General features: G+C 60.2%; 55 protein-coding genes and 1 tRNA gene. 31 read left to right on the top strand and 25 right to left on the bottom strand.

Annotated features, from left to right (window positions below):
• Nucleotides 1-598 precede the first annotated feature (598 nt).
• Both OC71_RS28515 and OC71_RS11860 read right to left on the bottom strand, forming a co-directional pair.
• On the bottom strand, nucleotides 599-814 hold the full coding sequence (locus OC71_RS28515; RefSeq protein WP_041068925.1) for a hypothetical protein: 216 nt from the start codon (nucleotides 812-814) through the stop codon (nucleotides 599-601).
• Nucleotides 815-1,015: 201 nt separating this feature from the next.
• Nucleotides 1,016-1,105 (bottom strand) — tRNA-Ser (locus OC71_RS11860).
• A gap of 295 nt (nucleotides 1,106-1,400) precedes the next feature.
• On the opposite strand from OC71_RS11860, the gene OC71_RS11855 reads away from it, so the two are divergent.
• The 3 genes from OC71_RS11855 (at nucleotide 1,401) to OC71_RS11845 (ending at nucleotide 4,136) form a co-directional block, all read left to right on the top strand.
• On the top strand, nucleotides 1,401-2,090 hold the full coding sequence (locus OC71_RS11855) for a crotonase/enoyl-CoA hydratase family protein (RefSeq protein ID WP_041068922.1): 690 nt from the start codon (nucleotides 1,401-1,403) through the stop codon (nucleotides 2,088-2,090).
• A 217-nt stretch (nucleotides 2,091-2,307) separates the two neighbouring features.
• Entirely contained in the window at nucleotides 2,308-3,030 is a 723-nt protein-coding gene (locus OC71_RS11850) for a 1-acylglycerol-3-phosphate O-acyltransferase (RefSeq protein ID WP_041068918.1), read from the top strand.
• Between the two features lie 134 nt (nucleotides 3,031-3,164).
• Nucleotides 3,165-4,136, top strand: a complete 972-nt coding sequence (locus tag OC71_RS11845) for a magnesium and cobalt transport protein CorA (protein WP_027613314.1) — start codon at nucleotides 3,165-3,167, stop codon at nucleotides 4,134-4,136.
• 99 nt (nucleotides 4,137-4,235) lie between these two features.
• Here OC71_RS11845 and OC71_RS11840 read toward each other — a convergent pair whose 3' ends face one another.
• From OC71_RS11840 to OC71_RS11830, 3 genes are all read right to left on the bottom strand, one after another.
• On the bottom strand, nucleotides 4,236-4,958 hold the full coding sequence (locus tag OC71_RS11840) for an amidotransferase (protein WP_041068915.1): 723 nt from the start codon (nucleotides 4,956-4,958) through the stop codon (nucleotides 4,236-4,238).
• Nucleotides 4,959-5,052: 94 nt separating this feature from the next.
• Complete coding sequence (locus OC71_RS11835; RefSeq protein WP_041068912.1) at nucleotides 5,053-7,197, bottom strand: 3-hydroxyacyl-CoA dehydrogenase NAD-binding domain-containing protein; 2,145 nt, start codon at nucleotides 7,195-7,197, stop codon at nucleotides 5,053-5,055.
• A 24-nt stretch (nucleotides 7,198-7,221) separates the two neighbouring features.
• Nucleotides 7,222-8,427 carry an acetyl-CoA C-acetyltransferase gene (locus tag OC71_RS11830; protein ID WP_041068910.1) on the bottom strand — a complete coding sequence of 402 codons (1,206 nt, stop codon included), beginning with the start codon at nucleotides 8,425-8,427 and terminating at the stop codon, nucleotides 7,222-7,224.
• Between the two features lie 584 nt (nucleotides 8,428-9,011).
• On the opposite strand from OC71_RS11830, the gene OC71_RS11825 reads away from it, so the two are divergent.
• Nucleotides 9,012-9,833: a cytochrome c gene (locus OC71_RS11825; protein ID WP_041068907.1), complete on the top strand. Its 822-nt coding sequence runs from the start codon at nucleotides 9,012-9,014 to the stop codon at nucleotides 9,831-9,833.
• A 121-nt stretch (nucleotides 9,834-9,954) separates the two neighbouring features.
• Here the strand turns inward: OC71_RS11825 and OC71_RS11820 are convergent, their stop codons facing one another.
• From OC71_RS11820 to OC71_RS11770, 10 genes are all read right to left on the bottom strand, one after another.
• Nucleotides 9,955-10,758, bottom strand: a complete 804-nt coding sequence (locus tag OC71_RS11820; protein WP_041068903.1) for a transglutaminase family protein — start codon at nucleotides 10,756-10,758, stop codon at nucleotides 9,955-9,957.
• Nucleotides 10,755-11,705, bottom strand: a complete 951-nt coding sequence (locus OC71_RS11815) for an alpha-E domain-containing protein (protein ID WP_007960702.1) — start codon at nucleotides 11,703-11,705, stop codon at nucleotides 10,755-10,757. The genes OC71_RS11820 and OC71_RS11815 overlap by 4 nt, the downstream gene beginning before the upstream one ends.
• Before the next feature lie 12 nt (nucleotides 11,706-11,717).
• Nucleotides 11,718-13,127 carry a circularly permuted type 2 ATP-grasp protein gene (locus OC71_RS11810; protein WP_041068899.1) on the bottom strand — a complete coding sequence of 470 codons (1,410 nt, stop codon included), beginning with the start codon at nucleotides 13,125-13,127 and terminating at the stop codon, nucleotides 11,718-11,720.
• A 535-nt stretch (nucleotides 13,128-13,662) separates the two neighbouring features.
• On the bottom strand, nucleotides 13,663-14,010 hold the full coding sequence (locus tag OC71_RS11800) for a ribonuclease E inhibitor RraB (protein ID WP_041068892.1): 348 nt from the start codon (nucleotides 14,008-14,010) through the stop codon (nucleotides 13,663-13,665).
• Nucleotides 14,011-14,224: 214 nt separating this feature from the next.
• A complete protein-coding gene (locus tag OC71_RS11795; protein WP_041068889.1) occupies nucleotides 14,225-14,458 on the bottom strand; it encodes a hypothetical protein in 234 nt (77 codons plus the stop codon).
• 255 nt (nucleotides 14,459-14,713) lie between these two features.
• On the bottom strand, nucleotides 14,714-15,589 hold the full coding sequence (speE, locus tag OC71_RS11790; protein WP_041068886.1) for a polyamine aminopropyltransferase: 876 nt from the start codon (nucleotides 15,587-15,589) through the stop codon (nucleotides 14,714-14,716).
• A 237-nt stretch (nucleotides 15,590-15,826) separates the two neighbouring features.
• Nucleotides 15,827-16,018, bottom strand: a complete 192-nt coding sequence (locus OC71_RS11785) for a PLDc N-terminal domain-containing protein (RefSeq protein ID WP_007960694.1) — start codon at nucleotides 16,016-16,018, stop codon at nucleotides 15,827-15,829.
• Between the two features lie 71 nt (nucleotides 16,019-16,089).
• Nucleotides 16,090-16,620 (bottom strand): hypothetical protein, encoded by a 531-nt coding sequence (locus OC71_RS11780; protein WP_041068884.1) that lies wholly within the window; start codon nucleotides 16,618-16,620, stop codon nucleotides 16,090-16,092.
• A gap of 203 nt (nucleotides 16,621-16,823) precedes the next feature.
• The gene (locus OC71_RS11775; protein ID WP_041068881.1) at nucleotides 16,824-17,342 is read right to left on the bottom strand and encodes an ankyrin repeat domain-containing protein; all 519 of its coding nucleotides are present in this window, start codon (nucleotides 17,340-17,342) and stop codon (nucleotides 16,824-16,826) included.
• 96 nt (nucleotides 17,343-17,438) lie between these two features.
• Nucleotides 17,439-19,277, bottom strand: coding sequence for a long-chain-acyl-CoA synthetase (locus OC71_RS11770; RefSeq protein ID WP_041068878.1), 1,839 nt, complete (start codon nucleotides 19,275-19,277; stop codon nucleotides 17,439-17,441).
• Nucleotides 19,278-19,654: 377 nt separating this feature from the next.
• On the opposite strand from OC71_RS11770, the gene OC71_RS28745 reads away from it, so the two are divergent.
• On the top strand, nucleotides 19,655-19,933 hold the full coding sequence (locus OC71_RS28745) for a DUF3509 domain-containing protein (RefSeq protein WP_027613327.1): 279 nt from the start codon (nucleotides 19,655-19,657) through the stop codon (nucleotides 19,931-19,933).
• 171 nt (nucleotides 19,934-20,104) lie between these two features.
• Here OC71_RS28745 and mtnC read toward each other — a convergent pair whose 3' ends face one another.
• The 5 genes from mtnC to aroC form a co-directional block, all read right to left on the bottom strand.
• The gene (gene mtnC / locus OC71_RS11760; protein WP_041068875.1) at nucleotides 20,105-20,788 is read right to left on the bottom strand and encodes an acireductone synthase; all 684 of its coding nucleotides are present in this window, start codon (nucleotides 20,786-20,788) and stop codon (nucleotides 20,105-20,107) included.
• A 4-nt stretch (nucleotides 20,789-20,792) separates the two neighbouring features.
• On the bottom strand, nucleotides 20,793-21,338 hold the full coding sequence (locus tag OC71_RS11755) for an acireductone dioxygenase (protein WP_041068937.1): 546 nt from the start codon (nucleotides 21,336-21,338) through the stop codon (nucleotides 20,793-20,795).
• 92 nt (nucleotides 21,339-21,430) lie between these two features.
• Entirely contained in the window at nucleotides 21,431-22,057 is a 627-nt protein-coding gene (locus tag OC71_RS11750; protein WP_041068872.1) for a methylthioribulose 1-phosphate dehydratase, read from the bottom strand.
• On the bottom strand, nucleotides 22,054-23,199 hold the full coding sequence (locus OC71_RS11745) for an MFS transporter (protein ID WP_041068869.1): 1,146 nt from the start codon (nucleotides 23,197-23,199) through the stop codon (nucleotides 22,054-22,056). Before OC71_RS11745 ends, OC71_RS11750 begins: the two co-directional genes overlap by 4 nt.
• Nucleotides 23,200-23,230: 31 nt before the next feature.
• Nucleotides 23,231-24,322: a chorismate synthase gene (aroC, locus tag OC71_RS11740; RefSeq protein ID WP_041068866.1), complete on the bottom strand. Its 1,092-nt coding sequence runs from the start codon at nucleotides 24,320-24,322 to the stop codon at nucleotides 23,231-23,233.
• Between the two features lie 130 nt (nucleotides 24,323-24,452).
• Between aroC and OC71_RS11735 the strand changes: the two genes are divergently transcribed.
• On the top strand, nucleotides 24,453-25,406 hold the full coding sequence (locus OC71_RS11735) for an alpha/beta hydrolase (RefSeq protein WP_041068934.1): 954 nt from the start codon (nucleotides 24,453-24,455) through the stop codon (nucleotides 25,404-25,406).
• A gap of 99 nt (nucleotides 25,407-25,505) precedes the next feature.
• On the top strand, nucleotides 25,506-26,297 hold the full coding sequence (locus OC71_RS11730; protein ID WP_041068863.1) for a hypothetical protein: 792 nt from the start codon (nucleotides 25,506-25,508) through the stop codon (nucleotides 26,295-26,297).
• A gap of 157 nt (nucleotides 26,298-26,454) precedes the next feature.
• Here OC71_RS11730 and prmB read toward each other — a convergent pair whose 3' ends face one another.
• Nucleotides 26,455-27,363: a 50S ribosomal protein L3 N(5)-glutamine methyltransferase gene (gene prmB, locus OC71_RS11725; protein WP_041068860.1), complete on the bottom strand. Its 909-nt coding sequence runs from the start codon at nucleotides 27,361-27,363 to the stop codon at nucleotides 26,455-26,457.
• A 239-nt stretch (nucleotides 27,364-27,602) separates the two neighbouring features.
• Here prmB and OC71_RS11720 point away from each other — a divergent pair, with 239 nt between their 5' ends.
• The 5 genes from OC71_RS11720 to OC71_RS11700 all read left to right on the top strand — a co-directional run bounded on the left by OC71_RS11720 (nucleotide 27,603) and on the right by OC71_RS11700 (nucleotide 30,373).
• Complete coding sequence (locus tag OC71_RS11720; RefSeq protein ID WP_003223193.1) at nucleotides 27,603-28,193, top strand: cysteine hydrolase family protein; 591 nt, start codon at nucleotides 27,603-27,605, stop codon at nucleotides 28,191-28,193.
• 130 nt (nucleotides 28,194-28,323) lie between these two features.
• On the top strand, nucleotides 28,324-28,644 hold the full coding sequence (locus OC71_RS11715; RefSeq protein ID WP_041068857.1) for a hypothetical protein: 321 nt from the start codon (nucleotides 28,324-28,326) through the stop codon (nucleotides 28,642-28,644).
• Nucleotides 28,645-28,718: 74 nt separating this feature from the next.
• Complete coding sequence (locus tag OC71_RS11710) at nucleotides 28,719-29,276, top strand: Smr/MutS family protein (protein WP_041068854.1); 558 nt, start codon at nucleotides 28,719-28,721, stop codon at nucleotides 29,274-29,276.
• 77 nt (nucleotides 29,277-29,353) lie between these two features.
• Nucleotides 29,354-29,899 (top strand): GTP cyclohydrolase I FolE, encoded by a 546-nt coding sequence (gene folE / locus OC71_RS11705; RefSeq protein WP_003204506.1) that lies wholly within the window; start codon nucleotides 29,354-29,356, stop codon nucleotides 29,897-29,899.
• 102 nt (nucleotides 29,900-30,001) lie between these two features.
• Nucleotides 30,002-30,373, top strand: coding sequence for a glutathione S-transferase N-terminal domain-containing protein (locus OC71_RS11700; RefSeq protein ID WP_041068931.1), 372 nt, complete (start codon nucleotides 30,002-30,004; stop codon nucleotides 30,371-30,373).
• Nucleotides 30,374-30,538: 165 nt separating this feature from the next.
• Here OC71_RS11700 and OC71_RS11695 read toward each other — a convergent pair whose 3' ends face one another.
• Complete coding sequence (locus tag OC71_RS11695) at nucleotides 30,539-31,705, bottom strand: PLP-dependent aminotransferase family protein (protein WP_041068846.1); 1,167 nt, start codon at nucleotides 31,703-31,705, stop codon at nucleotides 30,539-30,541.
• Nucleotides 31,706-31,787: 82 nt separating this feature from the next.
• Between OC71_RS11695 and OC71_RS11690 the strand changes: the two genes are divergently transcribed.
• From OC71_RS11690 to OC71_RS11680, 3 genes are all read left to right on the top strand, one after another.
• Complete coding sequence (locus OC71_RS11690) at nucleotides 31,788-32,234, top strand: MarR family winged helix-turn-helix transcriptional regulator (RefSeq protein WP_041068928.1); 447 nt, start codon at nucleotides 31,788-31,790, stop codon at nucleotides 32,232-32,234.
• Nucleotides 32,235-32,549: 315 nt separating this feature from the next.
• Complete coding sequence (locus tag OC71_RS11685; protein WP_041068843.1) at nucleotides 32,550-33,899, top strand: NCS2 family permease; 1,350 nt, start codon at nucleotides 32,550-32,552, stop codon at nucleotides 33,897-33,899.
• An 89-nt stretch (nucleotides 33,900-33,988) separates the two neighbouring features.
• Nucleotides 33,989-34,615 (top strand): LysE family translocator, encoded by a 627-nt coding sequence (locus OC71_RS11680; protein WP_003223174.1) that lies wholly within the window; start codon nucleotides 33,989-33,991, stop codon nucleotides 34,613-34,615.
• 183 nt (nucleotides 34,616-34,798) lie between these two features.
• Here the strand turns inward: OC71_RS11680 and uraH are convergent, their stop codons facing one another.
• Nucleotides 34,799-35,152: a hydroxyisourate hydrolase gene (uraH, locus tag OC71_RS11675; RefSeq protein ID WP_007913983.1), complete on the bottom strand. Its 354-nt coding sequence runs from the start codon at nucleotides 35,150-35,152 to the stop codon at nucleotides 34,799-34,801.
• A 420-nt stretch (nucleotides 35,153-35,572) separates the two neighbouring features.
• Here uraH and puuE point away from each other — a divergent pair, with 420 nt between their 5' ends.
• The 8 genes from puuE (at nucleotide 35,573) to OC71_RS11635 (ending at nucleotide 43,765) form a co-directional block, all read left to right on the top strand.
• Nucleotides 35,573-36,499: an allantoinase PuuE gene (gene puuE, locus OC71_RS11670; protein WP_039769896.1), complete on the top strand. Its 927-nt coding sequence runs from the start codon at nucleotides 35,573-35,575 to the stop codon at nucleotides 36,497-36,499.
• The gene (uraD, locus tag OC71_RS11665) at nucleotides 36,496-37,011 is read left to right on the top strand and encodes a 2-oxo-4-hydroxy-4-carboxy-5-ureidoimidazoline decarboxylase (RefSeq protein WP_041068835.1); all 516 of its coding nucleotides are present in this window, start codon (nucleotides 36,496-36,498) and stop codon (nucleotides 37,009-37,011) included. The genes puuE and uraD overlap by 4 nt, the downstream gene beginning before the upstream one ends.
• A gap of 87 nt (nucleotides 37,012-37,098) precedes the next feature.
• A complete protein-coding gene (gene alc / locus OC71_RS11660) occupies nucleotides 37,099-38,094 on the top strand; it encodes an allantoicase (RefSeq protein WP_041068832.1) in 996 nt (331 codons plus the stop codon).
• Nucleotides 38,095-38,244: 150 nt separating this feature from the next.
• A complete protein-coding gene (locus OC71_RS11655; RefSeq protein WP_041068829.1) occupies nucleotides 38,245-38,748 on the top strand; it encodes an ureidoglycolate lyase in 504 nt (167 codons plus the stop codon).
• Between the two features lie 51 nt (nucleotides 38,749-38,799).
• The gene (locus OC71_RS11650) at nucleotides 38,800-40,116 is read left to right on the top strand and encodes a urate hydroxylase PuuD (protein WP_041068826.1); all 1,317 of its coding nucleotides are present in this window, start codon (nucleotides 38,800-38,802) and stop codon (nucleotides 40,114-40,116) included.
• Nucleotides 40,117-40,308: 192 nt separating this feature from the next.
• On the top strand, nucleotides 40,309-41,661 hold the full coding sequence (locus tag OC71_RS11645) for a nucleobase:cation symporter-2 family protein (RefSeq protein WP_041068823.1): 1,353 nt from the start codon (nucleotides 40,309-40,311) through the stop codon (nucleotides 41,659-41,661).
• A gap of 159 nt (nucleotides 41,662-41,820) precedes the next feature.
• Nucleotides 41,821-42,606, top strand: coding sequence for an outer membrane protein OmpK (locus OC71_RS11640; protein ID WP_041068820.1), 786 nt, complete (start codon nucleotides 41,821-41,823; stop codon nucleotides 42,604-42,606).
• 373 nt (nucleotides 42,607-42,979) lie between these two features.
• Complete coding sequence (locus tag OC71_RS11635; protein ID WP_041068818.1) at nucleotides 42,980-43,765, top strand: outer membrane protein OmpK; 786 nt, start codon at nucleotides 42,980-42,982, stop codon at nucleotides 43,763-43,765.
• Between the two features lie 90 nt (nucleotides 43,766-43,855).
• On the opposite strand, the gene OC71_RS11630 is transcribed toward OC71_RS11635, so the two are convergent.
• On the bottom strand, nucleotides 43,856-45,028 hold the full coding sequence (locus OC71_RS11630) for a patatin-like phospholipase family protein (RefSeq protein ID WP_041068815.1): 1,173 nt from the start codon (nucleotides 45,026-45,028) through the stop codon (nucleotides 43,856-43,858).
• Between the two features lie 35 nt (nucleotides 45,029-45,063).
• A complete protein-coding gene (locus tag OC71_RS11625; RefSeq protein ID WP_041068811.1) occupies nucleotides 45,064-45,999 on the bottom strand; it encodes a lipid A biosynthesis lauroyl acyltransferase in 936 nt (311 codons plus the stop codon).
• A gap of 117 nt (nucleotides 46,000-46,116) precedes the next feature.
• On the opposite strand from OC71_RS11625, the gene minC reads away from it, so the two are divergent.
• The 8 genes from minC to OC71_RS11590 all read left to right on the top strand — a co-directional run bounded on the left by minC (nucleotide 46,117) and on the right by OC71_RS11590 (nucleotide 54,297).
• On the top strand, nucleotides 46,117-46,854 hold the full coding sequence (minC, locus tag OC71_RS11620; protein ID WP_027613349.1) for a septum site-determining protein MinC: 738 nt from the start codon (nucleotides 46,117-46,119) through the stop codon (nucleotides 46,852-46,854).
• A 199-nt stretch (nucleotides 46,855-47,053) separates the two neighbouring features.
• The gene (gene minD / locus OC71_RS11615) at nucleotides 47,054-47,866 is read left to right on the top strand and encodes a septum site-determining protein MinD (RefSeq protein WP_007960626.1); all 813 of its coding nucleotides are present in this window, start codon (nucleotides 47,054-47,056) and stop codon (nucleotides 47,864-47,866) included.
• On the top strand, nucleotides 47,866-48,120 hold the full coding sequence (minE, locus tag OC71_RS11610) for a cell division topological specificity factor MinE (RefSeq protein WP_003223146.1): 255 nt from the start codon (nucleotides 47,866-47,868) through the stop codon (nucleotides 48,118-48,120). Before minD ends, minE begins: the two co-directional genes overlap by 1 nt.
• Before the next feature lie 91 nt (nucleotides 48,121-48,211).
• Nucleotides 48,212-48,847 carry an RluA family pseudouridine synthase gene (locus OC71_RS11605; RefSeq protein WP_007960625.1) on the top strand — a complete coding sequence of 212 codons (636 nt, stop codon included), beginning with the start codon at nucleotides 48,212-48,214 and terminating at the stop codon, nucleotides 48,845-48,847.
• Nucleotides 48,848-49,025: 178 nt separating this feature from the next.
• Nucleotides 49,026-50,315, top strand: a complete 1,290-nt coding sequence (locus OC71_RS11600; RefSeq protein WP_041068806.1) for a M18 family aminopeptidase — start codon at nucleotides 49,026-49,028, stop codon at nucleotides 50,313-50,315.
• Nucleotides 50,316-50,488: 173 nt separating this feature from the next.
• Nucleotides 50,489-50,665, top strand: a complete 177-nt coding sequence (locus tag OC71_RS28380) for a hypothetical protein (RefSeq protein WP_016773747.1) — start codon at nucleotides 50,489-50,491, stop codon at nucleotides 50,663-50,665.
• Between the two features lie 77 nt (nucleotides 50,666-50,742).
• Nucleotides 50,743-52,896, top strand: coding sequence for a mechanosensitive ion channel family protein (locus tag OC71_RS11595; protein WP_041068803.1), 2,154 nt, complete (start codon nucleotides 50,743-50,745; stop codon nucleotides 52,894-52,896).
• Nucleotides 52,897-52,962: 66 nt separating this feature from the next.
• Nucleotides 52,963-54,297, top strand: coding sequence for an amidohydrolase (locus OC71_RS11590; RefSeq protein ID WP_041068801.1), 1,335 nt, complete (start codon nucleotides 52,963-52,965; stop codon nucleotides 54,295-54,297).
• Nucleotides 54,298-54,882 lie beyond the last annotated feature (585 nt).

Genomic DNA, 54,882 nt, shown 5'->3' with positions numbered 1-54,882 from the left:
CTGGCTGCCATCTGGCTGGCCTTTGCTGATACGATGCGCGAACACTCAGCGAAACCATAACTGAGCAGATTTTTTGGCTTGGCTTTATTGCCAGGCACAAAAAACCCCGTCCCGCGAGGGACAGGGTCTGGCGTTGTTGTAGGGGAAAGACCGGCAAGTACTGACCCTACAACGACTAAACCGATGCCAAAGGCGGAGGTCGTGAGGGAAGTGTGGGCTATTGGGTATAGTATTACAATACCGTAATAGCTGTCGGCGGATAGCTGGCACTCCTTCTCGACCGTCTAGCGTTGGCGTCCTCTTCAAGGAACCAACCATGAGAGAGACGAAAAATCGCCGTGTTCGGCGTCGCACACCACAGCACCTCCGGACAGTCCACGTCAGCGCCTATAGCCGCAATCGCTTTGGGCACCGGGAAAGCGTGTGTGAGCATTATCGTAGCCCCCCCTGGACTCAGTTGATGTTTGAGTTCTAGGTGGTAGAGGGGTAGGAAACTACCCCTTTTTTCTACTGAGAGCCGACTTAAACTGTCCGGTTTTCGCTAACAATTGGGTTGAGTGTCCTTAAATGGGCCACTACTGCCTAACTGCACGATTTTCTATGACTGCCGTAGCCGCATAATCGCATTAGTAATCGCCTTTGCATTTGTGTCCAAGGTCTCCATGGCCACGAGTGCATTTTCTGCAACAGTCTCTGCGCCATTCTGTGAAAGCCACTTAGTGACCTCCTCCATCGCCGCACCCAGCGCATGCTGGTTATGCAGCAGCGTCAATGCATCGGCAGTGGCTATGTTGGAACCTGAGTCATTAGGCATGGTATTCGTCCCGGAAGTACGGTTTGCAGAAGCCTAGTTCATCTAATCGGCGACAAAGGCACGTACTCTTTCGAATGTTCAATTTGCGCACCAAAACAGTGCCCATTCCCATCTCAGTCCCATATGGCCATTTTTCAGACGCCAAAAACCACAAACCCCCGACTTTCTCTAGGAAAATCAGGGGTTTGCGTTTACTGAATTTGGCGGTGAAGGAGAGATTCGAACTCTCGATACAGTTTCCTGTATACACACTTTCCAGGCGTGCTCCTTAAGCCACTCGGACACTTCACCGTATCTCTTCAAACATGTTCTGTCTGTCGAGGCGCGCTAATGTAGTCGAAAGCTTTTCTGATGGCAAACTTTTTTTCAGAATTTTCATGCGCTTAAGGCATAAAGGCGTTTCGACCCACCCAGGGCGATGGCAAACCGGACAATCTCTGGTGACGGCCACCCTTCTATATAGAAGCAGAACGGCGTGCTACGCCGGGCGCGGCCGGAAACGGTGACTGGCGGGTCAGTCACGGCGCTTTACCTGGCCTGCGGTGGTGGGTAACGTCTGCCCATCTTTCTTACAAGGAATAGCGTCATGAGTGAGTTGATTGCCTACCACCTCGAAGACGGTATCGCGACCCTGACCCTGAACAACGGCAAGGTCAATGCCATTTCCCCGGACGTGATAGCGGCGTTCAACGCGGCGCTGGATCAGGCGAAGACTGATCGTGCCATCGTGATCATTACCGGTCAGCCGGGGATTCTGTCGGGCGGCTATGACTTGAAGGTGATGACCGCCGGCCCGAAAGAAGCCGTGGCGCTGGTGACTGCGGGTTCGACACTCGCCCGTCGCCTGCTGTCCCACCCGTTTCCGGTGATCGTTGCCTGCCCAGGCCACGCCGTGGCCAAAGGTGCATTCCTGCTGCTGTCCGCCGACTACCGCATCGGTGTCGAGGGCCCGTTCAGCATCGGCCTGAACGAAGTGCAGATCGGCATGACCATGCACCACGCCGGCATCGAGCTGGCCCGTGATCGCTTGCGTCGTTCGGCGTTTCACCGTTCGGTGATCAACGGCGAGATGTTTGATCCGAAAAGCGCGGTGGATGCCGGTTTCCTCGACAAAGTGGTGACTGCCGAAGAGCTGCAAGGCGCAGCCCTGGCAGCAGCGCGTCAGCTGAAGAAGATCAACATGAACGCGCACAAGAACACCAAGCTCAAAGTGCGCAAGGCACTGCTCGAAGCCCTCGACAACGCGATCATTCAGGATCAGGAGCATCTGGGTTAAACCCACGCTTCCCGAGCCGAAGAAAAGCCCGACCGTCGTGTCGGGCTTTTTCTTGCGCGTTTGGTTGATCGAGCGTCGACTGCTCTAGCACGGGTCTGACAATCAACTCGGAAACATGCGCTTAAACATCGCCTATCTCCGCACTCTATAGCAACAATTGCCGAAAACAGTGCACATCCGTACACTGCGCCACCTTTTGTCCCGGTGGGGCCTGAAAATGCTGTTTGTGTTTCGTATGTTATTGATGGGCCTGCACTTTATTCTGGCCGGCGTGCTGGGCGTGATCCTCGGGCTGTGCCGTCCGTTCAACCCGGACAACAGCCGACTGTGCGCCCGCCTCTACGCGCTACCGGCCATGTTTATTTTGCGTTTGCGTGTGAGGGCTGAAGTCGGCCCGTTGATGAACAAGCCCGACAGCTGCGTGATCGTGGCCAACCATCAGTCCAACTACGACCTGTTCGTGTTCGGCAACGTGGTACCCCGCCGGACTGTGTGCATCGGCAAGAAGAGCCTGAAATGGGTGCCGCTGTTCGGGCAACTGTTCTGGCTGGCAGGCAACGTGTTGATTGATCGTGGGAACGCGCACAAGGCGCGCAAGTCGATGCTCACCACCACCCACACTTTGCAACACGAAGACACGTCGATCTGGGTGTTCCCGGAAGGCACGCGCAACCTCGGTGAAGAACTGCTGCCATTCAAGAAAGGTGCGTTCCAGATGGCGATCGCCGCCGGTGTACCGATCGTGCCAGTGTGCGTCAGCAGCTACATCAAGCACATGCGCCTGAACCGCTGGCGCAGCGGGAAAATTCTCATACGCTCGCTGCCGGCGATTCCTACAGCCGGGCTGACCATGGATGACATGCCCATGCTCATGTCCCAATGCCGCGAACAGATGCGCGAGTGCATCGCCGCGATGGATCAGCAGCTGCAAGCTGCGTGAAAAACCAACCCGCCTCGTGCGGGTTTTCTTTTGCCGGGTGAACTGTGCAGATTTCACTGACTCTCAAGCAGCGACACGGCTAAGCTGAAGCCTTGTATTCCCTGCCATCTGCCAAGAAGAAGTGAACCACCACCATGGGTCGAGTTGTTGCTGCTGCGGTTTACAGCGCCGGTAAGAAAGTCACCAATATCACGCTTGACGAAGGCGCCGCCTGGGCCGCAAAAACCGGGCATTTTGTCTGGATCGGCCTGGAAGAGCCGGACGCTCAGGAGCTGGCCAATCTGCAACGCCAGTTCAACCTGCACGAACTGGCCATCGAAGATGCCCTGGAAAAACACAGCCGGCCAAAGCTGGAAACCTTTGGTGACGCCTTGTTTATCGTCACCTACTCGCCGATCCGCGAGCATGGGATTTTGCAGTTCATCGAAACGCATATCTTCGCTGGCAAGGGCTACATCATCACCGCCCGCAACGGCCACTCGGCGTCCTATGCGCACGTCCGCCAGCGCTGTGAGGCGCGGCCGCTGTTGCTCGAGCACGGCGAAGATTTCGTCCTCTATGCACTGCTGGATTTCGTGATCGAAAACTACCAGCCAGTCGGCGAAGCGATTCATGCCGAGATTGATGAATTGGAGCGCAACGTGCTGTGCAGTGCGTTGAACGAGCATGACATCCAGAAACTTCACGGCCTGCGCCGCGATGTGTTGCGCCTGCGCCGTTATGCAGCGCCGATGGTGGAGATTGGCGAGGAGCTGCAGAAACTGAGCTTCCCGTTCATCGACAAGAACATGCGCCCGTACTTCCGCGATGTGCAGATTCACGTCACGCGGCAGATGGAAGACCTGACGACGCTGGCGGACATTGCCAGTCAGACCATCGAGATCGGCGTGTTGCTGGAGGCGTCACGGCAAAGTGTGGTGCAACGCAAGTTTGCTGCGTGGGCGGCGATTCTGGCGTTCCCGACGGCGGTGGCGGGAATTTACGGGATGAACTTCCAGAACATGCCGGAGCTGAGCTGGCATTACGGCTATTTCGCCGTGCTGGGGTTTATCACGGTGGGGTGCGTGAGTTTGTGGGCGAGTTTCAAGAGGTCGGGGTGGTTGTAGGGAAGCAAAAGCAAAAGATCGCAGCCTGCGGCAGCTCCTACATTGGGATGGTGTACACCCTGTAGGAGCTGTCGCAGGCTGCGATCTTTTGATCTGCTATCAAGCAGCCTCAGGCTTGTGCGCCACAAACCGCATCATCCATTCCGCCACCGTGGTGCCATGGTGCTCCTGCTCCAGGCTAGCCACGCCTTTCGAGTAGATCTGCGAACCCAGCGCGTCCTGGCGCAGATCCAGCAGCGCCCGCGAATAGTCGTGGATAAATTCCGGGTGGCCCTGGAAGCACAGCACCTGATCGTTAATGTGGTACGCGGCAAACGGGCAGAAATCGCTGGAGGCAATGACCGTGGCGTTTTCCGGCAACGCCGTGACCTGATCCTGGTGGCTGATCAGCAACGTCAGCTCTTCCCGCACCGGGCTCATCCACGGTGCCTTGGCCGCCAGTTTGTAGTTGTGGGTGCCGACGCCCCAGCCCTGAGTGGCGCGCTCACTCTTGCCGCCCAGCAACAGCGCCAGCAGTTGATGGCCGAAGCACACGCCGAGCAGCTTGTCGCCACGCTCGTAGCGAGTCAGCAGGTATTGCTTGAGAGTCTGGATCCACGGGTCGGTGCCGAACGAATCGGCCTTGCTGCCAGTGATCAGGTACGCATCGAAGGTCAGATCGTCGCTTGGGTATTCGCCCTGCATCACGTTGTACACGGTGAACTCGGCGGCAATCGGTTGCTGCGAGAACAGGCGCTGGAACATCTGCCCGTAACCCTGATATTGATCGACCAGTTCCGGACGCAGGATGTCGGTTTCCAGAATGCAGATGCGTAGCGACATAAAAAATACCTGACACGTGATGGGAATAATTAACACCCAGAGCCTGCCTTGAAACACCCCGGCAAGGCAAGCCCCGCAGCGCTCAGCCGATCACTTAAAACAACTCGCCTTTCGCGGCTTTTTCCAGCAACAACGCCGGTGGCGCAAAGCGCTCGCCGTACTGCTCGGCCAGATACTGCGCGCGTGCGACGAAGTCCTGCACGCCGTACTGATTGATAAATTGCAATGCGCCGCCGGTCCATGGGGCAAATCCAATGCCGAAGATCGAGCCGACGTTGGCATCTGCCGTCGAAGTCAGTACACCCTCCTCCACGCAGCGCACGGTTTCCAGGGCCTGCACGAACAGCAGACGATCACGCACATCCTTCGGCGAAATCTGCCCGTCGGCCTGCTCGAAACGCGTCTTCAGCTCCGGCCACAGATGCTTCTGACCACCCGCCGGGTAATCATAGAAGCCCCCGCCGGCGGCTTTGCCCGGGCGCTTGTATTCGTTGAGCAGCAAGTCAATCACAGCGAACGCCGGATGCTCTGTCAGCGGTTTCCCTTCCGCTTGCAGGTCCTTGGCCGTTTGCTGACGGATATGGCTCATCAGGCTGAGGGAAACTTCGTCGGAGATCGCCAGCGGCCCGACCGGCATCCCGGCCTTGCGCGCTTCGGTCTCGATCATCGGCGCGCTAACACCCTCGCCGAGCATGGCGATGCCTTCGTTGGTGAAGGTGCCGAACACCCGCGAGGTAAAGAAGCCACGACTGTCGTTGACCACGATCGGGGTTTTCTTGATCTGCAGGACGAAGTCGAAACCGCGCGCCAGGGTTTCAGCACTGGTCTGCGCACCCTTGATGATTTCCACCAGCGGCATTTTGTCCACCGGGCTGAAGAAATGCAGACCGATGAACTTGCTCTGATCGGGTACCGCCGTCGCCAGCCCGGTGATCGGCAACGTTGACGTGTTGGAGGCAATCACCGCGTCAGGACCGACAATCTTTTGCGCTGCAGAGGAGACGTTAGCCTTCAGTTCACGGTCTTCGAACACCGCCTCGATGATCAGATCACAACCCGCCAGATCGGCATCGCTCTCGCTGGCCTGGATCCGCGCCAGCACCGCCTCGCGTTTTTCAGCCGTCATCTGCCCACGGGCGACTTTCTTGTCCAGCAATGCCGCCGAGTGGGCCTTGCCCTTCTCGGCCGCCGCCAGGTTGATGTCCTTGAGCACCACATCGATACCAGCCGAGGCACTGACGAAGGCGATCCCGGCGCCCATCATGCCCGCACCTAGTACACCGACCTTGCGCGTGACATAGGGCTCAAAGCCCTGCGGCCGCGAACCGCCGGCATTGATTTCGTTGAGCTGAAACCAGAAGGTGCCGATCAGGTTTTTCGAGATCTGCCCGGTGGTCAGTTCGGTGAAGTAACGGGTTTCGATCAGGTGCGCGGTGTTGAAATCGACCTGCGCGCCCTCCACCGCCGCGCAGAGGATTTTCTCCGGCGCGGGCAGCGTGCCCTGAGTTTTACTGCGCAGGATTGACGGCGCAATCGCCAGCATCTGCGCGACCTTCGGATTCGACGGCGTGCCGCCGGGAATCTGGTAGCCCTTCACATCCCAGCGCTGCACCGCGCTCGGGTTGGCGATAATCCAGGCGCGCGCCTTGGCCAGCAACTCGTCACGATCCGCCGCCAACTCATCGATCAGACCGGCCTGCAACGCCTGCTGTGGGCGGATCTTCTTGCCTTCGAGCAGATACGGCAGGGCTTTTTCGATACCGAGCATGCGCACCATACGCACCACTCCGCCGCCGCCCGGCAACAGTCCGAGGGTCACTTCCGGCAGACCGAGTTGCACCGCCGCATCGTCCAGCGCCACCCGGTGATGGCACGCCAGGCAGATTTCCCAGCCTCCGCCGAGTGCGGCACCGTTGATCGCTGCGACCACCGGTTTGCCGAGGGTTTCCAGGGTGCGCAATTGCCCCTTGAGGCTCAGCACCATGTCATAGAACGCTTTGGCCTCGGGTTTACCGACTTTGATCAGCTCATTGAGGTCGCCGCCGGCAAAGAAGGTTTTCTTCGCCGAGGTGATGATCACCCCGGCAATGCTGTCTTTTTCCGCCACCAGCCGCGCAACGCAGGCGCCCATAGCTTGGCGGTATACGGCGTTCATGGTGTTGGCGCTCTGGCCCGGCATGTCGATGGTCAGCACGACGATGGCGTCCTGACCTTTTTCGTAACGAATGGCTTCGCTCATAACAAGATTCCTTGAATTCGGGGCTCAAAGGCGTTCGATGATGGTGGCAATGCCCATGCCGCCGCCGACGCACAGCGTCGCCAGGCCATAACGCAGGCGCCGGGTTTCCAGCTCATCGAGCAAGGTGCCGAGGATCGCGCATCCGGTGGCGCCCAGCGGATGGCCCATGGCGATCGAGCCGCCGTTGACGTTGACCTTGTCCGGGTCGACCGCCATGTCCTTGATGAACTTGAGCACCACCGAAGCAAACGCCTCGTTGACCTCGAACAGGTCGATGTCTTCCACGCGCAAACCGGCCTTGGCCAGCGCCTTGCGGGTGGCCGGCGCCGGGCCGGTGAGCATGATTGTCGGGTCAGTACTGGTCACCGCCGTGGCGACGATACGCGCCCGAGGCTGCAAACCCAGCGCACGACCCTTGGCTTCGGAGCCGATCAACATCAGCGCCGCACCGTCGACGATCCCGGAGCTGTTGCCCGGCGTATGTACGTGGTTGATTCGCTCGACGTGGCTGTAAACCCGCAGCGCCGTGGCATCAAACCCCATTTGGCCGATCATTTCGAAACTCGGCTTGAGTTTGCCCAGGCCTTCCATCGTCGATTCGGCGCGAATGAATTCGTCGTGATCGAGCAGGATGATGCCGTTCTGGTCCTGCACCGGCACCAACGACTTGTTGAACGAACCGTCGGCCCGGGCACGTGCAGCTTTTTGCTGCGAGTGCAACGCATAGGCATCGACATCCTCACGGCTGAAGCCCTCAAGGGTAGCGATCAGATCCGCGCCAACGCCCTGCGGGGTGAAGTGGCTGTGCAGGTTGGTCTGCGGGTCCAGCGCCCAGGCGCCGCCGTCACTGCCCATCGGTACCCGCGACATCGACTCGACGCCACCGACCACCACCAGGTCTTCGAAACCGGAGCGGACTTTCATCGCGCCGAGATTCACCGCTTCCAGACCGGAGGCGCAGAAGCGGTTGATCTGCACACCGGCGACGCTCACGTCCCAATCCGCCACCTGCACCGAGGTTTTGGCGATATCGGAACCTTGATCGCCAATCGGCGTGACGCAACCGAGTACCACGTCATCGACCTGGCTGGTGTCCAGCGCAGTACGGCTCTGCAGCGCAGTCAACAGGCCCGCGACCAGATTCACCGGTTTGACGCTGTGCAGCGCGCCATCGGCCTTGCCTTTGCCACGGGGCGTACGTAGCGCATCGAAAATCAAAGCTTGGGTCATGACGTCCTCGAACCTGTGCGGTGAGTGAATTTCGTGGTCTCACTGTTGTCCCGCGCCGTCGAGGATTCAATGACCACAGCGCTCAATGATGTTGACGCGCACGCTCAGACGGACGGTCATCCACCCTCAGGTGAACCGGTTCAGGTCGGCGAGTTGTCTAGCAAGCGGTCGGCGCAGAAGCTGGCAATACGCCTCATGTCTTTTTTATTGCCAGCAGCAGCAAATACATACGAAATGGATCTAAGCCGCGCGTGACGCGGGCTCTAAGGTATTACATGTACGTCAGGGTCGTCGGGTTTTGCCGGGGCCGACGTTCTTCTACAGGAAGTGCAGCGTTTGCCGTCATGGATATGCAGGCAAACATCAGGAAATAACAATAAAGGCGGTCAAGCCATGTTCAAACAACCGAAAGTTCGTCAAGCCGGGCTCATTCTTTTCGCCACCACGCTGTTGCTGATTTTGCCGAACCTGACCAAGGTCATCGGCTGACTCAACGGCCGGGTGCATTTCATTGCCATCAACAATGTGACTGGCACGCTTCCCGGGCCAGCGTGGCTGTGCCAACCTTTGCGCACTCCTACGACATGGACGGCGATCATTTGAAAACGCTCATTATGTTCTGGGCCATGCTGCTGAGCATGCCCTTGTCTGCCGCACAGCTGGATCTGCAGCTGGGCGCAACTCGTCACACCTGGCAGACCGAGGAATTGCTCAAGCACCCTCAGGTACAAACCCTGACCATCAAAAATGATGTGTCTTACAAGAAGGACATGACTTATCGCGCCGTCCCGGTCGCGGCGCTGCTCACGGGCATCAAACCGGACGATCATCTGCAAGCGGTGGCGCTGGACGGCTTTGCCGCCGAGCTGAGCGCTGCACCGTTGCTCAATACCAAAAGCGCACGGGCCTGGCTGGCGATCGAAGACCCGGCGCAGCCGTGGCCGCCGCTGTCCGAAGGCAAGCACAGCGCAGGGCCGTTTTATCTGGTATGGACCGACCCGCAGGCCGGCAATATCAGCCCGGAACAATGGCCGTTCCAGGTGGCAAGCATCAAGCGCATGGCGCCAGTGGCCGAACGTTTCCCTGCCCTGTTGCCGGATCCCGCGCTGAAAGCGAATGACCCGGTGAATCAGGGTTTTGCGCTGTTCCAGAAGAACTGCCTGGCCTGCCACCGCTTGAACGGTGCGGGCGATGCGCAGTTCGGGCCGGACCTGAACATTCCGTACAACCCGACCGAGTATTTCGGCGCGGACTTCCTCAAGCGCTACATTCGTGATCCACAGAGTTTGCGCCAGTGGCCACAGGCGAAGATGCCGGGGTTTTCGGCGGAGGTGTTGCCGGAGGGGGATTTGCAGTTACTGATCGGCTATTTGCAGCACATGGCTGGGCGGAAGATCAAGCCATAAGCGTTGCGGTGATATCACCGGCCTCTTCGCTGGCAAGCCAGCTCCCACAGGATTACCGCGGATTCAGAGTCAGCGCAAAACCTGTGGGAGCTGGCTTGCCAGCGATAGCGGTATCCCGGATCTACTGTTGCTGCACGGAAATGACTGGCGTCGGCGACACCAACACCTTCGCATGCATCTGCTCGCTCCCCCCTCCCCGGCGCATGCCGCGCACCGGGCAGGCATCCAGATAATCCAGGCCCACCGCCAGTTTCAGATGGCGCTCCGGGCGGGCCAATTGGTTGGTCACATCAAAGCTGTACCAGGCGTCGTCCAGCCATGCTTCGGCCCAGGCATGGCTGGCCAGGTGCTCGGCGTCCTCGCTGTACAGATAGCCGGAAACGTAGCGTGACGGGATCCCCAGGCTGCGTGCACAGGCGAGAAAGGCATGAGTGTGGTCCTGGCAAACCCCGGCGCGCCCGGCGAAGGCTTCGGCGGCACTGGTGTCGACTTCGGTGGAGCCCGGCGTGTAGGTCATGTGCTGATTCAAGCCGTGCATCAGATCGATCAGGGCGGTGCGGTCGCGTCGCCGCTTGCAGGATTTTTCGGCAAACGTACGCAACGCTTCGTCCGCCTCGGTCAGGCGAGTGAAGCGCAGGAACGGCAGCGCCGACTGACTCTCATGCTCGGCCTCGCGCAACTCGTCGATATCCACTTGGCCGCGGGCGCCGATGATGATCGCTTCGTGCGGTTCATCCATGGTCAGCACATGCAGGATGTTGCCGAACGGATCGAGCTGCGCGCGCACCGGTCGCGGCAGGTCAAGCTGCCAGCTCAATACGTGCTGACGCTCGCTGTCGTGCGGGGTCAGGCGCAGATACTGGATGCTCGCCCGCACCTGATCTTCATAGTGATAGGTGGTCTCGTGGCTAATGGAAAGTCTCATGCAGCCTCCAGGTAAGAACTGTGAATCGCGTTGCCCAACTGGCGCACCAGCGGGATGAATTCGGTGAGCCAGGCGTGCAGACCTTCGGCAAGGATTTCGTTGATGCCGGTGTAGCGCAGACGCGCGTCCATCTCAGCGGCCAGACGTTGCGCCGGACGGCCGTTGGCCCCTGGCAACTGGGCGAGGATCTGGTCGATTTCCTCGGTGCAGGCACGCAACGAACGCGGCACGTCGGCGCGCAACAGCAGCAGCTCGGCGACATGCCGGGCGCCGGGGGCGTCGCGGTAGATTTCGGTGTAGGCCTCGAAGGACGACAGCGCACGCAGCAGCGCACTCCATTGATAGTAAGCGTGGGCGGTGCCGTCACTGACGGCCTCGGCCTGATCGCCAGCCATTTCGTAGCGCGCATCGAGCAGGCGCAGCGTGTTGTCTGCACGCTCGATGAAGGTGCCCAGGCGAATGAAGCGGAACGCATCGTTGCGCATGATCGTGCCGTAGGACGCGCCCCGGAACAGGTGCGAGCGCTCCTTGATCCACTCGCAGAAACGGCTCATGCCGTAACGGCTGAGCCCCTGCTCGGCAATGCCGCGAATCTCCAGCCAGGTGGCGTTGATGTTCTCCCACATGTCTGCGGTGATTCGTCCACGCACCGCGTGCGCACTGGCCCGCGCCGCGCCGAGACAGCTGTAGATGCTCGCCGGGTTGGCCGCATCGAGGGCGAAAAAGTGCAGCAAGCGTTCGGCGTGCAGTTCGCCGTGACGCTCCAGGTAATCGTCGAGGGTGCCGGTAATCAGCAGCGGCATGGCCAGCTCGTGCAGACCGTCGCCGCGACCGTCCTGCGGCATCAGCGACAGCGAATAACTGACATCGAGCATCCGCGCGAGGTTTTCCGCCCGCTCCAGGTAACGCGACATCCAGTACAGATCCGAGGCAGTTCTACTTAACATGGCAAGCTTCCTTCAATCCTCGACCACCCAGGTGTCCTTGGTTCCGCCACCCTGGGAGGAATTCACCACCAGGGAGCCTTCACGCAGGGCGACACGGGTCAAACCGCCGGGCACGACCCGGGTTTCGCGGCCAGACAGTACAAACGGACGCAGGTCGATATGGCGTGGTGCAATGCCGTTTTCGACAAAGGTCGGACAGGTCGACAGTGACAACGTCGGCTGCGCGATGTACGCGTGGGGTTTGGCTTTGATCCGCTCGCGGAATGCATCGATTTCCGCCGCCGTCGCCGCCGGCCCCACCAGCATTCCGTAACCGCCGGAGCCTTGGGTTTCCTTGACCACCAGATCCGGCAGATTGGCCAGTACGTGGGAAAGTTCCGAGGGATTGCGGCACTGCCAGGTCGGCACGTTCTTCAGGATCGGCTCTTCGTCGAGGTAAAAGCGGATCATGTCGGTGACAAACGGGTACACCGACTTGTCGTCCGCCACGCCGGTGCCGATAGCGTTGGCCAGCACCACGTTGCCCGAGCGATAGGAGGACAGCAGTCCCGGTACGCCGAGCATTGAGTCCGGGCGGAACGCCAGCGGGTCGAGGAAAGCGTCGTCGAGACGCCGGTAAATCACGTCCACCGCTTTCGGCCCGTCGGTGGTGCGCATGAAGACCTTGTCGTCACGCACGAACAGATCCGCGCCCTCCACCAGCTCGACGCCCATTTCCCGTGCCAGAAAGGCGTGTTCGAAGAACGCACTGTTGAAGCGCCCCGGCGTCAGTACCACCACGCTCGGGTCGTCGATCGGGCTGGAGCTTTTCAGGGTGTCGAGCAACAGGTTCGGGTAGTGATCGATGGGCGCGATGCGCTGGGCGGCGAACAGCTCCGGAAACAGGCGCATCATCATCTTGCGGTCTTCAAGCATGTAGCTGACGCCGCTCGGGGTACGCAGGTTGTCTTCGAGCACGTAGTAGGTGCCGTCGCCGTCGCGCACCAGATCAACGCCGGAAATATGCGAATAGATATCGCGGTGCAGGTCCAGGCCCTGCATCGCCAACTGGTACTGCTCGTTGGCCAGCACCTGTTCGGCGGGAATGATCCCGGCCTTGATGATGCGCTGCTCGTGATAGAGGTCGGCAAGGAACATGTTCAGCGCCTTGACCCGCTGGATACAGCCACGCTCGACGATCCGCCACTCGCTGGCGGGAATGCTGCGCGGAATGGTGTCGAACGGAATCAGGCGCTCGGTGCCCTGCTCGTCGCCATAGAGCGTGAAGGTGATCCCGGCCCGGTGGAACAGCAGGTCGGCCTCGCGCCGCCGTTGCGCCAGCAACTCGTCAGGCGTGTCGGCAAGCCAGCGGGCGAACTCCCGGTAATGCGGGCGAACCTGGCCGCCGGCATCGTACATTTCATCAAAATAGGTGCGGATCATGCCGTACTCCTTGTCACCCGGACCTACAGGCCTTCGCAAGGCCCGTGCCATCGGCATAAACGCTTTGATTTCAATCGGTTGGATAATCAAGCCGCAAGCACCGCACCATTCCTGTGCGGCAAATGCTCCAACAGGATTGCCCCCGCTTCATTGCGACGCACTGCATCGCCTATCACCAGCATAGTCAGAGTTGATTTCACTGCTTGCGCCGGGCTGCGGATAATCGGCGCATTCGCTGAAAACCTTCCCACTGAAGACTTCAGCTCCACTGATCCGGACTGCCCACGCAGTCCCCGCAGGCCGTAACCCTGACCGGTTTCCTCTCCTTATCGGTCTTCCCTTTTAGCCACCCTCTCCGGTGGCTTTTTTTTGCCTTTCTGAAATGTTTTGAAAGTAAAAAGCAAAAGATCGCAGCCTCCAGCAGCTCCTGCAGGTGATTGGTGCAGAAGCTGCCGGAGGCTGCGATCTTTTGATCTTTGAAAACGACAACGGCCAACCCGAAGGTCAGCCGTTGCTCAATACCTGAAACCAGAGATCAGTTCAGACGATGGCGGTTGCGCACCTCCTGCTTGACGCCCCAGCCTTCGATGATGCCGCCCAGCGGCTCGACCACGGCAGAAAAGCCCTGCTCGAAATCGCCAATGTCGTCATAGGTCGCGTGCATCACTTTGCTCAGTTCCAGTGACCAGGCGCCATCTTCGCGCGCACTGACCTGGGCATTGATGGATTCACCACGAAATTTGCCCGCCGCCCTGCGCGCCCGCTCCTCGTCCGGGAAAATGGCGTAGAACTCGATGGGATGGAACCGGGAAAAGTCGAAACCGCCTTCTTTCATGCGGCGCAGTACGTTGCTGCTGATGTCTTCTTGATAGGCTGTGCTCATGAAACGTCCCCCTCGGATAGATGGATAGACTTTCCGTATTCCCGCCCCGGGCCTTACAGGCCAGAAGTACTTCGGCAAACCGGTTGCCGGCGGGAAACAAGCATGTAGCTGACAAGACCAGACCTTAGCGATTCGTTCGCTGATCTCGCTTGCAGAGTAGCCCCAAGATAGAGCTGCTGCCAAGGCCTGGTTGTTTCGGATGAAAGGAAGATTTTCAGATTGGAGTGATGCTGCGGATCTTGATGCTGTTCTGCGTTTCGAGGCTTTTGACGCCAGCATCAGGGGTTCGCCCTTCCAGATCGTTCAGATCCAGTTTGGCGGCCACCGGCAGGAGCCGTTCCTTGATCAGGCGTGCAGCCTCGTCGTCACTGGGGCATTCCGCGCGCTCGAACACCTCATCGACAATTTCACCATGATCGTCCACGAAAGTGACTTTCCACTTTTGCATCGGTGCCTCCTCGATCAAACCCGCAAATGGGCTTACTACTATCTCGACTTTTGGCGAGATTGATCGTTCAAAAGGATTGCGGCGCACGAACATGAAAAAAACATCATTTTCATGGCTGGAAAATTTTGTGGCGAGGGAGCTTGCTCCCGCTGGGCTGCGAAGCGGCCCCAAAATATTTAGAAATCGCAGATTTTGTGAGTGCTGCGCACTCAAGCGGGAGCAAGCTCCCTCGCCACAAGGAATCCATCGACCTGGTCAGTCGTTGCTTGGCTTGTTGATCGCCTGCAGCACGTACTGTGGCAGCGCGAACGCGCCGATGTGGATTTCCGGGTTGTAGTAGCGGGTGACGATGCCGCTGCCGATGAAGCGCTGCTGCAAGGTTTCACGGCTCAGCTTGCGGTAGGCCGGGTTGGTCGAGCCCCAGGCGAAGGTCATCGAACCGCCGATGTAGGTCGGCACGGCCGCTTGATAGAAGTGCCAGTCCGGGAACAGGCTGCGCAGGCGACCGGCGGTGGTTTTGACTTCATCGATCTGCATGAACGGCGTGCCGTTCTGGGTCACGAGGATTCCGCCTTCGTTCAGGCAACGGTGACAGGCCTGGTAGAAGTTCTCCGAGAACAGCACTTCGCCCGGACCGATCGGGTCGGTGGAGTCAGAGATGATCACGTCGAATTTTTCCGTGGTGGTGGCGACGAAACGCATGCCGTCGTCGATCACCAGATTCAGGCGTGGATCGTCATAGGCGCCCTTGGAGTGGTTCGGCAGAAATTCCTTGCACATGTCGACCACGGTGCCGTCGATCTCGACCATGGTGATGTGCTCGACGCTGGCGTGTTTGGTCACTTCGCGCAGCATGCCACCGTCACCGCCGCCGATGATCAGCACGCGCTTGGCTGTGCCGTGGGCGAGGATCGGCACGTGGGTGAGCATTTCGTGGTAGATGAATTCGTCGGCTTCGGTGGTCTGGATCACGCCGTCCAGCGCCATCACCCGACCCATACGCGGGTTCTGGAAGATCACCAGGTGTTGATGTTCGGTGCGCACTTCGTGCAGCAGTTTTTCCATGCGAAAACGCTGGCCGTAGCCTTCGTAGAGGGTTTCCAGGTACTCGCTGGTCTTGGTGACGGTCATGGTCAAGTGCTCCGATGAATGCGCGGGCGTCGATCGTGGGGACGATTGCCCGGGAAAGGCGCGCATTCTACGTTGCCTAAGATAACAGGTCGAACCTCTGTTCATCGACAATCCACATAACCTTGTGGGAGCTGGCTTGCCAGCGATGCAGACGACGCGGACTCTCAGTGAAACCGCTGCGATGCTATCGCTGGCAAGCCAGCTCCCACAGGTTATGGGGTGCATTCAAAGTTGTGGTCAGACCCGCACATTGCCCCGCGGCCCGGCAATCGCCCAGATGATCAGACCCAGCACCGGCAGGAGGATAATCAGCAGGACCCAGAGGATTTTCATCCCGGTCTCGGCACCGCTTTTCAGTACGTTGATAATGGCCCAGATGTCGAGGGCAAGAATGATCAGGCCAATCAGCCCGTTGAACGTGGAACCCATGGTGTCACTCCAGATTAGTGGCATGCACTTTTAGGATAGACGGTCGCGCGAAGGGTTCCCTTTTATTGCGTTCAGACGTGAACGGCGACTTTCAGCGCTTCCAGGGACGGCGCCGCCGTGATGCCGACTTCGGCACACAGCTCCAGCACTCGTGGCACGTCGTTGCCGTAGACCAGCACCACTTGCAGCTCGTCATCGAGCAGCTGACTGAAGTTCATCAGCGTGTAACCGCCGTTTTCCTTGTTCAGGCTGCTCATCTGCACCTGAATGCGGTTGAGTGCGGTCAGTGCCTCGGTCTTGGCCAGTTGCTTGGGCTTGAGGTTGAATTCGACGCCCGGGCCAAACGAGGCGACGATCTGCGCGAACAGGTCAACGTAGGTGTCGGCCTGGAACAGCACGGTGTCCGGCAGGCTGCCGACCACCACCCACTCCCCCAGCGGAATCGGGAAGGTGTCGTCGTAGTTGATGTCCGGGTTGGCCGCGAGGAACGCATCGGCATCGGCGTAGGCCTGCGCCGCTTCGTCGGCCACGTTCAGGATCTCGTCCTCGCCCATGCAGCCGGAGCTGATTTTGCTGATGAGTTCGACGAGTGCGGCTTTCATGACGGCGGATCCTGTGGCGAAGGTGAATTTCGAGGGCGCGAAGGATAGCGCATTGCGACCTCCGGCTGCACACAGAACAATGTGGCGAGGGAGCTTGCTCCCGCTGGGGCGCGAAGCGGCCCAAAAACAGTGGCCTCACCATTTTTACCAGCGCTACGCACTGGAGCGGGAGCAAGCTCCCTCGCCACAGAATCTCGACAGCCTCAGGCCAGCAGTTTTTCCAGCTGCGCCGTGGTATCGACCGCCCCCATGGTCCGCGCCGCATCCAGCGCGGTGATGCCATTGGCATCTTTGGCTTGCGGATCCGCGCCTTTGCCGATCAGGTAATCGACGATTTCAACGCGGTTGAACATCGCCGCCATCATCAACGCCGTGCGCCCGTCAAAGGACGAACCTTCGATCTCGGCGCCCGCCTCCACCAGCGCCTTGACCACCGCCAGATCGCCTTTGAACGCGGCACCGGCAATCGGGCTCTGGCCGTTGCCGTTGCGCATTTCCGGGTCGGCCTTGTGCTTGAGCAGCACCTGCACCGCGTCGACGTGGCCGTAGTAACTGGCGAGCATCAAGAGCGTGTCGCCCTTGCTGTTTTTCAGGTTCACCGGCAAACCGGCGCTGATCAGCCGATCAAGCATCAGCGCATCACCTTCGCGCGCCTTGTTGAAAACCTGCTCGGTGAATTCGGCAGCTTCTTCAGGGGTCATCTGGCGGCTTTGGTCAGACATGGGCAACTCCACTTTCGGTTATTCGCAAAGCCGACAGTTTCCCGAGCGCGACGATAGCTGTCACCCCCTTTTTCTCAAGTCCGGCCATAGCCAATCTCAATAGCGGTACTTGCCCTGATGAATATCGGTCAGCACCTGATCCGTCACCTGCACGTAAGTCTGAGTGCCGGGCAACCAGGCATAGATTGGGTCATCCCCCGTCTGGGCGGGGTCGAAGCCCTCGTTTTTCAAACGGGTCTTCTGGTATTTGAACGTCCCGGTGGTTTCCATTTTCACCTTCACCCGCAGGAACAGCGGCACCGCATAGGCCGGCATGCGCTGACGGGCGAATGCGAGCAATTCAGTGAAATCCAGGGTCGCCAGTGACTCGGCGGGCGTAATGGCGGCCATCCCGGCGCGACCGTTGGTGTTGCGCACTTCCACACCGTAGGCCACCGCCTCGGAAATGTGCGGATGCTGCAACAACAGGTTTTCCACTTCCGTGGTCGAGACGTTTTCGCCCTTCCAGCGGTAGGTATCGCCGAGGCGATCGACAAACTGCGCATGGCCGAAACCGATATTGCGCAGCAAGTCGCCGGTATTGAAGAAGCGGTCGCCCTTGCTGAACACATCATGTAGCACCACTCTGGCGGTTTTCTCTGGGTCGGTGTAACCGTCCAGCGGGGCCTTTTCATCGATCCGTGCCAGCAGCAAGCCCTGCTCGCCCTTGCCGACCTTGCGCATGAAGCCGTTGGCGCTGCGCAGCGGCTGCCCGCTGTCGTGGTCGTATGCCACCAGTTCCCAGGCCATCAGCGAGAAACCAATGGTGTTGTCGAAGTTGAGAATGTTGCTGAAGCCGATATTGCCGTCACTCGCCGCGTACAGCTCGCAGATGTGCTCGACGGCAAACCGGGTCTTGAACTCGGCCCAGGCGCCGGGACGCAAGCCGTTGCCGATCATCTTGCGCACGGCGTGACGGCTGTCATCGGCGCTGGGTGGTTGATCGACCAGATAGCGGCACAATTCGCCGACATACCCGAGGGTGGTCGCGTTATAGCGACGCACGTCCGGCCAGAACTGGCTGGCGCTGAACTTGCGGCGGATGGCGAACCCGGAAGCACCGTTGATCGCCGAGCCCCAGCACACGCAGAGCCCCGTGGCGTGGTACAGCGGCAAAGTGCAATAGACGACGTCGTCGGGCGTCATGTTCAGGGCGATCATGCCGAAGCTGGCCGAACTGCGCATCCAGCGACCGTGTTTGAACACCCCGGCCTTGGGCAGACCGGTGGTGCCGGAGGTGTAGATGTAAAAACACGGATCGTTGAAGAACACTTCGCCGCTGCTGGGCGGGTTGTCACCGGACGCATCGGCACTGGCACTGATCAGGTTGAGGTAGCCCTCGGGCGCAATGCCCGGGTGGCTGTAGGTGTCGCGGTCAGCGATAAACCAGGTGCGCTGCGCCGGGATCGACACCTGCTCGCGGATCGCGGCAAACGCCGGCTGCAATTCTTCACCGAGCACGATCGCCACTGGTGCCACCAGATTGATGCTGTGAATCAGCGTATCGCGAGTCTGCGAGGTGTTGAGCAATGCGCTAACGGCACCGAGCTTGGCCAGCGCCAGAATGGTCACCAGCAGTTCCGGCCGGTTTTCAATGAACACCGCGACCACATCGCCCTTGCCGATACCCTGCGCACTCAAATAGTGGGCGATGCGATTGGCCCATTGGTTGACCTGCGCGTAAGTCAGCAAGACGTTGTCCTGCAGGATCGCCAGACCTTCAGGGTTACGCAGGGTTGCCTGCTCGAAGGTCCAGCCGAGGCCACACGTTTGGGTCGGATCCGTGACGTTGGCGACTTTCATGCCCTTGACCATCCGCGGGATGGCTTTGGCGATTGTCGGCAGTTTGCGGAGCATCATGCTCCAGGTAATCGTGTCGCTCGGCGCGTGACGCATGGCAGTTCCCCGTTCGACCTGGCTGGCCGGTTTCTTATTGTTCGGGCCGTGGCATGACCTGCGTTGCGGGCAAGGTCGGGATCGAAAATACGACAGCGCTTCTCAAGCTGTACACGCGGTTTTTGCAATGTTTTGTATCCGCCCGCTCATGCCTGGCAGCGGAGATTGCGCCTTTGCCATTTGGTTCCGTCCAACTGAAGAGAATCCCGCAAAATGCAGGATGCACGATGGCCATTCATGCAGTTTGCACGACCCGTGCAAATTTCATTATTTTTAAACCATTGATTTTAAAGGATTTTTTATTTTTCAAATGCTGGCACAATCGCTGCAACCTCCTCTGCATGCTTGCCCTTCAAGTGCATACGGAGCTGAAAGACATGAGCCTGATTCAAGAAAAATTTACCTCCCTGTTCTCCAACTTCAACGTCACCACTGCACCGCGTCCTGATGGCGGAATTTTGCTGACCTTGCGCAGCAGCGAAGGCAAAGTGTTCAAGCGCGCCTTGACCTACCAGCAAATGCACAACGCCGACCAACTGTCGTGGGCAATCAGCGCCATCCGTCGTGACCTGGCAGAAGAAGCCAGTGAACTGCCGCAGATTGCAATGCTGCAAAGCCAGCAGCGTTTTGCCCTGCCGACGTATCACTCGCTGTAAAAATGTAAACGCATTAAACAAAAAAGGCCGTGAAGCATCTGCTCCACGGCCTTTTGTTTGTACGCAATGCTTATGTAGGAGCTGCCGAAGGCTGCGATCTTTTGATCTTGATCTTTTAAATCAAAGTCAAAAGATCGCAGCGTTCCGCAGCTCCTACAGGGACTTGTGTGGTTAGAAGGCTTCGGGTTCGATGCCGGTGAAGCTGTCGACGGTGATATGGCTTCCCAGCTCCCCACCCTCGCGCGCCAGGCCGCAGGTCTTCAGGCCTGCCGATTGAGCGGCATCCAGCTCCTCAACGATGTCGGACAGAAACAGAATGTCCTGCGGCTCGACACCAAGCGCCTGTTGAATGTTGGTGTAAGACTGCGCCTCACGCTTGGGCCCCGAGGTGGTGTCGAAATACCCGCTGAACAGTGGCGTCAGATCCCCCGCCTCGGAACAACCAAAGATCAGTTTCTGCGCCTGGATCGAACCGGACGAATACACAAACAGTTGATAACCAGCCTGATGCCAGCGCTTGAGCGCTTCAACGGCGTCCGGGTAAACGTGGCCTTTCAACTGCCCGGCGTGATAACCCTGCGCCCAGACCATGCCTTGCAAGGCTTTGAGCGGCGTGGCTTTGCGATCTTCCTCGATCCAGCTCAAGAGAATTTCAACAACCCGTTCAACATCGGCCTGCGGTGCATTGCTGTCGCGGCGCACGGCGTCGAGTTGCTCAGCCACATCGGCACGTTCGGCGTTCTGCCGAACAAAATCCGGCAGGTGTTTGGCCGCATACGGGAACAGCACATCAAAAACGAAACTCACCGCGCTGGTGGTGCCTTCAATGTCGGTGAGAATGACTTTGATCGACATCGGCTCAGTCCTCCAGACGCGGGAAGCGCCCGGCGATGTCTTCGCCGGTGAAGTTGGCGACCCAGCCTTCCGGGTTGTTGAACAGGCGAATCGCCACGAAGTGCGGGTGCTCGCCCATGTCGAACCAGTGTTTGGTGCCGGCCGGCACCGAGATCAGGTCGTTCTTCTCGCACAACACCGCGTAGACATAATCGTCGATGTGCAGGGTAAACAGGCCACGACCGGCAACGAAAAAGCGCACTTCGTCCTCGCCATGGCGGTGTTCTTCAAGGAACTTGGCGCGCAGCTCGGCTTTTTGCGGGTGATCGCTGTTGAGGCTGACCACATCGACGGTGATGTAACCGCGCTCGGTCATCAGCTTGTCGATCTGCTCCTGATAGGCGCTGATCACCTCTTCCTGGCTGGCACCGGGCTGGATCTTCGTCGCGGCTTGCCAGCGGTCGAAGCGTACGCCCTGCTCGGCGAGCGTCGAGGCGATGTCTTCGAAATGGGTCAGCACCTTGTTCGGAATCTCGGGGCTGGATACGTGATAAACGGACAGGCTGCTCATGGGCAATTCCTCGGTAACGGCCTTGCCGTCCGGTTCTTGCAGACCGGTCGGGCAGTGCATTTCATCAGGCAAATGGGCGGCTTCGGGTGAAGTCAGCCTTGGCGGTTCATGACGCTGCGGGTTTTCAACTCGCATTCAAACAGAAATTCAAAAGCCTCGATCTGCCGCAGGGCATCGCTCATCTGCGCGCCCCAGGTGTAGAGGCCGTGGCCGCGAATCAGGTAACCGACGCAATCGGGATGGGCGTCGAGCCAAGGCTGCACCTTGGCGGCGAGGCGCGCAATGTCCTGATCGTTGTCGAAGATCGGCACGCGCACCCGCGATTCGTGGGTGGAGATGCCGCTGAAGGCTTTTTGCAGTTCGTAGTCTTCGAACTCGATAAAGTCTTGCGGTGTCAGCCGCGACAGGACCGTGGCGTTCACCGAATGGGTGTGCAGCACCGCACCGATTTCCGCGCGCCAGCTATAGAGCTGGGTGTGCAGCAGGGTTTCGGCGGACGGCTTTTTGCCCGGTTCAAGGCTGTTGCCGGAAAGATCCGTGGCGAGCACATCGTCCAGGCCCAACTGGCCCTTGTGCTTGCCGGACACGGTCAGCAGCGCTTCGCTCGGCGACAGGCGCGTCGAGTAATTGCTGCTGGTGGCCGGCGACCAGCCGCGACCATAAAGAAAACGCCCGGCGTCGACGATCTGCTGGGCGAGCTGTTCACGCGTAAGGCTCATGGCCTGTCCTCTTGCATACGTGTGGCAATGATAACGGCAGCAGCGAGCGCCGCGAGACTGGCAATACTAAAGGTCAATGTCGCGCCGAGGGCATTCCAGCTGTAACCGGAATACAACGCGCCCAGCGCGCCACCGGTGCCGGCCAGCGCCGCGTACAACGCCTGACCCTGACCTTGCTGACGCGCACCGAAGCTACGTTGCACGAACGCGATGGCAGCCGCATGAAAGCTGCCGAAGGTAGCCGCGTGCAGCACCTGGGCCAACAACAGTACCCAGAGGAATTCGGCGAACGAACCTAGCAGCAACCAGCGCAGCGCCGCCAGCAGAAAACTCGCCATCAGCACCCGACGCAATGAAAAGCGCACGAGAATCCGGCTCATCGCCATGAACATCAGCACCTCGGCGACCACGCCCACGGCCCAGAGCATGCCGATTGTGCCGCGTGTGTAACCGAGGCGTTCAAGGTGCAAGGTCAGAAACGTGTAATACGGGCCGTGGCTCATCTGCATCAGCGCGACGCAGGCGTAAAACGCCAGCACACCAGGGCTGCGCAACTGCTTGAGGAAACCTTCGCCGCTTGGCCGGTTACCTTGCGGGGGTTGCGCGTTCGGCACCCACAGGCTGCTGAGGACGATGCCGGCCATGATCAGCACCAGCGCCGCCGGGTAGATGTCGAGGCTCAGCCATTCGAACAAGCGCCCCAGCGCGACCACGGTGATGATGAAACCGATCGAGCCCCACAGGCGAATCTGGCTGTAGCGCGCGGTTTGCCCCTGCAAGTGCGCGAGGGTGATGACTTCGAACTGCGGCAGCACCGCGTGCCAGAAGAACGCGTGCAACGCCATGACCATCGCCAGCCAGGCGTAGGTCTTGCTGACGAAAATCAGCGAGAACGTCAGCAGCGTGCACACTGCGCCGAAGCGCACGATGGCCAGGCGTTTGCCGGTGTAGTCACCGAGCCAGCCCCAGATGTTCGGCGCCACGCAGCGCATCAGCATCGGGATCGCCACCAGTTCGCCGATGCGCGCGGCGCTGAACCCGAGATGATCGAAGTACAGCGCCAGAAACGGCGCTGTCGAACCGAGCAAGGCGAAATAGAACAGATAGAAACTGGACAGCCGCCAGTACGGGAGCGCCGCCACGGTCAGGCCGCGACGGCTTGGCGATCAACCATCAAAGCTGACCCAGCACCGGGGTGCTGACGCGCACGTCGGCGTTCTGCCCACGGTGACGCAGCAGGTGGTCCATCAACACGATGGCCATCATCGCTTCGGCAATCGGCGTGGCGCGGATGCCGACGCACGGGTCATGGCGGCCCTTGGTGATCACGTCTACCGGGTTGCCGTGAATGTCGATCGAACGGCCCGGGGTGGTGATGCTCGACGTCGGTTTCAATGCCAGATGCGCGACGATCGGCTGACCCGACGAGATGCCGCCGAGGATGCCGCCAGCATTGTTGCTGAGGAAACCTTCCGGGGTCAGTTCATCACGATGCTCGGTGCCGCGCTGGGCGACGCAGGCGAAACCGGCGCCGATTTCCACGCCTTTCACCGCGTTGATGCTCATCAGCGCATGCGCCAGTTCAGCGTCGAGGCGGTCGAAAATCGGCTCGCCGAGGCCCGGCATCACGCCTTCGGCGACTACGGTGATCTTCGCCCCGACCGAGTCCTGATCGCGGCGCAACTGGTCCATGTAGGCTTCCAGCTCCGGCACCTTGTCCGGGTCCGGGCTGAAGAACGCGTTCTGTTCCACCGAATCCCAGGTCTTGAACGGGATTTCGATCGGACCGAGCTGGCTCATGTAGCCACGGATGACAATGCCTTGGGTGGCGAGGAATTTCTTCGCAATCGCCCCGGCCGCCACGCGCATGGCGGTTTCGCGCGCCGAGCTGCGTCCGCCGCCGCGATAATCGCGCTCACCGTATTTGTGGTGGTAGGTGTAGTCGGCGTGCGCCGGGCGGAACAGATCCTTGATCGCCGAGTAGTCCTTGGACTTCTGGTCGGTGTTGCGGATCAACAGGCCGATCGAGCAACCGGTGGTGCGCCCTTCGAACACGCCGGAGAGGATTTCGACTTCGTCGGCTTCCTGACGCTGGGTGGTGTGGCGGCTGGTGCCCGGCTTGCGTCGATCGAGGTCGCGCTGCAGGTCTTCGAGGGAGATCTCCAGGCCCGGCGGGCAGCCGTCGACAATGGCGACCAACGCCGGACCATGGCTTTCGCCAGCGGTGGTGACAGTGAACAACTTGCCATAGGTATTGCCGGACATGCAGGACGCTCCGTGAAATCAAACCCGAATTCGTGATGCGCGCCAGTATACGCAGGCTAACCGAGTAGTTCATCCTCGAACCTTAGTGGTGTTGGTGAGTCCAACCGGCACCTTGGCGAATGATGGCGTGATGATGCTGCGAGTTCTGATCTTGAGTCTTACCCTGTTTACCGGTTTTGCCCACGCGACTGTCCTGCAGCGCCCGATCTCTCTGGATACCGGGAGCGGTGAACTTTTCGGCTCGCTGTTGCTGCCAAAATCCGACAACCCGGTGCCGGTTGTCCTGATCCTTGCCGGCTCCGGTCCTACAGATCGTGACGGCAATAACCCCGATGGCGGGCGCAATGACAGCCTCAAGCGGCTGGCCTGGGTGCTGGCCAAACACAACATCGCCAGTGTGCGCTACGACAAGCGCGGGGTCGCTGCGAGCTTCGCGGCCACGCCTGACGAGCGCAATCTGTCGGTGGAGGCCTACGTCAACGATGCTGTGGCCTGGAGCCAGAAGCTGAAAAGCGATCCGCGTTTCGGCCCGTTGATTCTGCTCGGTCACAGCGAAGGCGCCCTCATTGCCACCCTCGCCGCCCCGCGCACGGAGGCTGCTGCGCTGATTTCCCTGTCCGGCAGCGCAAGGCCAGTGGATCAAGTGATTCGCGAACAACTGGCGCGCAGCCTGCCGCCACCGTTGATGCTGCGCAGCAATCAGCTGCTCGACAGCCTCAAGGCCGGCCACACCGACGCCAACGTGCCGGCGCCACTGCAACCGATTTTCCGCCCGAGCGTGCAGCCGTACCTGATTTCGCTGTTCCGTCAGGATCCGGCCAAGGCGTTTGCACAGTTGAAGATGCCGGCGCTGATCGTTCAGGGCAGCAACGACATGCAGGTCGGCGTCGGCGACGCACAGGCGCTCAAAGCGGCCAATCCCAATGCCGAACTGGTGGTAATCGACGGCATGAACCACGTCATGCGAATCGTCGCTGCCGATGTGAAGCGGCAATTGGCCTCCTACAAGGACCCGAATTTGCCACTGGCGGCGGAGCTGGGCGGCAAACTCATCGAATTTATTGACGGACTTCGCAGCCGTTAAACGGTGTTTACCCTCCAGTCCTGAAAAAAACGGCCGATAAGCCTTTGTCGCCAGCGAACCGGCTGGCGACAAGCAGGGCTTGGACAGGATCTCGCCGTTATGACTGATACCCAGACTTCACCCGACACCACCGCTGAAAAAGACGCACCGCCAGCGGTCGAGCTGCCATGGGCGGACGTCAGCGTCGAGCACCACAAGATGCTCCGCCTGGCCCCGCTGCAGACTGACCGTCACACCGGTGGCCGGCCGTTGCGTTTTGTCGAATTCGGCTATGCCGAGCGCAACAGCAAAGAGCACAGCCTGATGCGCATGGCGATCAAACTGCCCGGCCAGCGCGTGCGCAAAGAGCAGAACCATCTCGATGTGTGGGTCAATCACACCAGCAAGCGTGTGCATTTCGGCCCCGACAGCGGCTTGCAGATCGAACCGCTGAACCGTGGCATCGGTCGTTTCCTGGCCGCGCAAGGCATCAACTGGGCGAAAAGACGCTGGCCCGCCTACACCGTCGACGGCATGGACCTGAACAACAAGGACGCGCTGAACGAAGACACCCGCCTGCGTCGCGATCACTTCTTGCGCGTGCATGGTTTTGACGTGATCTACGCCGACGCCCAGCATTTGAAGGGCAGCGTCAAAGAGGTGCAGGTCGGTGACTTGCTGGGCGATTGGAACAGCGAGAAGCTGCAGATCGTCGAGATTCTCGAAGCGGCGCAGATGCTGCAACAGGCCGAGCAGAACCTGGCCGAGCAGGAAGTGAAGCTGAAGAAGCAGGAAGAGAAGGTCAGCAAGTTCAAGCGTGAAGACGCCGGGTTGCGTTTTACCATTACTTGCCTGGTGGCATTTGCGGTGTTTCAGGCGGGGTTGTTGATCTGGATTGCCACACACCGCTGAAATCAGCGCTGCCCTGTGGCGAGGGAGCTTGCTCCCGCTCGGCTGCGAAGCAGTCGTAAATCATGCACATGCGGTATGTCTGGTGCACCGTCATTGCATGTTTTGAGTCTGCTTCGCAGACCAGCGGGAGCAAGTTCCCTCGCCACAGTCAGTCAGGTCAGACGCGGGAGGCGAACAAGGCCTGATGATCGCGGCACTGCTCCGCCGTCAACATGAACACACCATGCCCGCCGCGCTCGAAATCGAGCCAGGCGAAGTCGACTTCCGGGTACAGCGCTTCGACGTGCACCTGGCTGTTGCCCACCTCAACGATCAGCAAACCCCTCTCGGTCAGGTGATCCGCCGCCTCGGCGAGCATCCGTCGCACCAGGTTCAAGCCGTCATCACCACAGGCCAGGCCCAGCTCCGGTTCGTGCTGGTATTCGTCCGGCATGTCGGCGAAATCTTCTGCGTCAACGTACGGCGGGTTCGACACGATCAGATCGAAACGCTGCCCTGGCAACCCGTCAAACCCATCGCCCTGCACGGTGTACACACGCTCATCGACGCCGTGGCGCTCGATGTTCTGGTTGGCCACCTCCAGCGCTTCGAACGACAGATCGGCCAGCACCACTTCAGCGTTCTGGAACTCGTAGGCGCAGGCGATGCCGATGCAGCCGGAGCCGGTGCACAGGTCGAGAATGCGTGCCGGCTCGTCGCCGATCCACGGTGCGAAACGGTTTTCGATCAGCTCGCCAATCGGTGAACGCGGGATCAGTACGCGCTCATCGACGATGAACGACATGCCACAGAACCAAGCTTCGCCCAGCAGGTACGCGGTCGGGATGCGCTCTTCGATGCGGCGCTTGAGCAGGCGTTGCAGGTTGACCAGCTCGTCGTCTTCCAGCGCGCAGTCGAGGTAGCTGTCGGCGATCTCCCATGGCAGGTGCAAGGCACCGAGGACCAACTGCCGGGCTTCATCCCAGGCATTGTCGGTGCCATGGCCGAAAAACAGATCCTCCCCATGGAAGCGGCTGACGGCCCAACGGATGTGGTCGCGCAGGGTACGAAGTCGGGAAGTGATCACGGGGCAGAACTCCAGAAAAAACGACTGGCGATTCTACCAGCCAAAACGCCCGCCGACGACGCAGGAAAATCAGCGGAGCGACAGTAGGACCTTTCTGATTTTTGCATCAGCTATTGAACAGAACGTGTAACTTGACAAGGCTGCAGGCCAGTAACGACGGCGCCTACGATGGTAGCGGTTCACAGAAGCGCTCAGCCAGAGGACAATGCCGCAAAAGCCCCACCCCAAGGAGCCCCAGAATGTCCGTTCCAAAAACGATGTTTCAACTCAGCGGCCGCGGTTACGCAGCGGCCACACTGAGCCATGCCACCGTGGTCATCATCGATGCCCAGAAAGAGTACCTCAGTGGCCCGCTGGCCCTGAGCGGCATGGACGCGGCCGTCGCGAACATCAAACAACTGGTCGCTGCGGCCCGTGCAGCCGGTCGGCCGATCGTGCACGTGCGTCATCTCGGCACCGTCGGTGGCCTGTTCGACCCACAGGGCGAACGTGGCGAATTCATCCCCGGCCTTGAGCCACAGGGCGATGAAACCATCATCGGCAAACTGCTGCCGAGTGCGTTTCACGGTACCGAACTGCTGGACCGTCTGCAGAACCTCGGCTCGCTGGACCTGATCGTCTGCGGCTTCATGAGCCACTCCAGCGTCAGCACCACCGTGCGTGCGGCGAAGAACCTGGGTTTCCGTTGCACGCTGGTCGAAGACGCCTGCGCCACCCGCGACCTGCCGTTCAAGGGCCGCGTGCTCAGCGCCGCCGTGGTACAGGAAGCGGAAATGGCGATCATGGCCGACAACTTCGCCACCCTTGCACTGACTCAAGATCTGATCTGATCTCTGCGAATGAGCGGCTCACCGCGCCGCTCATCCGCAAAAGCCTCGCATTTGCTTCAATTGCCTTAGCCTCAGGAACAACCCGGTCAACTCCCGGTCGAAGGGCCGATACCCATTGAGGAAGGTCGGAATGAAGTTATCCGATGGATTTGACGCACGCCGCTTGCGGCCCAAAGGCCAAAGCAACTGGCGTTTTCGATTCGGCGCAGCGATCGCCGCCATGCTGGCGACGTTCGGTGTGCTGCTGGCGATGGCCGGTGCCGCCAGCCTGCTGGGACGCCCGCCGGCGCTCGGCGACTTGAATGCCACGCCGATGGGTTCGGCGATCATTCTCGCGGTCGGCTTGTTGTTCCTGTACTTCGGCGTGGCCCTGTGGCGTCGATGCCGGCGTCGCGCCCGGCAATCGCGGGAACTGAACATGTCCCCGCACCTGATGAAAAAACACGACTGACTGCACGGCCTGGCTTTTTGCCGGGCCGTTTTGTTTCGACTTGGGTAAACTGGCCGCCCTTCGCGGAGGCTGACATGCAAGACGACGATTTTTCCCTGTTCAAAAGTGCGATCCAAGGCGTCAAGCCGATCAAGCACGACCGCGCCGACACCGGCAAACCCAAGGCTGACCGCGCGCACATTGCCAAGCTGCGCCAGTCCGCCACTGTGCGCACCGACAACACCACCGTGGATGGCCTGTCCGATCAGTTCGTGATCGACGTCGGCCCCGAAGACGAGTTGATGTGGGCCCGCGACGGGGTGCAGGAAAGCCAGATGCGCAAGCTCAAGATCGGGCAGATCCCGTTCGAAGGCAGCCTCGACCTGCACGGCATGAACGTGGAAAAGGCCCGCGAGACGCTTTGGGCGTTTCTCGCCGAAGCAACCCGATTCGAAATCCGCTGCGTGCGCGTCACCCACGGCAAGGCCGTGCGCCTGGACGGCAAGCGGCCGATGATCAAAAGCCACGTCAACACGTGGCTGCGCCAGCATCCACAAGTGCTCGGTTTCTGCTCATGTCAGGCAAAACACGGCGGTGCCGGTGCGGTGTACGTGATGCTCAAACGCACCATGATGGAAGGCCGCGACGAATAATCGCGTTACACCGAACTTGCAGGGTTGTGTCCGCCACCGTACCCTTGCCCTTTGCGAAAATCCCCACAGGTAGTTTCATGTCCCTGGAACAGAATTACACCGCGATTCTCGGCCAACTGGGCGAGGACGTCTCCCGCGAGGGCCTGCTCGACACGCCAAAGCGTGCCGCCAAAGCCATGCAGTACCTCTGCCGCGGTTATGAACAGACGCTCGAAGAGGTCACCAACGGTGCCCTGTTCAGCTCCGACAACAGCGAAATGGTGCTGGTCAAGGACATCGAGCTGTACTCGTTGTGCGAACACCACCTGCTGCCGTTCATCGGCAAGGCCCACGTCGCGTACATTCCGAGCGGCAAAGTGCTGGGCCTGTCGAAGGTCGCGCGGATCGTCGACATGTACGCCCGCCGCCTGCAGATCCAGGAAAACCTCAGCCGTCAGATCGCCGACGCGGTGCAGCAAGTCACCGGTGCGCTGGGCGTGGCCGTGGTGATCGAGGCCAAGCACATGTGCATGATGATGCGCGGTGTCGAGAAACAGAATTCGTCGATGATCACTTCGGTGATGCTCGGTGAGTTCCGCGAAAACGCGGCGACTCGCAGCGAGTTCCTCAGCCTGATCAAGTAATCGGCTGCAGAAAAAACCGGCGTTGATCGCCGGTTTTTTTTCGTCCGTGAAAAATCGGGTAAGCTGCGCGCCCTTCTCTCTTTGCACCGTGAGGCTTTCAACGTGTTCGTAAAAGCGCTTCGTGTCGGCCTTGGCCAACTGATCATCTTCATCGACTTCATCACCCGTCCGGGCAAGAAACAGCGCCCGGCCGAAGTACAGGCACAAGTCAACGCCGCCGCCAAAGGCCTGACCCTGTATCAGTTCCACGCCTGCCCGTTCTGCGTGAAAACCCGCCGCACCCTGCGTCGCCTGAATGTGCCGGTCGCACTGAAGGACGCGAAGAACAACGAACAGGATCGCCAGACCCTGCTGAGTCAGGGCGGCAAGATCAAGGTGCCGTGCCTGCGCATTGAAGAGAATGGGCAGACGACCTGGATGTATGAGTCCAAGGTGATTATTGATTATCTGGATAAGCGGTTTGCTGCAGTCTGATATTGATGTTGTGTTGCTTATGGCCCCATCGCTGGCAAGCCAGCTCCCACAGTGATCTGTAGCGTTCACATAACCTGTGGGAGCTGGCTTGCCAGCGATGAGGCCCGCAAGAACAACACATTACTCAGACAAAAATAAACCGGCCCTCGAGCCGGTTTATTTTTTTCAGGCTGCTTTGTCTAGTTGCGCCTGCCTCACCACCGCCGCCAACCGCTTCAACCCTTCATCCAGTCGCGCCGGGTCGATGTGGCTGAAATTCAAACGCAGGTGCCCGAGGTTTTTATCCGGCTCGGGAAAGAACGGCTCGCCCGGCATGAACGCCACGTCATTGGCCAGCGCCTCGTTGAGCAGCGTTCGCGTATCCAGCGGTTGCTTGAGCGTCAGCCAGAAAAACAGCCCGCCCTGCGGGGCGTTCCAGTCCGCCAGATCGGCAAAGTGCGTTTCCAGCGCCGCTTGAAACGCATCGCGGCGCTGCCGGTAGAAGCCGCGCAACTCACCCAGGTACTGCTGATATTTTTCACCGCCGATCCATTGCAATGCCTGCCACTGGCCGATGCGGTTGGTGTGCAGATCCGCCGATTGCTTGAGTTTGAGCAGGTGCGGAAACAGGTCCGGGCTGGCGATCAGGTAGCCGACGCGCAAACCCGGCAGCAAGGTTTTCGACACGGTGCCGGTGTAGATCCAGCTGGCTTTCTGCAAACGCCCCGCAATCGGTTTGGCGCTGCCGCCATCGAACGTCAGTTCGCGATACGGCTCGTCTTCGATCAGGGTCACGCCGAATTCATCCAGCAGCGCGGCGACGGCAGCGCGCTTGGCTTCGCTGTAACGCACGGCGGACGGATTCTGGAACGTCGGGATCAGGTAGATGAATGCCGGGCGGTGTTGCTCAAGACGACTGCGTAGCTGCGCCAGGTTCGGGCCGTCGGACTCTTGCGGCACGGTCAGGCAATCGGCGCCGAACAGCTGGAAGATCTGCAACGCGGCCAGGTAGGTCGGGGCTTCCAGAAGAATTTCGGTACCCCTGTCGATGTACAACTTGGCGGCCAGATCGAGGGTCTGCTGGGAACCGCTGACCACCAGCACCTGACTCGCCGTGCACGCCAGACCCAACGCTCGCGCCTGCGCCGCCAGCGCTTCACGCAGCGCCGGCTCGCCTTCGCTCATGCCGTACTGACCAAGCGCCAGCGGCATGTCGGCCCATTCGACTTTCGGCAGCATGGCTTCGGCGGGCAGGCCACCGGCAAACGACATCACCTCCGGACGCTGGGCGGCGGCGAGGATTTCACGGATCAGAGAACTTTTAAGGCGCGAAACACGTTCGGAAAAAGCCATGGGAGTCACCGGTAGCGAGGCCTGGGAAAAATGAGTCAAACTGGTTGACTGAAACTACGACAGCTTGAGCGAGTACGTCAACATGCTTGACCTTAAAAACCCCGCCAGCCAGCAGCAGGCGATGGAAGCGTTTTTCTTCGGCTATCAGGCGTTCACCGCCAAGGCCGACGAAATGCTCGAACGTCGCGGCCTGTCCCGGGTGCATCAGCGGATTGTGTTTTTCATCGCGCGTTATCCGAATTTGAGCGTGAAGGAGTTGCTGGGATTGCTCGGCGTGAGCAAGCAGGCGCTGAACATGCCGTTGCGCCAGCTGCAGGAAATGCACTTGGTGGACAGCGTGGCGTCGGAGGCGGACAAGCGTAAGCGCTTGCTGGAGCTGACCGTAGAGGGTGCGAAGTTCGAGCAAGCGTTGCGCCGTGAGCAGGTGAAGTTGCTCGAGCGGGTGTTTGCCGAGGCTGGGGAGGCGGCGGTGAATGGGTGGTTGGCGGTGAATATGGCGCTTGGGGGCACTCAGTCACATCTGGATTGACTGGACCGGCCTCATCGCTGGCAAGCCAGCTCCCACAAGGGCAACGGCGTACACAGATGTGAAGAAACCCACCAACCCTGTGGGAGCTGGCTTGCCAGCGATGGGGCCTCTGAAGGCGATATATCTCTATCGCCTGACCTTTCGTAAACAAAACCAAAAACAATATTTGCTTTATTTGTACACAAAAGCATAATCCACTGCGTGCGAGTTCCTGACCGCATGGTCAACAAATTCGCGTATGCCTCAAAGGGCTGCTGCCACCCCTCATGGGTCCGGCCCTGGAAATAACAATAAAACTCTTGAGGAGTACTCGCTGTGGAAAGCCGCAAATCCGAAGCATCGACGCTGGAACTCTCGCCGCCCTTACGCACAGGCGTGCTGGAGCGCATCTTCAAACTCAGCTTGCATGGCACCACGGTGAAGACCGAGCTGATTGCCGGTCTGACAACCTTCATCACCATGGCTTACATCATCTTCGTCAACCCGAACATCATGGCCGATGCCGGGATCGATCACGGTGCAGCCTTCGTCGCCACCTGCATCGCCGCCGCACTCGGCTGCCTGCTGATGGGCCTGTACGCCAACTGGCCGGTGGGCCTGGCGCCGGGCATGGGCCTCAACGCTTTCTTCACTTACACCGTGGTCGGCACCATGGGCTACAACTGGGAAACCGCGCTCGGTGCGGTGTTCGTTTCCGGTGTGCTGTTCATGATCCTGACCTTCTCGCGGATTCGCGAATGGCTGCTCAACAGCATCCCGGTCAGCCTGCGCTTTGCGATGGGCGCTGGCGTCGGCCTGTTCCTCGGGCTGATTGGTCTGAAAACCGCTGGCATTGTCGTCGACAGCCCGGCCACCCTGATCAAACTCGGCTCCCTGCGTGAACCCGGCCCGCTGCTGGCGGCGATCTGCTTCCTGATGATCGCGATCCTCAGCTACCACAAAGTCTTCGGCGCGATCCTCATCAGCATCATCACCGTGACCCTCGCCGGTTGGGGCCTGGGCATCGTGCACTACTCCGGCATCATGTCGACCCCGCCAAGCCTGGCGCCGACCTTCATGGCGATGAACGTCGCGGGCGTGTTCAACGTCAGCATGATCAGCGTGGTCCTGGCTTTCCTCTTCGTACACATGTTCGACACCGCCGGCACGCTGATGGGCGTCGCCCAGCGGGCCAATCTGGTCAACGCTGACGGGCGTATCGAAAACCTCTCCCGCGCGATGAAAGCCGACAGTGCCTCCAGTGTTTTCGGCGCGGTGGTCGGTGTTCCTCCTGTTACCAGCTATGTGGAAAGTGCCGCTGGCGTAGCCGCTGGTGGTCGGACTGGTCTTACCGCAGTCACCGTGGGTGTGCTATTTATAGCCGCGATGTTTTTCGCACCACTGGCCGGGATGATTCCGGCCTATGCCACCGCCGGTGCACTGATTTACGTCGCGATGCTGATGATGGGCGGCATGGCGCACATCGAATGGGATGAAGCCACTGACGCCATCCCGGCGATCGTCACCGCGATCATGATGCCGCTGACCTTCTCGGTCGCCGACGGCATTGCGCTGGGCTTCATCACCTACGTGGCGTTGAAAGCCGGTACCGGCAAGTACAAGGAAATTTCCGTCAGCCTGTGGGTGCTCTGCGCGATCTTCATCGCCAAGTTCATCTTCTTGTAAGCGTCACGCGGTTCAAGCGTCAAACCAGCCTCACCCTCGCGGGTGGGGCTTTTGCACATTCTTGAGTACAACAAAAAAGGAGCAAAGTGATGAGTCTGGAAACCTGGCTGCTGTTCAGCGGCGCTGCATTGGTGGTGATCCTGATTCCGGGGCCGCTGTCATTGCTGATGATCAGCAACAGTCTGAACTACGGCTTGCGCCGCTCTTATCCGGCGTTTCTCGGCGGCGTGATTGCCTCGATCTGCCTGCTCAGTGCGTCGGCGCTGGGGTTGGGCGCCCTGTTGCTGGCGTCAGAACAGTTGTTCAGCGCCCTGAAAATCGTCGGTGCGCTGTACCTGTTCTACCTCGCCTGGCAGAGCTGGCAGCAATCGCGTCAGCCAGCGGTGGGCGCCGAAGTGCCGCAGGCCGCACCGGTGCCACGTTTCCGCACCCTGTTTGGTCGGGCTTTCGTCTTGGGCGCCAGCAATCCAAAGGACATTCTGTTTTTCGCCGCGTTTCTGCCGCAGTTCCTCAGCGCGCAACAACCGTTCCTGCCGCAACTGCTGATCATGATCGCGACCTGGGTGGTGCTCGACCTGTGCTGCAAACTGGCTTACGGGCTGGGTGCGCATGGTGCGGCGCGCTATCTGCGTAGCGGCAAGGGGCAGAGCTGGTTCAACCGGGTGAGTGCCGGGTTGTTCAGTGGTGCGGGCGCTGCGTCGCTGTTGAGCCGTTAAAGAGCAAAAGATCGCAGCCTGCGGCAGCTCCTACAGGGGATTGCATTCCAAACTGTAGGAGCTGCCGCAGGCTGCGATCTTTTGACTTTAAGGCAGACGAAAAAAAGCCCGCAGTGTGAGCGGGCGAAAGACCAAAGAAGCTATATGCGCAGTCGCTTCCCGGTGGGGGCAGCTGCTTGGGGGTCAGCTGCCCCTGTAGGTGGAATAGCTGTAAGGCGAGATCAGCAGTGGCACGTGGTAGTGATCCTGCTCGGCGGAGATGCCGAAACGCAGCACCACCACGTCGAGGAACGCCGGTTCCGGCAGTTGCACGCCACGGGCGCGGTAGTAATCGCCGGCGTGGAACTGCACCTGATAGACCCCGGTGCGGTAGTCATCGCCCTGCAGCAGCGGCGCATCGACCCGGCCATCGCTGTTGGTAACGGCACTGGCGACCAATTCCAGATGCGAACCTTCAACGCGGTACAGCTCGACCTTGATCGAGCTGCCCGGGCAACCGTGTGCAGCGTCCAAAACGTGTGTTGTCAAACGTCCCATTGATTCTGCGCGCCTGGCCGCAAAGAGCAGTCAGACTTCGCGCCTCCCGAAGTCAGGTAAAAGGAGACCGCACCGATTCGGAGCACGAAAAGTTGCGGCGAGCGACTGATTAAGACATTTTTCAAAAAAATTGTACACAATAAAAACGACATTTTTCGCACCACCCCCGCCATTCGGGTGTTTCACCTTGATCTGCCCCTCAGGCGCCTGAGTATTGAACCTCACAGCCATTAGCTGACTGATCAGGCAGGTTTCTTGCAGGCTTACGCCATTAGCAGCAAAAGATGACAGTCGGTGAAAAATGCGAAAATTCAGGCTTACAAATTGCGAATAAAGTTGTATACAATCAGCCCATCGCTGTGACGCCAGCCTGCGCAGGCCGTTACACAAACCTGTCAACGAATAAGAAGGAAGACTGCAGTGAGCGCTGACTACCCACGCGACCTGATCGGTTACGGCAGTAACCCTCCTCACCCACACTGGCCGGGCAACGCGCGCATCGCGCTGTCCTTCGTACTCAACTACGAAGAAGGCGGCGAGCGCAACATCCTGCACGGCGACAAAGAATCCGAAGCCTTTCTTTCCGAAATGGTTGCTGCCCAGCCGCTGCAAGGCGCGCGCAACATGAGCATGGAATCGCTTTACGAATATGGCAGCCGTGCCGGCGTCTGGCGGATCCTGAAACTGTTCAAGGAATTCGACATTCCGCTGACCATCTTCGCCGTCGCCATGGCTGCCCAGCGCCACCCGGACGTGATCCGCGCGATGGTCGAAGCCGGCCACGAGATCTGCAGCCACGGCTACCGCTGGATCGACTACCAGTACATGGATGAGGCGCAGGAACGCGAGCACATGCTCGAAGCGATCCGCATCCTCACCGAACTTACCGGCGAACGCCCGTTGGGCTGGTACACCGGTCGCACCGGCCCGAACACCCGTCGGCTGGTGATGGAAGAAGGCGGTTTCCTTTACGACTGCGACACCTACGACGACGACCTGCCCTACTGGGAACCGAACAACCCGACCGGCAAGCCGCACCTGGTGATCCCGTACACCCTCGACACCAATGACATGCGCTTCACCCAGGTGCAGGGTTTCAACAAGGGCGACGATTTCTTCGAATACCTCAAAGACGCATTCGACGTGCTCTACGCCGAGGGTGCCGAAGCGCCGAAGATGCTTTCGATCGGTCTGCACTGCCGCCTGATCGGCCGTCCGGCGCGTCTGGCGTCGCTCAAGCGCTTCATCGAATACGCCAAAAGTCATGAACAGGTGTGGTTCAGCCGTCGCGTCGATATTGCGCGCCACTGGCACGAAACCCACCCGTACCAAGGGGCCGCCAAATGAGCCGCTTTCAAACCCTGCAACCGTCGACCCTGAGTCGCGACGCCTTCGTCAAAGCCTTCGCCGACATCTACGAACATTCGCCATGGGTGGCCGAGAAGGCCTACGACCTGGGCGTGGACGCTTCGATCGACGAGATCGAAACCCTGCACCAGCGCATGAGCGACATCCTGTTGAGCGCCGATCACGCCAGCCAGCTTGCGTTGATCAACGCTCACCCGGACCTGGCCGGCAAAGCCGCCGTCCAGGGCCAACTGACCGAAGCCAGCACCCATGAACAGGCTGGCGCCGGTATTCACCAATGCACGGCCGAAGAGTTCCAGCGCTTCACCGAGCTGAACGACGCCTACAAGGCCAAGTTCAAGTTTCCCTTCATCATGGCGGTAAAAGGCAGCAACCGGCATCAGATCCTCGCGGCGTTCGAAACGCGCATTCACAACTCGGTCGACACCGAATTCAAATGCGCGCTGGCGGAGATCAACAAGATCGCCCTGTTCCGTTTACTGACTCTTTAGCAAGCCTGGCCCGAGCATGTCAGACGCGGAGAATGCCCAGGGCCTTGCAAGCATCCCCAGCCAACTTATTAAAGGCAGACAAGAAGAATGAAAGCTTACGCCGTACCTTTCGAGAAGTTCGTCAACCTGGCCGATGCCCGTCTGGGCACCAAAATCATCTCGGTCACCGATGACTGGTTCGCAGACGCCAATCGTCTGTTTCAGCCGACCCCGGCCGTGTGGAAGGAGGGTGTGTTCGACGACAACGGCAAGTGGATGGATGGCTGGGAATCGCGCCGCAAGCGCTTCGAAGGCTACGACAGCGCGGTAATCCGCCTGGGTGTACCAGGTTCGATCAAAGGCGTGGACATCGACACTTCATTCTTCACCGGCAACTTCCCGCCATCGGCCTCGCTGGAAGCATGCTTCCTGGCCTCGGGCGAGCCAGACGAAAACACCCAGTGGACTGAAGTCCTGTCGGCCGTCGAGCTGCAGGGCAACAGCCACCACTACCATGAAATCAGCAGCGACAAAGCGTTCAGTCACCTGCGCTTCAACATCTTCCCGGACGGTGGTGTGGCCCGTCTGCGCGTGTACGGTATTCCGTTCCGCGACTGGTCCGCGGTGGGCGACAACGAGCAAGTCGATCTGGCTGCAGCCCTCAACGGCGGCCGCGCCCTCGCCTGCTCCGACGAACACTTCGGCCGCATGAGCAACATCCTCAACCCAGGCCGTGGCATCAACATGGGCGACGGCTGGGAAACAGCACGTCGTCGCACCCCGGGCAATGACTGGGTGATCGTCGCGTTGGGCCATCCGGGCGAGATCGAAAAAATCATCGTCGACACCCTGCACTTCAAGGGCAACTACCCGGACACCTGCTCGATCCAGGGCGCGTTCGTCAAAGGCGGCACCGACAGCCAGATCGAAACCCAGTCGCTGTTCTGGCGCGAACTGCTGCCGAGCCAGAAGCTGGAAATGCACGCCGAACACACCTTCGTCGAGCAGATCAAGGCACTGGGCCCAATCACCCACATCCGCCTGAACGTGTTCCCGGATGGTGGTGTGAGTCGCCTGCGCGTACTCGGCAAGGTCGCGAAGTAATGCTGAGCCTGTAGGAGCTGCCGCAGGCTGCGATCTCTTGATCTTGATCTTAAAAGCAAAATCAAAAGATCGCAGGCTTCGCCAGCTCCTACAGGGATCGCGCAAGACGCACTTAAAAGTTGAACAACACAGAATTCGGAAAAGAACAGCATGCGCACACTACAGATTGAACCGCTGACCAAAGAAGCCTTCGCCCCCTTCGGTGACGTGATCGAAACCGACGGCAGCGACCACTTCATGATCAACAACGGTTCGACCATGCGCTTCCACAAACTGGCGACGGTCGAAACCGCTACGCCTGAGGACAACGCGATCATCAGCATCTTCCGCGCCGACGCGCAGGACATGCCGCTGACCGTGAGCATGCTGGAACGCCATCCGCTGGGCAGCCAGGCTTTCATCCCGCTGCTCGGCAACCCCTTTCTGATCGTGGTCGCGCCACTTGGCGATGTACCTGTATCAGGCTTGGTCCGCGCCTTCGTCACCAACGGCAGGCAGGGCATCAATTACCATCGCGGCGTCTGGCACCACCCGGTGCTGACGATCGAAAAGCGGGATGACTTCCTGGTGGTTGATCGCAGTGGCACAGGCAATAACTGCGATGAGCATTTTTTCAAAGAGGATGAGCGTTTGATCCTCGCCCCCCACCAATAAGAGAAGGTCTGATCACTCGACAACAAGAGTGACAGGCGAGAGGTAAAGACTGTGGAAGCACATCTGTTGGAATGGCTGAACCTGAGCGTGCGCTGGGTTCACATGATCACTGGCGTGGCCTGGATCGGCGCGTCGTTCTACTTCGTCTGGCTGGAGAACAACCTCAACCGCGTCAACCCGAAAACCGGTCTGGCCGGTGATCTGTGGGCAATCCACGGCGGCGGTATCTATCACCTGGAAAAATACAAACTGGCCCCACCGTCGATGCCGGAGAACCTGCACTGGTTCAAATGGGAAGCCTACTTCACCTGGATGTCGGGGATCGCGCTGCTGTGCGTGGTGTTCTACTCCAATCCCGTGCTCTACCTCGTGGCACCCGGCAGCGGCCTGACCGGCCCTGAAGGCGTGGCCATCGGCATCGGTTCGCTGATCGCCGGCTGGTTCATCTACGACTTCCTTTGCGATTCGGCCCTTGGCAAGAAACCGGCCCTGCTCGGCTTCATCCTGTTCGTGCTGATCATCGGCGCGGCGTATGGCTTCAGCAAGGTGTTCAGCGGTCGTGGTGCGTACCTGCACGTCGGCGCGATCATCGGCACCATCATGGTCGGCAACGTGTTCCGCATCATCATGCCGGCACAGCGTGCACTGGTGGCGGCGATTGCCGAGAACCGTACGCCGGACCCGGCGCTGCCCGCCAAAGGCCTGCTGCGTTCGCGTCACAACAACTACTTCACCCTGCCGGTGCTGTTCATCATGATCAGCAACCACTTCCCGAGCACTTATGGCAGCCAGTACAACTGGTTGATCCTGGCCGGGATCGCGGTGTTGGCGGTGTTGGTGCGTCACTACTTCAACACCCGTCACGACAGCCACAAGTTTGCCTGGACCCTGCCCGTGGCAGCGGTGGGCATGATCACCCTGGCGTACGTCACCGGCCCGGCGCCGATGCCGACCGCACCGGACGTGGCCAAGGCACCCGCGAAAATCGAGTACCAACCGCTGCCGGAAACGGCACTGGGCGGCGGCGCGAAACCGGCTGAAGCGGCGGCACCTGCAGCGCCAGCAGCAGCCCCGGCTGCGGCACCGGCGCAAGCGTCCAACGCCGGTCCGGCCTTCGACAAGGTGCACAACGTGATCCAGGAACGCTGCGCGGTCTGCCACTCGGCCAAACCGACCAGCCCGTTGTTCAGCGCGGCACCGGCCGGTGTGATGTTCGACACCCCCGAGCAGATCCGTCAGAACGCGGCGCGGATCCAGGCGCAAGCCATCACCACGCAGATCATGCCACTGGGCAACATCACACAGATGACCCAGCAGGAACGTGACCTGATCGGTGCATGGATCGCCCAGGGAGCCCAGACCAACTAAGCAACACAAATTGTGGCGAGGGAGCTTGCTCCCGCTGGGTCGCGAAGCGGCCCCTCTCTTTGCCTGAAGAGCAGGGACTGCTACGCAGTCCAGCGGGAGCAAGCTCCCTCGCCACAGACCTGATGCAAAGAAACAGCTGTGAGCCACCCGGCAGCTGTTAATCACAAGAATAAAAAAGATCCGAGGTGTTGCATGTCCGAGCTGTCCAAAGCGCGCATCCCCGACGCACCCGCCATTCAGCGTTTGCCCCTTTTGCAACTGATCCTGGTCGGTTTGCAACATGTTCTGCTGATGTACGGCGGTGCCATCGCGGTGCCGTTGATCATCGGACAGGCCGCTGGCCTGAGTCGTGAAGAAATCGCCTTCCTGATCAACGCCGACCTGCTGGTCGCCGGTATCGCCACCATCGTCCAGTCGCTCGGGATCGGCCCGATGGGCATCCGCATGCCGGTGATGATGGGCGCCAGTTTCGCGGCCGTCGGCAGCATGGTCGCCATGGCCGGCATGCCCGGTATCGGTCTGCAAGGGATCTTCGGTGCGACCATCGCCGCCGGGTTCTTCGGCATGCTGATCGCTCCGTTCATGTCCAAAGTCGTGCGCTTCTTCCCGCCGTTGGTGACTGGCACGGTCATCACTTCGATCGGTCTGTCGCTGTTCCCCGTGGCCGTGAACTGGGCCGGTGGCGGGGCCGCTGCGGCGCAGTTCGGCTCACCGATTTATCTGGCCATCGCCGCGCTGGTGCTGGCGACCATTTTGCTGATCCACCGCTTCATGCGCGGCTTCTGGGTCAATATTTCCGTGCTGATCGGCATGTGCCTGGGCTACGTGCTCTGCGGCGCCATCGGCATGGTCGACCTGAGCGGCATGGCCAACGCGCCATGGGTTCAGTTCGTCACCCCGCTGCACTTCGGCATGCCGAAATTCGAACTGGCGCCGATCCTGTCGATGTGTCTGGTGGTGGTGATCATTTTCGTCGAGTCCACCGGGATGTTCCTCGCGCTGGGCAAAATCACCGGTCAGGAAGTCTGCCCACGGATGCTGCGGCGCGGCCTGCTGTGCGATGCCGGCGCCTCGTTCGTTGCCGGTTTCTTCAACACCTTCACCCACTCCTCGTTTGCGCAGAACATCGGCCTGGTGCAGATGACCGGCGTGCGTTGCCGTTCGGTGACCATCGTTGCCGGTGGCCTGCTGATCGTGCTGAGCCTGCTGCCGAAAGCGGCGTTCCTCGTCGCATCGATTCCACCGGCAGTGCTGGGTGGAGCGGCGATTGCGATGTTCGGCATGGTCGCTGCCACCGGGATCAAGATTCTCCAGGAAGCCGACATCGGTGACCGTCGCAACCAGTTGCTGGTGGCAGTGAGCATCGGCATGGGCCTGATCCCGGTGGTGCGTCCGGAGTTCTTCGCGCATCTGCCGCTGTGGATGAGCCCGATCACCCACAGCGGTATCGCCATGGCCACGCTCAGCGCACTGACGCTGAACCTGCTGTTCAACATCCTCGGCGGCGCCGAACGCGCCGCGATCAACGACTGCCACGCGCATTAACAGCATTACCGATTATCCCTGTGGGAGCGAGCTTGCTCGCGAAGAGGCCATGTCAGTCAACATCACTGTTGAATGACACACCGCTTTCGCGAGCAGGCTCGCTTCCACAGGGGACGTGCAACACCCTGCCTCAACAATAAAAACAAGAGGGAGCAACCGATGATTCGCACGCAAACCAACGTTCTGTTGAGTGGCGGCCTGCTGGCCGCGAGTCAGGCCATGGCCGGCGATTTACTGCTGTGGCAGACCAACAGCCTGAGCTACCTGTACGGCAAGAACTTCGCGATCAACCCGTCGATCCAGCAGACGGTGACGTTCGAGCACGCCGACAAGTGGAAGTACGGCGACAACTTCCTGTTCGTCGACAAGATCTTCTACAACGGCCAGGAAGACCGCAACAAAGGCCCGCACACCTTCTACGGCGAATTCACCCCGCGCTTCTCGTTCGGCAAGATCTTCGATCAGAAAATCGAGTTCGGGCCGATCAAGGACGTGCTGCTGGCGATGACCTACGAGTACGGCGAAGGCGACAGCGAAGCCTACCTGATCGGCCCCGGTTTCGACCTGAAAGTGCCCGGCTTCAACTACGTGACCCTGAACATTTTCCGCCGCCAGACCGAAGGCCCGCGCCCCGGCGACGGCGTGTGGCAGATCACTCCGGGCTGGTCGTACAGCGTGCCGCTGGGCAATTCCGACCTGCTGATCGATGGCTATCTGGACTGGGTGGTCGATAACGATCAGAACTCGCGCGGCACTTACCACGCCAACCTGCACATCAATCCGCAGATCAAATACGACCTCGGCAAAGCCTTGGGCTGGAGCCAGAAGCAGCTGTACGTCGGCACCGAATACAGCTATTGGAAGAACAAATATGGCGTCGAAAGCAGTCACAACCTCGACACCAACCAGAACACCGCCAGCCTGCTGGTGAAGGTGCACTTCTGAGATGGCCCGCAACCGTGCCCCATACCTGTCGTCGGTGCTCTGTTGCGGGGCACTTGAGAGCTGGCCGAGGAGTCAGTATTCTCCGCGGCCTCTTGAATTCGGTCTAAAAAAAAGCCCGGATTTAATTCCTGACCGACGAGCCAACTTATCCCGGCCCCGGTCAGTACCGAGGCATCCCGAAAACACGCGCAATCGACTGTTTTTCAGCAGCCGAACGGGCGTTTTTTTGCTTTTCGAAAGCGTTGGCCCAGCTCTTGCTATCACCAGCGAAGCTGACCGATCGGATGACTTTTGCAGCAACGAAAAAAGGCGCCACACCAGAGCGCCGATCTTAAAAAAATAAACGTGGAACACCTACTTTGGGAGCAACCGAATGAAACGTATGTGCACCAGCCTGATGCTCGCGGGATCGATGCTGGCCGGCGGCCAGGCCATGGCCGACGGCCTGCTGCAATGGCAGAACAACAGCCTGACCTACCTCTACGGCAAAGACTTCAAGGTCAACCCGGCGATCCAGCAGACCGTCACCTTCGAGCACGCCGATGCCTGGAAGTACGGGGATAACTTCCTGTTCATCGACAAGATCTTCTACAACGGCAAGCCAGACGGTGGCGTCGGCAACAACACCTATTACGGTGAATTCCAGCCGCGCATCTCGCTGGGCAAAGTCCTCGACCAGAAGCTCGAATTCGGTCCGATCAAAGACGTGCTGCTGGCGATGACTTACGAGTTCGGTGAAGGCGACGTCGAGTCGTACCTGATCGGTCCTGGCTTCGACCTGGCGATCCCGGGTTTCGACTACTTCCAGCTGAACTTCTACCAGCGCCACACCGACGGCTCGCGTCCGGGTGATAACGTCTGGCAGATCACCCCGGTCTGGTCCTACACCATCCCGGTCGGCAGCTCGAACGTGCTGATCGACGGTTACATGGACTGGGTGGTCGACAACGACGTCAACAGCAAAGGCGAATACCACGCCAACCTGCACTTCAACCCACAGGTCAAATACGACCTGGGCAAGGCGCTGCATTTCGGCGAGAAGCAGCTGTACGTCGGTGTTGAATACGACTACTGGAAAGACAAGTACGGGATCGACGACACCCGTGGCTTCACCACCAATCAGAACGTGACCAGCTTCCTGGTGAAGTTCCACTTCTGATCTTAAAAGCTTCGCGAGCAGGCTCGCTCCCACATTCGACCGAGTTCCAATGTGGGAGCGAGCCTGCTCGCGAAGGCTTCACCGCAAATCTCAGGCCGGAACCACCGCCTCGGTGATCCCCAGAAACCGGCACAATTCCTCGCGCTTGGCCAACGCATCGCGCCGTCCCAGGTCGATCAGCTCGCTGCAATACCCCGCCTCGAACAGCAGATAACTCAGCACCCCTGCCCCACTCGTTTTCGTCGCCCCCGGGCCGCGCAAGAACAAACGCAACGCCGCCGGTAACTCCTGGCGATGCCGCGCGGCGATCTCGTCGATCGGCTGACTCGGCGCAATCACCAGCACGTCCACTGGCGCCACGCCCAACTCACGAGTCGGCACGCCCTCGGGCATCAGGTGGCTGAACTGGTTCAGACGCTGCAGCAACTCGATGTCGCTCTCCAGACTGTCAATGAATGTGCTGTTGAGCATGTGCCCGCCGATCTGCGCCAGCGTCGGCTGCTGCCCGGTGTAGGCGCGCTCCAGCGGCTGCTGCGGATCAAAACCGCGCGGGTTGCCGCTCACACCCACCACCAGCACCCGACTCGCGCCCAGGTGCAGCGCCGGACTGATCGGTGCCGATTGGCGCACTGCGCCGTCGCCGAAATATTCCTCACCGATTTTGACCGGGGCAAACAGCAACGGGATCGCCGAACTGGCCAGCAAATGGTCCACCGACAATTGCGCCGGCACGCCGATCCGTCGATGGCGCAACCACGCATCGATCTTGCCGCCGCCCTGATAGAAGGTCACCGCCTGCCCCGACTCGTAGCCGAACGCGGTCACCGCCACCGCATGCAATTGCTTGCGGGCGATGGATTCGGCGATGCCGGGCATGTGTAGTTTTTCATTGAGCAGGTCGCGCAGCGGCGAACTGTTGAGCAGCGCCACCGGCAGTTGCCGACCGATGCCGAGCAAACTGTGACTGACAAAGCGGCTGGCCTGACGGATCACCCCGGGCCAATCGCTGCGCAGCACCCGATGACTGCGAAAGCCTTGCCAGAACAGAGTGAGACGTTCGATGGCCGCGCGAAAATCGGTGGCGCCGCTGGCCAGGCTAACCGCATTGATCGCCCCGGCCGAAGTGCCGACGATCACCGGAAACGGATTGTCCGCGCCCAGCGGCAGCAATTCGGCAATCGCCGCCAGCACCCCCACCTGATACGCCGCCCGAGCCCCGCCGCCGGAAAGAATCAAACCTGTGACCGGTTCAGCTGGGCTCATCGCAACGCTCCGTGGTGCTTGAAAGGGTGAGTGAATCAGCCGCGCCGTTTCGGGTAAAGCTTCGGCTCGCCCGGTGGACGGCTCTTAAAGCGGCGGTGCGCCCACAAGTATTGCTCAGGGCAGGCGCGCAAGGCGCTTTCCACCCACTGGTTGATGCGGATGCAGTCGGCCTCTTCGGTTTCACCCGGAAAGTCTTCCAGCGGCGGATGAATCACCAGCTTGTAACCGCTGCCGTCGGCCAGACGCTCCTGAGTGAACGGCACCACCAGCGCTTTACCCAAACGGGCAAACTTGGTGGTCGCAGTCACAGTCGCTGCCTGAATGCCGAACAGCGGCACAAAGATACTCTGCTTGGCGCCATAGTCCTGATCCGGCGCGTACCAGATCGCCCGGCCCGAACGCAGCAGCTTGAGCATGCCGCGCACGTCGTCACGCTCCACCGCCAGCGAATCGAGGTTGTGCCGCTCGCGGCCGCGACGCTGGACGAAGTCGAACAACGGGTTCTTGTGCTCGCGGTACATGCCGTCGATGGTGTGCTGCTGGCCGAGCAGCGCCGCGCCGATTTCCAGGGTGGTGAAGTGCGCGGCCATGAGGATCACGCCCTTGCCTTCGCGCTGGGCTTTTTGCAGATGCTCCAGGCCTTCGACGTGGGCCAGTTTGGCCAGACGCTCACGGGACCACCACCAGCTCATCGCCATTTCAAAGAAGGCGATGCCGGTGGAGGCGAAGTTTTCCTTGAGCAGGCGTTTGCGCTCGGCAGCGGATTTTTCCGGGAAGCACAGCTCCAGATTACGCTTGGCGATGCGCCGCCGGTCGCCGGCCACGCGATACATCAATGCGCCCAGCACACGACCGATCATCAGTAAGACCGCATAGGGCAACTGCACGACCAGCCACAACAGCGCCAGACCGCACCAGAGCGGCCAGAAGCGGGGAGAAAGATAGGCTCTTCGAAAACGCGGGCGATCCATTAAAGCTTCCGTAAATTCAGTGGCCGCGCATTCTACATCGTTCGACCCGGCTTGCGGCTCGCGGGCGTTCTCGTTATAAGTCTCGGCACTTTTAGTGACAAGCCGTTGTATGCCGATATGAGCCAAAACGAATCGCCAGACCGAGATCCCGTGTTCCAGTTGAAGGGCAGCATGCTGGCCATTACGGTGCTGGAACTGTCCCGCAACGACCTCGACAGCCTTGATCGGCAACTGGCCGCCAAAGTCGCCCAGGCACCGAATTTCTTCAGCAATGCACCGTTGGTCCTGGCGCTGGACAAACTGCCACCCGGCGAAGGCGCGGTCGATCTGCCCGGGCTGATGCGCGTGTGCCGCCAACATGGCCTGCGCACCCTGGCAATCCGCGCCAGCCGTATCGAAGACATCGCTGCCGCCATCGCCATCGACATCCCGGTGCTGCCGCCGTCCGGCGCCCGCGAGCGACCGCTGGAAGCGCCGGAACCGGAAGTCAAAAAGAAGCCGGAAAAGCCGCCGGAGCCGACGGTCAAACCGACCCGCGTCATCACCACGCCAGTACGTGGTGGCCAACAGATATATGCCCAGGGTGGCGATCTGGTGGTGGTGTCCTCGGTCAGTCCGGGGGCGGAACTTCTGGCCGATGGCAACATCCATGTATACGGCCCGATGCGCGGTCGCGCACTGGCCGGCGTCAAAGGCGACACCAAGGCCCGGATTTTCTGTCAGCAATTGAGCGCTGAACTGATCTCCATCGCCGGGCATTACAAGGTTTCCGAAGATTTGCGCCGCGATCCACTGTGGGGCTCCGGCGTCCAGGTCAGCCTGTCGGCCGACGTGTTGAACATCATTCGGCTTTAACGGATACTGCCGCATTTTCCAAGCATCTCTAAAACGTAGCGAAAACGGCTCAAACGAAGTAGGAAAAAGGATCAAGGAGCGTTTGCCCCCGGCAATTGCGACTTGCGCCGAATTCCAGCCAAGGCTGTCCGACTGCAGTAGTTTTCAAGAGATGTTTTTCAGGGGCTAAACAGTCCTTCTTCCTTAGGGGTGAAACACCTTGGCCAAGATTCTCGTGGTTACATCCGGCAAGGGTGGTGTGGGTAAGACCACCACCAGCGCCGCTATCGGTACCGGCCTCGCTCTGCGCGGCCACAAAACAGTGATCGTCGACTTCGACGTGGGCCTGCGTAACCTCGACCTGATCATGGGTTGCGAGCGTCGCGTGGTGTACGACTTCGTCAACGTGGTCAACGGCGAAGCCAACCTGCAGCAGGCCCTGATCAAAGACAAGCGCCTGGAAAACCTCTACGTGCTGGCCGCCAGCCAGACCCGCGACAAAGACGCGCTGACCCAGGAAGGCGTGGAAAAAGTCCTGATGCAGTTGAAGGAAGACTTCGACTTCGTGGTCTGCGACTCCCCGGCAGGCATCGAGAAAGGCGCACACCTGGCGATGTACTTCGCCGACGAAGCGATCATCGTGACCAACCCGGAAGTGTCCTCGGTACGTGACTCCGACCGCATGCTCGGCCTGCTGGCCAGCAAATCGCGTCGTGCCGAACTCGGCGAAGAGCCGATCAAGGAACACCTCCTGCTGACCCGTTACAACCCGCAGCGCGTCAGCGATGGCGAAATGCTGGGCGTCGAAGACGTGAAGGAAATCCTGGCCGTGACCCTGCTGGGCGTCATCCCTGAGTCGCAGGCGGTCCTGAAGGCTTCCAACTCGGGTGTCCCGGTGATTCTCGACGACCAGAGCGATGCCGGTCAGGCCTACAGCGATGCCGTTGATCGTCTGCTGGGCAAAGAAAAAGAACATCGTTTCCTCGATGTTACGAAGAAGGGATTCTTCGAGCGCCTGTTTGGAGGTAGGTAATGAACCTTTTTGACTTCTTTCGTGCCAACAAAAAGCCAAGTACCGCCTCGGTAGCGAAAGAGCGTCTACAGATCATCGTGGCGCATGAGCGCGGCCAGCGCAGCACGCCGGATTACCTGCCAGCCTTGCAGAAGGAACTGGTCGACGTGATCCGCAAGTACGTCAACATCGGCAACGACGACGTACATGTTGCACTGGAAAGCCAGGGCAGTTGCTCGATTCTGGAACTCAACATCACCCTGCCTGATCGCTGAGTCGATCCGGCAGGAACGACGGCGGTTCAGGGCCACTCCCATGCGGGAATGGCCCTGAACCGCCGTTGGCATTTGTTACGAGGCTGTTTTAATGCCGCTGTCCAACATCCGCATCATCCATCAGGACGCCGCTGTACTGGTGGTCGACAAGCCGACCTTGCTGCTCTCGGTGCCCGGTCGCGCCGACGACAACAAGGACTGCCTGATCACCCGTCTGCAGGAAAACGGCTACCCGGAGGCGCGTATCGTCCATCGCCTGGACTGGGAAACCTCCGGCATCATTCTGCTGGCCCGTGACGCCGACACCCACCGCGAACTGTCGCGACAGTTTCACGACCGCGAAACCGAAAAGGCCTACACCGCCCTGGCCTGGGGTCAGCCGGAACTGGACAGCGGCAGCATCGATTTGCCGTTGCGCTACGACCCACCGACCAAACCGCGCCACGTGGTCGACCACGAATTCGGCAAACACGCACTGACCTTCTGGCGCGTACTGGAACGTTGCGGCGACTGGTGCCGCGTCGAACTGACGCCAATCACCGGGCGCTCGCACCAGTTGCGCGTGCACATGCTGTCCATCGGGCACCCGTTGCTGGGCGACGGGCTCTACGCCCACGAACAGGCCCTCGCCGCCTGGCCGCGCCTGTGCCTGCACGCCAGCATGCTCAGCTTCACCCATCCGCAAACCGGCGAGCGTCTGCGCTTCGAGTGCCCTGCGCCGTTCTGACAAGCACCGCCGAACCCATGTGGGAGCGAGCCCGCTCGCGAAAGCAATTGATCAGTCAGCATCAATGTTGAATGTCATAGCGCTTTCGCGAGCAGGCTAGCTCCCACAGGGATCCGGTTCGGATTCAATTCCCCGGCCGATGCGTTAAACTCGCGCCCATTGCTGTCTGGAGCTTCTTATGCGCGAAGAGTTGAACCAAGGCCTGATCGACTTCCTCAAGGCCTCCCCTACCCCGTTCCACGCCACCGCCAGCCTTGTTCAGCGTCTGGAGGCCGCCGGTTACGTGCGCCTCGACGAGCGCGAGCCATGGACCACCGAGGCCAACGGCCGCTATTACGTCACCCGTAACGACTCCTCGATCGTCGCGATCAAAATGGGCCGCAACTCGCCACTGCACGACGGCATCCGCCTGGTCGGCGCTCACACCGACAGCCCGTGCCTGCGGGTCAAGCCGCAACCGGAACTGCAACGTCAGGGCTTCTGGCAACTGGGCGTTGAAGTCTACGGCGGCGCACTGCTGGCGCCGTGGTTCGACCGCGACCTGTCGCTGGCCGGCCGCGTGACCTTCCGCCGCGATGGCAAGGTCGAAAGTCAGTTGATCGACTTCAAGGCGCCGATCGCGATCATTCCCAACCTGGCGATTCACCTCAACCGTGAAGCCAATCAGGGCTGGGCGATCAACGCGCAGACCGAGCTGCCGCCGATCCTCGCGCAATTCGCCGGTGACGAGCGCGTCGACTTCCGTGCGGTACTGACCGATCAACTGGCTCGCGAACACGGCCTGAACGCCGACGTGGTGCTGGATTACGAGCTGAGTTTCTACGACACCCAGAGCGCGGCGGTCATCGGCCTGCATGGCGACTTCATCGCCGGCGCGCGCCTGGACAACTTGCTGTCCTGCTACGCCGGCCTGCAAGCCCTGCTCAGCGCCGACACCGAAGAAACCTGCGTGCTGGTGTGCAACGACCACGAAGAAGTCGGCTCCTGCTCGGCGTGCGGCGCCGATGGCCCGATGCTCGAACAGACCCTGCGCCGCCTGCTGCCGGAAGGCGACGAGTTCGTGCGCACCATTCAGAAATCGCTGCTGGTCTCGGCCGACAACGCCCACGGCGTACACCCCAACTACGCCGAGAAGCACGACGCCAACCACGGTCCGAAACTCAACGCCGGCCCGGTGATCAAGGTCAACAGCAACCAGCGCTACGCCACCAACAGCGAAACCGCCGGATTCTTCCGCCACCTGTGCATGGCCGAAGAAGTGCCGGTGCAGAGCTTCGTGGTGCGCAGCGACATGGGTTGCGGTTCGACCATCGGCCCGATCACCGCCAGCCACCTGGGCGTGCGCACCGTCGACATCGGCCTGCCGACCTTCGCCATGCACTCGATCCGCGAACTGTGCGGCAGCCACGATCTGGCGCACCTGGTCAAAGTGCTGAGCGCGTTCTACGCCAGCCGCGAGTTGCCATAAGCTCATCGCAAACCCCTGTAGGAGCTGCCGAAGGCTGCGATCTTTTGATCTTGCTTTTGAATTGCATACCCAAGATCAAAAGATCGCAGCCTGCGGCAGCTCCTACACAGATCAATACAGCTTCAAAGAAAGCGACCTAGACTTAAATCATCCCCTTCGACAAGGCAGTCACCATGATTTCGATGTCCTCCTTCCACGCCATGCTCATTCCGATCCTGTCCGGAATGATCCTGCTGGCGATCGGCTTCAACTTCCGCGACAAGAACGCCGGCGTCTTCGCCATGTGGATCGGCATGCTGATGATCCTGGCGACCGTGGTCTACAAGATCCTCGCCAAACTCAACGAATAAATCCGCGCCCGGCTCGCATTGATTCTGACTGCCTCGTACACTCGCTCAATTCGCCCCTTTGCGAGGTTGACCGCCTAGTGTTCGCTCGTCTGTTTGCTCTGCCCTGCCTGTTCCTTGTCTGCCTGATGACGCTGCTGCCGCTGGCCCCTGCCCACGCGGTCGGCTTGCCGGGGCTGCTCAACTCCACCAAGGCGCAGCCCGAGGCGCAGGAACCGCTGGGTCAGTCGCTGGATGAAGTCATCAAGTCGCTGGAAAACGACAAGCAACGCGCACAGTTGCTGAGCGACCTGAAAAAGCTGCGCGACGCCACAAAGAAAGCCCAGGTTTCACCGGAAGAAGGCGTGCTGGGCCTGATTGGCGGCACGCTGGCCAGTTTCGAGAAGCAGTTCTCCGGCGACGACAGTCCGCTGACCCGCTGGTCCGACGAGTTCGATCTGGCCAGGGACGAACTCGATAACCTGATGTTGCCGGCCAGCGAGTGGCTGCCGATCATCTTCGGCTTCGCGGTGATCCTGATGGTCTGGAGCCTGCTCGCCGCCGCGCTGATCTGGCTCGGTCACCGGGTGCGCATGCGCTTCGGCCTGACCGAAGAACTGCCGCAGCACCCCAAGGCCCTCGACATGCTGCGCTTCGCCCTGCGCAAGCTCGGGCCATGGCTGATTGCATTGGTCATCACCGTTTACATGAGCTACGCGCTGCCCTCGTCATTGGGCAAGAGCCTGGCGATGGTGCTGGCTTATGCGCTGGTGGTCGGCACCTGTTTCTCGGCGATCTGCGTGATCGCCTTCTCGCTGCTCGACGGCCCGCACCGGCATCGGGCGCTGTACATCCTGCGGCATCAGGCGTTCCGTCCGCTGTGGCTGATCGGCAGCTTCGCCGCGTTCGGTGAAGCGCTTAACGATCCGCGCCTGGTGGAAAGCCTCGGCGTGCATTTGGCGCACACCACCGCGACCGTCACCAATGTCCTGGCGGCGCTGTTCACCGGGCTGTTCATCCTGCGTTTCCGCCGGCCGATCGCGCACCTGATCCGCAACCAGCCATTGTCCCGTCGCCTGACCCGCCGCGCCCTCAGCGACACCATCGATATCCTCGGCACCTTCTGGTACGTGCCGGCGCTGGTGCTGGTCGGGATTTCGCTGTTCGCCACCTTCGTCTCTGCCGGCGACACCAGCACCGCCCTGCGCCAGTCGCTGATCTGCACGGTGCTGCTGGTGATGTGCATGGTGATCAACGGTCTCGTGCGCCGGCACTCGCTCAAACCGCAACGCGGGCCGAAGCGCCATGCGCTGTACTCGGAGCGCCTGAAAAGCTTCTTCTACACCCTCGCCCACCTGCTGGTGTGGCTGACCTTCATCGAACTCGGCCTGCGCGTATGGGGCAAATCGCTGATCGGCTTTGCCGAGGGCGAAGGGCATGACGTCAGCGTCAAACTGTTTAGCCTGATCGGTACGCTGATTTTCTCCTGGTTGATCTGGATCCTTGCCGACACCGCCGTGCATCACGCCCTCACCCGCTCGCGCAAAGGCCTGGCGAATGCCCGCGCACAGACGATGATGCCGCTGATCCGCAACGTGCTGTTCGTGGCGATTTTCATCATCGCGCTGATCGTCGCCCTGGCGAACATGGGCATGAACGTTACGCCACTGCTGGCCGGTGCCGGTGTGATCGGTCTGGCCATCGGTTTCGGTGCGCAGTCGCTGGTGGCGGACCTGATCACCGGTCTGTTCATCATCATCGAAGACTCGCTGGCCATTGATGACTACGTCGACGTCGGCGGCCACCTCGGCACCGTCGAAGGCCTGACCATCCGCACCGTGCGCCTGCGCGACATCGATGGCATCGTCCACACCATCCCGTTCAGCGAAATCAAAAGCATCAAGAACTACTCCCGGGAATTCGGCTACGCGATCTTCCGCGTGGCGGTGCCGTACAACATGGAAATCGACGATGCGATCAAACTGATGCGCGACGTCGGCCAGAAAATGCGTACCGACCCACTGCAACGGCGGAATATCTGGTCGCCGCTGGAGATCCAGGGCGTGGAAAGTTTCGAGTCCGGCAGCGCGATCCTGCGCGCGCGCTTCAAGACCGCACCGATCAAACAATGGGAAGTTTCCCGAGCGTTCAACCTGTCGCTCAAACGCCATCTGGACGAAGCCGGACTCGATCTGGCGACGCCACGCATGAGCGTGCAGGTCATCACTGCCGGCGGTGGCCAGCCGAAGGAATAGCACTTCGCGCAGACACTCGGGTCACAGGCAGGGAAGCCAGAAAAACAATAACCATGGAGACACCCGATGCAGCTGACACGTATCGCCCAGTCCGTTCTGCTCACGCTGCTGGCCGGCACCGCCAGCGCCGCCACCCTGGACAGCACCCGCGAACAGATCGCCACGCAAGCCAAGGCACTTGAACCGGAGCTGCTGGAAACCCGCCGCGACATCCACGCGCATCCGGAACTGGGCAACACCGAGAAACGCACCGCGGAACTGGTCGCCAAACAGCTCAAGGCGCTGGGCCTGGAAGTCAAAACCAACGTCGCCCGCACCGGCGTAGTCGCCATCCTCAAAGGCGCCCTGCCCGGCCCGACCGTGGCCCTGCGCGCCGACATGGACGCATTGCCGGTCAAGGAAGTCGCCGACCTGCCCTTCGCCTCGAAAGCCAAAGGCACCTACCTCGGCAAGGAAGTCGACGTGATGCACGCCTGCGGCCACGACGCCCACACCGCGATCCTGCTGAGCACGGCGAAAATTCTCACTGGCCTGCGCGACACCCTGCCCGGCACCGTGGTGTTCTACTTCCAGCCCGCCGAAGAAGGCCCGAGCGACTTCGTCCCCGACGGCAAAAATACCTGGGGCGCGAAAATGATGGTGCAGGAAGGCGTGATGAAATCACCCAAACCCGACGCCGTATTCGGTCTGCACGTCTGGGCCGGCGTCCCCGCCGGCCAGATCGCCTATCGTCCCGGCGCCACCCTGGCCAGCTCCGACGACCTGCGCATCAAAATCCTCGGCAAACAAACCCACGCCGGCCGCCCGTGGGACGGCATAGACCCGATCACCGTCGGCGCACAGACCATCGTCGGCCTGCAAACCGTGGTCAGCCGCCGTACCGATATTTCGTCCTATCCGTCGGTGGTCAGCATCGGCACCATCAATGGTGGCACCCGCTACAACATCATTCCCGAGTCCGTGGACATGAGCGGCACCATCCGCTCCTACGACTACGGCATCCGCCAGAAACTCCACGCCGACGTACGCCAGACCATCGAAAAAATCGCCGAAAGCGGCGGCGCGAAAGCCGACGTGACCATCATCGAAAAATACGACCCCACGATCAACAACCCGGCACTGACGGAAAAAATGCTGCCAACGCTGAAGTGGGCAGCCAAGGATGACGTGGTCAATGCACCGTTGGTGGGCGGCGCGGAAGACTTCTCGTTCTTCGCCAAGGAAGTGCCGGGGTTGTTCGTATTTCTCGGCGTGACACCACGGGATCAGGACATGAGCAAGGCCGCGCCGAATCATAATCCGGGGTTCTTTGTGGATGAGTCGGCGCTGGTGGTTGGGGTGAGGACGATGGCGTCGCTGGCGACGGATTATTTGTATGGGAATGCTGAGCTGGCCAGATAGAGATGAAGTGATTGTGGGGGCGACTTCGCTGGCAAGCCAGCTCCCACAGGTGGATCGGGTGTGTTCAGTTGGAAATTGGTCGGCTGTCAGGCCGCCTTCGCGAGCAGGCTCGCTCCCACAGTGGGAATGGGTGTTGGCAGTTGGAGACTGGTCGGGTGTCTGGCCGCCTTCGCTGGCAAGCCAGCTCCCACAGGTGGATTGGGTGTGTTCAGTTGGAAATTGGTCGGCTGTCAGGCCGTCTTCGCTGGCAAGCCAGCTCCCACAGTGGGAATGAGTGTATTCAGTTGGAGATTGGTCGGCTGTCAGGCCGCCATCGCTGGCAAGCCAGCTCCCACAGTGGGAATGAGTGTATTCAGTTGGAAATTGGTCGGCTGTCAGGCCGCCTTCGCCAGCAGACTGGCTCCCACAGAAAAGCAAAGCAGTCCAGGCAGACCGCATGCTTTTCACCACTCAACAGGATGAGCGTTAGCTCGGCTGCAGCTCTTGATCTTGCCGTGCCGGCCCCTTCGGCAGGCTGAGTGGAGGGGGTTATCCGGGGGTGGGAGCGCAGCGACCGTTTGGCGTAGCCAAACACATCGAGAGGAG

This window comes from Pseudomonas sp. W15Feb9B, assembly GCF_000828175.1.
Lineage (GTDB): Bacteria > Pseudomonadota > Gammaproteobacteria > Pseudomonadales > Pseudomonadaceae > Aquipseudomonas > Aquipseudomonas parakoreensis.
The sequence above is the reverse complement of the archived record's forward strand: the minus strand, read 5'-3'. Positions and strand labels throughout refer to the sequence as shown.

What these genes read in the sequence shown, in the direction of transcription:
- OC71_RS28515 (WP_041068925.1), bottom strand. Translation starts at nt 814, where the DNA reads ATGCCTAATGACTCAGGTTCCAACATAGCCACTGCCGATGCATTGACG.
- OC71_RS11855 (WP_041068922.1), top strand. Translation starts at nt 1,401, where the DNA reads ATGAGTGAGTTGATTGCCTACCACCTCGAAGACGGTATCGCGACCCTG.
- OC71_RS11850 (WP_041068918.1), top strand. Translation starts at nt 2,308, where the DNA reads ATGCTGTTTGTGTTTCGTATGTTATTGATGGGCCTGCACTTTATTCTG.
- OC71_RS11845 (WP_027613314.1), top strand. Translation starts at nt 3,165, where the DNA reads ATGGGTCGAGTTGTTGCTGCTGCGGTTTACAGCGCCGGTAAGAAAGTC.
- OC71_RS11840 (WP_041068915.1), bottom strand. Translation starts at nt 4,958, where the DNA reads ATGTCGCTACGCATCTGCATTCTGGAAACCGACATCCTGCGTCCGGAA.
- OC71_RS11835 (WP_041068912.1), bottom strand. Translation starts at nt 7,197, where the DNA reads ATGAGCGAAGCCATTCGTTACGAAAAAGGTCAGGACGCCATCGTCGTG.
- OC71_RS11830 (WP_041068910.1), bottom strand. Translation starts at nt 8,427, where the DNA reads ATGACCCAAGCTTTGATTTTCGATGCGCTACGTACGCCCCGTGGCAAA.
- OC71_RS11825 (WP_041068907.1), top strand. Translation starts at nt 9,012, where the DNA reads ATGGACGGCGATCATTTGAAAACGCTCATTATGTTCTGGGCCATGCTG.
- OC71_RS11820 (WP_041068903.1), bottom strand. Translation starts at nt 10,758, where the DNA reads ATGAGACTTTCCATTAGCCACGAGACCACCTATCACTATGAAGATCAG.
- OC71_RS11815 (WP_007960702.1), bottom strand. Translation starts at nt 11,705, where the DNA reads ATGTTAAGTAGAACTGCCTCGGATCTGTACTGGATGTCGCGTTACCTG.
- OC71_RS11810 (WP_041068899.1), bottom strand. Translation starts at nt 13,127, where the DNA reads ATGATCCGCACCTATTTTGATGAAATGTACGATGCCGGCGGCCAGGTT.
- OC71_RS11800 (WP_041068892.1), bottom strand. Translation starts at nt 14,010, where the DNA reads ATGAGCACAGCCTATCAAGAAGACATCAGCAGCAACGTACTGCGCCGC.
- OC71_RS11795 (WP_041068889.1), bottom strand. Translation starts at nt 14,458, where the DNA reads ATGCAAAAGTGGAAAGTCACTTTCGTGGACGATCATGGTGAAATTGTC.
- speE (WP_041068886.1), bottom strand. Translation starts at nt 15,589, where the DNA reads ATGACCGTCACCAAGACCAGCGAGTACCTGGAAACCCTCTACGAAGGC.
- OC71_RS11785 (WP_007960694.1), bottom strand. Translation starts at nt 16,018, where the DNA reads ATGGGTTCCACGTTCAACGGGCTGATTGGCCTGATCATTCTTGCCCTC.
- OC71_RS11780 (WP_041068884.1), bottom strand. Translation starts at nt 16,620, where the DNA reads ATGAAAGCCGCACTCGTCGAACTCATCAGCAAAATCAGCTCCGGCTGC.
- OC71_RS11775 (WP_041068881.1), bottom strand. Translation starts at nt 17,342, where the DNA reads ATGTCTGACCAAAGCCGCCAGATGACCCCTGAAGAAGCTGCCGAATTC.
- OC71_RS11770 (WP_041068878.1), bottom strand. Translation starts at nt 19,277, where the DNA reads ATGCGTCACGCGCCGAGCGACACGATTACCTGGAGCATGATGCTCCGC.
- OC71_RS28745 (WP_027613327.1), top strand. Translation starts at nt 19,655, where the DNA reads ATGAGCCTGATTCAAGAAAAATTTACCTCCCTGTTCTCCAACTTCAAC.
- mtnC (WP_041068875.1), bottom strand. Translation starts at nt 20,788, where the DNA reads ATGTCGATCAAAGTCATTCTCACCGACATTGAAGGCACCACCAGCGCG.
- OC71_RS11755 (WP_041068937.1), bottom strand. Translation starts at nt 21,338, where the DNA reads ATGAGCAGCCTGTCCGTTTATCACGTATCCAGCCCCGAGATTCCGAAC.
- OC71_RS11750 (WP_041068872.1), bottom strand. Translation starts at nt 22,057, where the DNA reads ATGAGCCTTACGCGTGAACAGCTCGCCCAGCAGATCGTCGACGCCGGG.
- aroC (WP_041068866.1), bottom strand. Translation starts at nt 24,322, where the DNA reads ATGTCCGGCAATACCTATGGCAAGTTGTTCACTGTCACCACCGCTGGC.
- OC71_RS11735 (WP_041068934.1), top strand. Translation starts at nt 24,453, where the DNA reads ATGATGCTGCGAGTTCTGATCTTGAGTCTTACCCTGTTTACCGGTTTT.
- OC71_RS11730 (WP_041068863.1), top strand. Translation starts at nt 25,506, where the DNA reads ATGACTGATACCCAGACTTCACCCGACACCACCGCTGAAAAAGACGCA.
- OC71_RS11720 (WP_003223193.1), top strand. Translation starts at nt 27,603, where the DNA reads ATGTCCGTTCCAAAAACGATGTTTCAACTCAGCGGCCGCGGTTACGCA.
- OC71_RS11715 (WP_041068857.1), top strand. Translation starts at nt 28,324, where the DNA reads ATGAAGTTATCCGATGGATTTGACGCACGCCGCTTGCGGCCCAAAGGC.
- OC71_RS11710 (WP_041068854.1), top strand. Translation starts at nt 28,719, where the DNA reads ATGCAAGACGACGATTTTTCCCTGTTCAAAAGTGCGATCCAAGGCGTC.
- folE (WP_003204506.1), top strand. Translation starts at nt 29,354, where the DNA reads ATGTCCCTGGAACAGAATTACACCGCGATTCTCGGCCAACTGGGCGAG.
- OC71_RS11695 (WP_041068846.1), bottom strand. Translation starts at nt 31,705, where the DNA reads ATGGCTTTTTCCGAACGTGTTTCGCGCCTTAAAAGTTCTCTGATCCGT.
- OC71_RS11690 (WP_041068928.1), top strand. Translation starts at nt 31,788, where the DNA reads ATGCTTGACCTTAAAAACCCCGCCAGCCAGCAGCAGGCGATGGAAGCG.
- OC71_RS11680 (WP_003223174.1), top strand. Translation starts at nt 33,989, where the DNA reads ATGAGTCTGGAAACCTGGCTGCTGTTCAGCGGCGCTGCATTGGTGGTG.
- uraH (WP_007913983.1), bottom strand. Translation starts at nt 35,152, where the DNA reads ATGGGACGTTTGACAACACACGTTTTGGACGCTGCACACGGTTGCCCG.
- uraD (WP_041068835.1), top strand. Translation starts at nt 36,496, where the DNA reads ATGAGCCGCTTTCAAACCCTGCAACCGTCGACCCTGAGTCGCGACGCC.
- alc (WP_041068832.1), top strand. Translation starts at nt 37,099, where the DNA reads ATGAAAGCTTACGCCGTACCTTTCGAGAAGTTCGTCAACCTGGCCGAT.
- OC71_RS11655 (WP_041068829.1), top strand. Translation starts at nt 38,245, where the DNA reads ATGCGCACACTACAGATTGAACCGCTGACCAAAGAAGCCTTCGCCCCC.
- OC71_RS11645 (WP_041068823.1), top strand. Translation starts at nt 40,309, where the DNA reads ATGTCCGAGCTGTCCAAAGCGCGCATCCCCGACGCACCCGCCATTCAG.
- OC71_RS11640 (WP_041068820.1), top strand. Translation starts at nt 41,821, where the DNA reads ATGATTCGCACGCAAACCAACGTTCTGTTGAGTGGCGGCCTGCTGGCC.
- OC71_RS11635 (WP_041068818.1), top strand. Translation starts at nt 42,980, where the DNA reads ATGAAACGTATGTGCACCAGCCTGATGCTCGCGGGATCGATGCTGGCC.
- OC71_RS11630 (WP_041068815.1), bottom strand. Translation starts at nt 45,028, where the DNA reads ATGAGCCCAGCTGAACCGGTCACAGGTTTGATTCTTTCCGGCGGCGGG.
- OC71_RS11625 (WP_041068811.1), bottom strand. Translation starts at nt 45,999, where the DNA reads ATGGATCGCCCGCGTTTTCGAAGAGCCTATCTTTCTCCCCGCTTCTGG.
- minC (WP_027613349.1), top strand. Translation starts at nt 46,117, where the DNA reads ATGAGCCAAAACGAATCGCCAGACCGAGATCCCGTGTTCCAGTTGAAG.
- minE (WP_003223146.1), top strand. Translation starts at nt 47,866, where the DNA reads ATGAACCTTTTTGACTTCTTTCGTGCCAACAAAAAGCCAAGTACCGCC.
- OC71_RS11605 (WP_007960625.1), top strand. Translation starts at nt 48,212, where the DNA reads ATGCCGCTGTCCAACATCCGCATCATCCATCAGGACGCCGCTGTACTG.
- OC71_RS11600 (WP_041068806.1), top strand. Translation starts at nt 49,026, where the DNA reads ATGCGCGAAGAGTTGAACCAAGGCCTGATCGACTTCCTCAAGGCCTCC.
- OC71_RS28380 (WP_016773747.1), top strand. Translation starts at nt 50,489, where the DNA reads ATGATTTCGATGTCCTCCTTCCACGCCATGCTCATTCCGATCCTGTCC.
- OC71_RS11590 (WP_041068801.1), top strand. Translation starts at nt 52,963, where the DNA reads ATGCAGCTGACACGTATCGCCCAGTCCGTTCTGCTCACGCTGCTGGCC.